The sequence below is a fragment of the Methyloceanibacter sp. genome (assembly GCF_050726195.1).
Lineage (GTDB): Bacteria > Pseudomonadota > Alphaproteobacteria > Rhizobiales > Methyloligellaceae > Methyloceanibacter.
The window spans coordinates 1-56,596 of the sequence record NZ_JBOHJC010000009.1; the positions used below are offsets into that span (position 1 = coordinate 1).

The window sequence follows — 56,596 nt, forward strand, 5'->3', positions numbered from 1 at the left end:
TGGACACATAAGCGAGTCCCGCGAACGGCTCGATTGCCATGCCGCCCATCGCCATCGGATAGGCCACCTCGCCGAAGATCTGGCCTGTGTCGGCGTCATACGAAGCGTTCTGCCGCTCGAAGAAGCCGGGGAAGATCACGGCGCGGGACGTGTCGATATCGTTCCACGCCCACGCGCCACCGCCGCGCAAGGCCACCGGCCCGGCCATGCCGCCGAGATAGCCGGCGAGTAGGAAGCTCTCCACGTCTGCCGAGCTATAGCGGTCATCGACGTCGACATTGGCGAATGACGCGCCGGTGGCGAGACCCGCGCGCCAGCTTCCACTCAGCTGCGCGTCCATGCCCGAGACGAACCCGCCGAGATCGCGGTCGGTCGATGCGGCGTTGCCGTCGCCGTCAAAATCGCCCCACGCGCCATAGGCCCTGGTCCAGAAGGCGAGCGGCTGCCTGTAAGGCGCGGACGCACTACCGAATGACTTGTCAGTGCCGAGCGTCATGGCGTTCGAGTCGAGCGAGGCGACCTGCGGCCCCGCGGCCGCGAGCGACGCGACTTGCGTGTTACCGCCGCTCGCATTCGCCTGCATCAGCCGCCCGAGGATCGCCTCGCGCACATAGCGGCTGTCATCGGCGAGCACGCCCGAGAGGGTCGCGTGGATTTCGCCCGACAGCGCGTCGAACGCCATCCGTGCACCCTCCGCGGTCTGATTGAGCACGGCCAGGAACAGCGCATTGGTGGTGGGGAACTGGTCGAGCGCCAAGCCCACATTGCATTGGTTGCTCGTCAGCGCCACCGAGCAGAAGCTGATCGGGCCCGGCCCAGGCCCAGGTCCAACCGTGCGTAACAAGGTCAACACCACATCGTTGCCGTCGCCACCCTTGTAATCGACGCTCGGCGTGAGAAAGGCGAGGTTCGCGGTCACCCTGGCGAACCTGCCTTGCACGGCATCTGTCCCGTCATTGTCGATGATGACGTAATCCGTGGTCGGCTGGTAATTGCCATTCGCGGCCAGCACGCGCAGCGTGGCGCCCGTGAGATTCACCGTGCCGTTGCCCATGACCGTGCCGCCGTTGACGGTGAAGGCTTGCGTCGTCGCCCCGGAAAAATTCCAGTCTCCGCTCTCGACCTCGAAATTCTCGAAGCTCTGGTATTGTCGCGTGCCGGCACCGGTATCGATACTGGTGAGATTGAACGCGCCGTTGCCCGCACCGCCGAAGGCGAGCGTGTCGTTGGCGCCAGGTCCGGCGAATACATTGCCGTTGACGGCCGCGGTGGGATGCAGCTCCAGCCTGTTGTCGAGCGGGTCGCCCTGATCGAAGAGGATGGCGCCGCCGGCGCCGCCGTCGATCTTGCCGCCGACGGTCACGTTGCCTGTGCCGCCGGCAATGACGATGCCGAAATCGACCAGCGGATCGTTGCCGTTCGATCTCACCCTGGCGTTCGGCCCGACGGTAATGTTGACGACTCCGTCACTGAAAAGGTGCGCGGCCACGATGGCGGTGCCATCGGTCGCCACGACGTCGCCGTTGACCTCGATGTTGACCGCCCCAGTGCCGAGATGCAGCAAGTCGATGCCGTAATAGCGGCCCCTGACCGTGCTGCCCTCGCCGGTGGCAATCCTCGTCGTCGTACCGGAATTCAAAGCTTGGATGCCGGCGCAGTTCGTGCCGATGACGTCGCCGCCGGCCTTGATGTTCAGCGCTCCCCCGCTGTTGTCGGCAACGATACCGCAATTGGCTCCCATCACGCGGCTGTTGGCGCCGGTCGTGATGTTGAGTCCGGCGCCCAAGGGCGAGTTGCTGGCATAGATTCCGGTCTCATTGTTGCCCCTGACATTGCCATTGGCGGTGATGTTCAGCGCGCCGTTGCCGGAATTGCTGGCATAGATGCCGCGATTGTTGCCGAGGACATAGCTGCCGGCGCCGGTCCTAATGCTGAGCGACGTGGCGCCCAACTGGTTCAAGGCACTGATGCCGTTCCTAGCGATGCCGGTGACATTGCCGTTGGCGGTGACGTTCAGCGCGCCGGAATAGTTGAGCGCGAAAACGCCGTAGTTACCGCCTTCGACGAGCCTGTTGGCGGCGGTGGTCACGTCGAGGCTCGGTCCAGCGGTGTTCCTTGCATAGATGGCGTTGTTGTCGCCGCTGACATTGCCGTTGGCGATAACAGTCAAGGCGCCGGCGCCGTTGTTTTCTGCGAAAATGCCATCGGCACCATTGCCGGTGACATTGCCGTTGGCCGTGACTGTCAGCGCCCCGCTGCCGAAGTTTTGGGCGTTGATGCCATAGGCGCCGCCGGTGACGGCCCCGGTCGTGATGCTGAGGCTGGTGCCGTTGTTGTTTAGCGCGCGGATGCCGTCGTCCATGTTGCCGGTGACAATGCCATTGGCCAAAATGGTCAGGGCCCCGTTGCCGTTATTGCGGGCGTAGATGCCATACGCGTCACCAAGGACGTAGCTGCCGGCCCCGGTGTTCACGGTGAGGTGGGTGCCCTCGTTCACCGCATAGATGCCGTCCTCGAAATTCCCGTGACATCGCCGTTGGCGGTGACGGTCAGCGCCCCGTTGCCGTTGCTGAGAGCGAAGATGCCATTGGTGTCGCCGGTGACGGCGCCCCCGGCTGTGACGCTGAGGCTGGTGCCGTTGTTGTTGAGCGCACGGATGCCATCGCTCATGGTGCCGGTGACAATGCCATTGGCTTCGACGGTCAGCGCCCCGTTGCCGTAGTTGCCGGCAAAGATGCCGCGAGTGAAGCCAAGGACGTCGCTGCCCGCGCCCGTCGTGATCGTGAGGCTTGCGCCAAGGTTCACCGCATAGATGCCGTCGCTGAAAATGCCGGTGACATAACCATTGGCCGTGATGCTGGTCGCCCCGCTGCCATAGTTGCGGGCGGCAATGCCGTAATTACCGCCGGTGATCGCGGTGCCGAGGCCGGTGGTGACGGTAGAGCGGTCCCGGCCGGTGTGACACTGCCGTTCTGAGCGAAGATGCCGGCGGTGGCCATGCCGTAGACGTCGCCGTTGGCGGTGACGCTGGTTGCCCCGTCGCCATAGTTGCGGGCGAGAATGCCGTAGGTACCGCCGGTGACACTGGTGCCGGGGCCGGTGGTGACGGTGAGATCGGTGCCGCCGGCGACCATGCTCGTGCCGTTCTGCGCATAGATGCCGGAGAAGGCGGCGCCGTTGCCGGTGACGTCGCCATTGGCGGTGACGCTGGTTGCCCCGCTGCCAAAGTTGCTGGCATAAATGCCGTGGGTACCGCCGGTGACACTTGTACCTGCGCCGGTGGTGACGGTGAGGTCAGTGCCGACCGGTGTGATGCCATCGCCGTTCCGGGCGAAGATGCCGGCGGAGGCCGTGCCCTCGACATTGCCATTGGCGGTGATGCTGGTCGCCCCGCTGCCAAAGTTGCGGGCGGCAATGCCATTGGTGCCGCCGGTGACCAGGGTGCCGACGCCGGTGGTGACGGTAAGATCGGTCCCAGCTTGTGTGCCGGTGGCGCCGTTCTGAGCGAGGATGCCGGCGAAGGCCGTGCCGTCGACATCGCCGTTGGCGGTGACCTCCAGCGCGTCGCTGCCATAGTTGATGGCATAAATGCCGTAGCCACCGCCGGTGACACTGGTGCCGAGGCCGGTGGTGACGGTGAGAGCGGTCCCAGCTTGTGTGCTGCCGTCGCCGTTCTGAGCGAAAATGCCCCTGGAGGCGGCGCCGGTGCCCATGACATCGCCGTTGGCGGTGACGGTCAGCACACCGCTGCCATAGTTAATGGCATAAATGCCGTCGGCAGCGCCGGTGACAGTGGTACCCGCGCCGGTGGTGACGGTGAGAGCGGTCCCGCCCGGTATGATGCTATTGCCGTTCCGAGCTAAGATGCCGATGCTGGCCGTGCCCTCGACATTGCCGTTGGCGGTGACCTCCAGCGCACCGCCGTAGTTGACGGCACGGATGCCGAGCACAGCCCCGGTGACGGTAGTGCCGGCGCCGGTGCTCACGATGAGTTCGGTGCCGTGGTTCGTTGCACTGATGGCGTGGTAGTCGCCGGTGACATTGCCGTTGGCGTTAACGGTCAGCGCCTGAGTGCCAAAGTTTTGCGCAACAATGCCGACATAGCCGTTGGTGAGCGTGCCCGGCCCGGTGGTGACGGTGAGAGCGGTCCCGACGGGTGTGATGCTGTCGCCGTTCTGAGCGAAGATGCCGATGGAATTGGTGCCCTCGACATCGCCATTAGTGGTGATGCTCAGCGCCCCGTTGCCATTATTGCGGGCATAAATACCGAAACTGCCGCCGGTCAGATTGCCGTCGGTGTCGACCGTCACGCTGCCCAGGTTCCCGCCCCCGATGTCGCCCCCGGAGCGGATATAGAGGGCGAAGTCCGCTGCGGTCAGGTTCGAAGCGTACTCGTCGAAATAGGACAGGGCGCCGTCGCCGGTGATGCTGAGGGCTATGCTGTCTCCCGTATTGACGCTGAAGCTGGGGGCGGTGACGACGGTGGCGTTGTTGGCGTTGATGGTCTGCTGATCGGTGCTAGCACCGGAGCATGTGAAATTGGGTGGCGCCGGATCGGCCAGGCAGACCACTTGCCCGTAGGCGCGGCCGCCATAGGTCAGCGCGCCCACGAGCATCGTGCTCGACAGCAGGACTTGCCGGCGCAACGACTTTGCGTCCAACCCCACCCCCCGGGGGCGCCTGTGTCGCACGCGGGCGCCAATCCAGCCTCGTCAGGCTCCGACTGTCGTACACGGAGGAGAGTCGGACAATCCCACACGAGCTATATGACTGAGGAATTGGAGGGATTCTCGCGCCCTGTTGCCGGTGGGATACACAGGGATCGCGGCTTTTGGACTGAGCGCTAAAGCCGTTGGGACTAAGCGCTACACTGCCTGTTTGTAAGGCAACCGCTTGTCGCGCGGCGCCTTCGACCCCATCGAAACAAGGTGAAAGAATTGGAAACGCAAGTGTGATTCGGTGTGATTCCGCGCATGCCGAATCGACGGTACACTTGCACTTCTTGTTGCGCGGGGCGGACGAACGGCCGATCCCTATCTACTTGCCTGCCAGGGGGACATTTCTCGTGAGCAATACGGCCGGGCCGATGCCGCCGAAGGTTCGGTTCTCGACCGACGACCTGCCGGAGAAAGACCGCTTCGGCGAGCTCAACGACCGCTTCGCCGATACCTTCCTGTGCCAGATGCGGCCTATCGAGCAGGAACTCCCAAGGCCGCATATCAAGGGCGTTGCCGTCGCGCTGCCCGGCGGCGTGGTGGCGACGGCGGGCCAGGGCGCCGGCATGGTTTTCGACCGCACACGCGCTTACGCCAACCGGCGCGACGATGTCATGCTGTCGATCATCCTCAGCGGCGGCCACTGGGTCCGCCAGCACGGCGCCGAGTTCGTCGTCCGACCGGGCGAGGCCTTCGTGTCGTTGGTCGACGAAACCGGAACCACCGGCGATATGCGCGACGAGCTCAAGCGCGGCATGGCGCTGGTGCTGCCGCGCGCGGTCTTCCATGCGGCAGGCATCGACCCTGATCGGCTGTTGCGCCGCCCGATCCCGCGCGACGAGATCGCCTTGCGGATGCTTGTCGCCTATATCCACGGCCTGACCAAGATGGGCGGCACTCCGGCGCCGGAGCTCGCGGCCGCCATGGCCTCGCATCTTTGCGACCTTGCCGCGCTCGCCATGGGAGCGACGGGCGACGCGGCGGCGGCCGGGCAGAATGGGCTTAGGGCGGCACGTCTGGAAGCCGTCAAATCGGACATCATCCAGGGCATCGGCGTGCGCGACATCTCGCTCGAGGAGACGGCGCGCCGGCACGGCATCTCCTCCAGCTATGTGCGCAAGCTGTTCGAAGGCGACGGGACGAGCTTCTCGGCGTTCTTGCTTGCCCAGCGCCTCGAATACGCGCGCCGCATGCTGTTGAGCCCGCTCCACGCCGGCATGGCCATCGGCGCCATCGCGTTGGAGGCCGGCTTCGGCGACCTCTCGCATTTCAACCGCGCCTTCCGCCGCCGCTTCGGCCTCACGCCGTCGGACCTCCGCGCCCGCCTGCGGCGGTAGCCAGTAGCCCGGGTGAAGCGCAGCGGAACCCGGGGCAACCTGCAATCGCTCCCGGATTTCGCTTCGCTCCATCCGGGCTACAAGCTGATCAGAACAAGATGGTGACCCGGCCCTTGACGGCGTTGTCGGTGACACTGTCGCCGAACTGGCCCGAATAGGACACGCCCGCCGTGGTGCGCGCGCCAAGTGCGAAGTCGAGGCCCGCGTCGACCAGCGCGGAGTCCTCGGCGAGCGGCACGCCGTCGATAGCGAAGCCGATGCCGGTGGTGGCGAAGGCGAGGCCTGCGCCCGGCGTCACATCGTCGAACGCGTGCTGCCAGGCGGCGGAGACATGCGGCACCACGAGTGTGCTGCCCCAATGCATGGTCGTCGCGGCGCGCAGGCCGACAGTCGAGTAGCCGACATCTTGGTCGGCGCTGCCGCGCAAGCTCGCCAACCCCCCCGCCATGCTCACGGAAATTCTCGCCATCGATGGAGACGTAAGCGAGGCCCGCGAACGGCTCGAGCGCCATGCCGCCCATCGCCATCGGATAGGCCACCTCGCCGAAGATTTGCCCGGTGTCGGCGTCATACGAAGCGTTCTGCCGCTCGAAGAAGCCCGGGAAGATCACCGCCCGCGACGTGTCGATGTCGTTCCACGCCCAGGCGCCGCCGCCGCGCAGAGCAAGCGGCCCGGCCATGCCGCCGGCATAGCCCGCAAGCAGGAAGCTCTCCACGTCTGCCGAGCTATAACGATTGCTCACATCGATATTGGAGAACGACGCGCCGGTGGCGAGGCCCACCCGCCATGAACCTGAGAGTTGCGCGTCCATGCCGGAGACAAACCCGCCGAGATCGCGGTCGGCTGTCGCGGCATTGCCGTCGCCGTCGAAATCGCCCCAGGCGCCATAGGCCCGCGTCCAGAAGGCCAGCGGCGCAGGCGAAGGCAGGTCGAGCGACTTGTCCGAGCCGAGCGTCATGGCATTCGCATCGAGGCTCGCCACCTGCGGGCCTGCCGCCGCGAGCGACGCGACTTGCATATCGCCGCCGGTGGCATTGGCTTGCATCAGCCGCCCCAAGATCGCCTCGCGCACATAGCGGCTGTCGTCGGCCAGCACGCCTGACAGAGTCGCGTGAATCTCGCCCGACAGCGCGTCGAACGCGGCGCGCGCGCCGTCTACGGTCTGAGTCAACACGGCGAGGAACAGCGCGTTGCCGGTGGGAAATTGATCGAGCGCCAGCGCAACATTGCACTGGTTCTTGGTCACCGCCACCGAGCAGTAGCTAAACGGACCGGGACCGGGTCCAGGCCCGGGTCCTGGCCCAGGCCCCGGCCCAATCGTGCGGCTGAGCGTGAGCACCACGTCGTTGCCGTCGCCTGCGTCGTAGACCACGTTCGGCTTGAGAAAGGCGAGATTGGTGGTGACCTTGGCGAATTTGCCGGTGACGGGATCGTTGCCGTCATTGTCGATGATGAGATAGTCGGTCTTCGGCTTGTAATTGCCGTTGGCGGCAAGCACGCGCAGCGTGGCGCCCGTCAGATTCACCGTGCCGTTGACGATCACCTTGTCGCTCTTGCCCTTGGCGTTCAGTTCGATCTCGTAGATGGCGCCGGGGCTCAGCGTGAAATTGCCGTTCACCGTCTGCGTGCCGATGGAGTTGCCCGGCGCATAGACGCCGCCCGCCAGCGCCGTGACGTCGCCGCCGATCACGCCGGTGCCACCGAGCGTAGCGCCGTTCTCGACCGCCACCGCCGAGGCGATCGAGCCGTTGACGGTGAGCGTGCCCTTCTGAACCGTGGTCGCCCCGAGATAGGTGCTGTCGCCGGACAGAATCTGTTCGCCGGCGCCGTCCTTGATGAATCCGCCGGTCCCGATAATGGCGCCGGAGAAGGTCGTGCTCGTGTCGTTGCCGCCGGTCGTCAGCGTGCCAGCGTCGAGGGTCACGAGGCCGGTGCCGGCCAGCGAGCCGATGGTCTGATCGAGACCGTCGAGATCGAGCGTGGCATCGACCGTGAAGGCCGAGCCTGGCGAGAAGGCGCCCGCGGCACCCGCCTGAAACACGCCGCCATTGACGGTCGTCGTGCCGGTATAGGTGCTGTTGCCGGTGACAGTGGTGACGCCGGCCGCGTCCTTGACCACGTTGCCGGTGCCTGAGATCGGCGCGGCAAATATATGCGGGTCGGTGTGGTTGAAATGCACGAGGCCGGCGCTCACCACGGCCGGCGCGTTCAAGGTGCCGGCGGTGCCACCGGTGCCGATATTGAGCCGGCTCGAGGCGTTGATGGTTACGTTGTTGGTCGCGTTGGCGACGCCGCCGCCGGTCAGGCTGAGCGTCGCCGTGCCGAGATTGCCGATGGTGAGGCCGCCGGTCGAGGTCCAGGTCGAATCCGCGCCGTCGACCGTGGCGGTGCCGGTGCTGTTGGCGGCGTTGGCGATCATGCCGTCGGTGTTGGTGACGAGGCCTCCGGCCAGCACGTTGAGCTCGCCGGTACCCTGATCGCCGACCCGCAGGAAGCCGGTGTTCTGCCACTCGGAGTCCGTGCCGGTCACGGTGGCGGTGCCGTCGCCGGCCGAGCCCACCGCGTTGGTGAACGAGCCGAGATAGCCGTCGGAGTTGGAGACGAAGCCGCCGTTCTGAACGCTGAGCGTGCCGGTCGCCTGCTCGCCGACATCGAGCGTCTGGGTGTAGGTGACCATCGAGCTGGCGCCGTCCACGGTGAGCGTGCCGTTGCCGAGAAGCTGCGGCGGGTCTTCGCCGATAAAAATCGCCGACTGACCGAAATGGCCTTGGCCGGCAACGGTCACCACCGCGCCGTCAAGGACTTCGATGGTGCCGGTGCCGCCATCGCCGCCGGCGTCGAAGCTGCTGAAGGCCCCGACATTGAGATCGACCGTCGTGCCCGCGCCGGTGATGACGAGTGTGCCCAGACCCGGCGTCCTGACGCCGCTGAGGTCCGAGAAGGACGAGCCGACGCCGATCCCGCTCGCCGTCACGTGCGCGCCGTCCTCGACGCGCATGTCGCCGGTGCCGCCGATGCCGATCAGGATAGAAGCCAGCGGGAACAGGTCGAGCGGATCCGGGGTGAGGACCCAGGAGCTGTCGGTGCCGCTCACCAGCACCGTGCCTTCGCCGCCGGGACTGAAGCCGAGACGCGCGGTGCGATTGCCGGTGACCGTGCCGCCGTCGAGAATGTCGAGCGTGGCCGCGCCGTCGTTGCCGATCACGACCAGGCCCTCACTGTTCCACGTCGAGCCCGCGCCGGTGACGGTGGCCGTCGCGCTCGAACCCGCGTTTCGTGCAAGGAACGCAAAGCCGATAAAGTTGGGATCTTCCAGCGTGTTGAGCACGCCGCCGCTCTCGACCAGCAAGGTGCCGTGATTGTCGACGCCAAGGCGAAATTGTCCGGCACCGGAGGTGCCTGCATTTTGCGTCACCGTCGCGCCGTTCGAGATGGTGAGCGAGGTGGTGGCCGCGCCGTCGACGATGAAGTCGCCGGTGACGTCGGCCGTGGCGTCGTCGGTGAAGATCGCCGTCGAAGCTCCGGCGCCTCCAAGCGTGACGGAGCGGGAGGACCAAGTGGTGTCAGTGCCCGAAATTGTGGCCTCAACGCCGCTACCCACGACTGTGGAGAAATCGACGTTCCCCGCCGAGAACGCCGCGCCATTGGTCACGTCGAGCTGGTTGCCGGCGCCCGATGCGCCGAGACTGAACAGATGGAGCGTGCCGGCGGGATTGAGCGTGAGCTGCGAGCCGGCGCCATCCACCGTGACCACGGCCGAATTGAATCCGGTAAAGCGCCCGGCTGAGTTCAAGCTGCCGAGAACGAGCGAGCCGCCGCCGAGGATGCTCAGCGTGCCGCTCCCGCTATTGGCGCCGGCCTGACCGATCGACAGCGCGCTGGTGAAGAAGCCGCCCGCGTCGATGGTCCAGCTCGAACCCGCGCCGGTGATGGTCACGTCGCCGGTCGCGCCGGTCTGCTGACCGATCACGCCGGAAGCGCTTGTCACCGTGGCGCCGGCCTCGATGTCGAGCGTGCCGTTGCCCCCGTTGTTGAGGCCGACCCGCACGGCGTTGGTCACCGTCGCCGTCGTCCCCGTGCCGTTGAAGGTGGCATCGCCCATCGCGCCCGAGCCGATGGTGAGCTGGCTTGCTGTGAGATCGGCGCCGGTCAGGAGGTTGAGGGTGCCCTGGCCGGAGAGCCCCACGGTGACGGTGGAGAGCGCGAGGAACCCATTGTCGTCGGCCTGCATCACACCGGTGCCGCCGGTCGCCGAGCCGATATTGGTGGTGCTCGCCACGGTCAGGCGAGAGTCGGTTCCCGAAACCGTGACCGTGCCGCTGGCGCCGACATCGACGCCGAGATCCATGCCGAACCCGGTCGAGGTGACCTGGCCGCCGGCAAGAACGTCGAGGGTTCCGGTACCGCTACTTCCGACGTGGAATGCAAAAAAGGGCGTGAGATTCCACTGCGAGTCCGTCCCCGTCACCGTGACCGAACCGGTCGATCCCGTCTGATTGCCGATCGCGGTGGTGAAGGTCGTGAGCACGCCGCCGTCCGATACGGTGACATCGCCGTTGCCGAAATTGCCTACGAAAAACAGGCCGAATTGGTTGGTTAGTGTCAGCGTGCCGGCGCCGTCGACGGTGAGGTCGCCGGTCTGGCCGAGGCCATTGCCGAGGGTCAGCTGATTGGCGATCGCCCCTACCGCGCCGACCACCGTCGCATTCACTGCGTCGGTGTTGATTTCGGCGCTGGTGTTAGTGTCCGGCGGCGCCACGTTCGGCGGCGCGCCGGCCGTCCAGTTGCCGGCGGTGAACCAATCGTCGGAGATGGCGCCGGTCCATACGGTCTGCGCCTCGGCGCATGGCGCCGCAGCACCAAGGCCGGCGGTGACCGCAACGAGACGCAGACCGGCCGTCGCCAGCCGCCCGGACAAAGTCCTCTTCCCGCGGAACACCACTTTCCCCCGTAAACCCCGCCTCAAGCTGCGCTATAGCGGCGGCGAGGGCACTACCCATTCAGGTAGGTGAGGGATTTTCTCCGGTGGAATTTCGCTGGCGCCCCGTGGGAGCGTCTGTCGTCTGGAACCCTGCTCAGAACAGCCAGGTGAAGCGGCCTTTGACGGCGTTGTCGGTGACGCCGTCGCCGAACTGGCCCGAGTAGGACACGCCGGCGATCGTGCGCGCGCCGAGGGCGAAGTCGAGGCCTGCGTCGATCAGCGCGCTGTCTTCGGCGAGCGGCACGCCCTCGATGGCGAAACCGATGCCGGTCGTGGCGAAGGCCAGCGCCGCACCCGGCGTGACGTCGTCGAATGCATGCTGCCAGGCGACGGAGACATGCGGCACGACCAAGGTCGCGCCCCAATGCATGGTCGTGGCGGCACGGAGGCCGAGAGTCGAATAGCCGACGTCTTGGTCTGTCGTGCCGCGCAACGACGCAAGCGCGCCGCCATGCTCGCGGAAGTTCTCGCCATCGATGGACACATAAGCGAGCCCCGCAACGGCTCCAGCCCAATGCCTCCCATCGCCATCGGATAGGCCACCTCGGCGAAGATCTGGCCGGTGTCGGCGTCGTAACTCGCGTTCTGCCGCTCGAAGAAACCTGGGAAGATCACCGCGCGCGACGTGTCGATGTCGTTCCACGCCCACGCGCCGCCGCCGCGAAGCGCAAAGGGCCCGGCCATACCGCCGAGATAGCCCGCGAGCAGAAAGCTCTCCACGTCGGCCGAGCTATAACGATCGCTCACATCGATATTGGAGAACGACGCGCCGGTGGCGAGGCCCACCCGCCATGAACCTGAGAGTTGCGCGTCCATGCCGGAGACAAACCCGCCGAGATCGCGGTCGGCTGTCGCGGCATTGCCGTCGCCGTCGAAATCGCCCCAGGCGCCATAGGCGCGGGTCCAGAACGCGAGCGGCGCGGGAGCCGGCATGGCGAGCGACTTGTCCGAGCCAAGCGTCATCGCACTTGCATCGAGGCTCGCCACTTGCGGGCCTGCGGCCGCCAGTGAGGCGACCTGCATATCGCCGCCGCCGCCCATGGCGTTCGCCTGCATCAGCCGCCCGAGGATCGCCTCGCGCACATAGCGGCTGTCATCGGCGAGGACGCCGGAGAGCGTGGCATGAATCTCGCCCGACAGCGCGTCGAAGGCCATTCGCGCGCCCTCCGCGGTCTGATTCAGCACCGCAAGGAACAGGGCATTATTCGTGGGGAATTGATCCAGCGCCAGCGCGACGTTGCATTGGTTCTTGGTCAGCGCCACGTCGCAGAAGCTCACCCGTCCGTCTGGGCCGATGGTGCGGACGAGGGTGAGCACCACGTCGTTGCCATCGCCGCCGTTATAGACGACGGTCGGCGTGAGGAAGGCGAGGTTCGCGGTCACCGAGGCGAAGGTGCCAGCGACCGCGTCGTTGCCGTCGTTGTCGATAATCGTGTAGTCCGTGCTCGGTGCGTAATTGCCGTTCTCGGCCAGCACGCGCAGGATCGATCCCGTCAGGTTGACCGTGCCGTTGACGATGACCTGGTCGCTTTGACCTTTGGCGTTGACTTCCACTTCGTAGATCGCGCCGGCGCCGAGCGAGAACGGGCCGTTGACGGTGATCGTGCCGAACGAGTTGCCGGGCGCCAAGGTGCCGCCGTTGAACGTCAACGGGCCGAACGTGCCATTGCCCATCACCACCCCGCCATTGACCGTGAACGGGACGGTGGTGGCCCCATTGAAGGTCCAATCGCCGCTCTCGACTTCGAATGTCTCGAAACTCTGGTACTGCTGGGTGCCCGTGCCGGTATCGATCCTATTGAGGTTGAAGGCGCCGTCGCCGCTGCCGCCGAAGGCGAGCGTGTCGTCGCCAGGCCCGGCAAGCACATTGCCATTGACGATGCCGGTTGGATGCAGCTCCAGCCGGTCGTCCAGCGCATCCCCCTGATCGAACCGTACCGCGCCGCCCCCGCCGCCGTTCAGCACGCCGGCCACGGTTAGATTGGTGGGGCCGTCCGTGGTCTCGATGGCGACGTCGGTTCCCCCGGCGCCGGTGGTCGTCACGGTGCTCGTGGCGCCGATAGTGATGGCGATCGGGCCGCCGGCATTATGCTCCGCATCGACGCCGTCATCCGTGCCGGTAACATTGCCGTTGACGATGATCGTGAGCGGCCCTGGGCCGTTATTGGCGGCATTGATGCCGTCACCGTCTCCGCCGGCGACATTGCTTCCGGCACCGGTGGTTATGGTGAGACTGGTGCCAAAGTTCCGCGCGAAGATGCCGTCATCATTGATGCCAGTGACGTTGCCATTGGCAACGATGCTTAGCGCGCCGTTGCCGTAGTTGCGGGCCTGGATGCCGTTGTAGGCACCGGTGACGGCGGTGCCCTGGCCGGTGACTATGGTAAGGGCGGTAGCGTTGGCCGCGTTGAGGGCGAAGATGCCGTCATAGTTCGTCCCAGTGACGTTGCCGTTGGCGGTGACGGAGGTCGCGCCGCTGCCGTAGTTGCGCGCGTCGATGCCTGTATAGGCGTTGACCCCATTTGCACTCGGCCCGGTGATGACTGTGAGATCGGTGCCGGCGGAAGTGACGTTCGTGCCGTTCTGGGCGAAGATGCCGACCGAGCCGATGCCGCCGGCGGTGACATTGCCATTGGCCGTGATCCGCAACGCCCCGGCGCCGTAGTTGAGAGTGTCGATGCCAAAATAGTTGCCGGTGATCGTCGTGTTTGCCGCCGTCATCACCGTTAGGTCGCCAAGGGCGGGTGCATAAGCCTGGGCGAAGATGCCGGTTTCGTTGGTGCCGGTGACGTCTCCGTTGGCGGTGACAGTCGTAGTGCCCGTGCCGTTGTTGCGCGCGAGAATGCCGAACGTGTACCCCTCAACCCCGTTGGTGCTCGGGCCGGTGGTTACGGCGAGATTGGTGCCCTCGTTCCGCGCATAGATGCCGATGGCGGTACTGGCGTCGACGTTGCCGTTGGCGGTTACGGTCGTCGCGCCGTCACCGTAGTTGCGGGCCAATATGCCGCCGGCGCTACCATAGACCGTGGTGCCCGCGCCCGTGGTCACGGTGAGGTCGGTGCCGACAGGATTGCCGGAGAGTCCGTTCTGCGCGTAGATGCCGTAACTGCCGGCGCCGGTGACGTCGCCATTGGCGGCGACGGTCAGCGTTCCCGCGCCGAAGTTGCGGGCATCGATGCCGCGGTCGCCGCCGGTCGTGGTGCCATAGGTGGCGATGCTGACGCTGGTGCCAAGGCTGACGCCCTCGCCAACCGCGTAGATGCCGCTGGCAGTCGTGCCGGTAACGTCACCGTTGGCCTCGATGGTCAACACGCCGCTGCCGGAATTGCGGGTATCGATGCCGGCATTGTTGCCCATGATTGTGGTGCCCGCGCCGGTGGTCACGGTGACAGTGCTGCCCGCGGTGTATGCGAAGATGCCGTAACCGCCGGCGCCGGTGACGTTGCCGTTGGCGGTGACGGTCGTTGCGCCGTCACCATAGTTGCGGGCTAATATGCCGCCGGAGTTGCCATAGACCGTAGTGCCCACGTCCGTGGTTACGGTGAGGCCGTTGCCGCTGGGAGTGAAGAAGAGTCCGTTCTGCGCGTAGATGCCGTAACCGCTGGTGCCAGTGACGTCGCCATTAGCGGTGACGGTCAGAGCCTGGCTGCCGTCATTCTGTGCGCGGATGCCGGTACCGCCGCTTGTGGTGCCGGCCGTGGTCACGGTGAGCGTGGTGCCATTGTTCAGCGCGAAGATGCCGGAGCTGCTGATACCGCTGACATCGCCATTGGCGGTGACGGTCAGGGCTTGGCTGCCGTTATTGACGGCGTAGATGCCGTAAAGGCCGCCTTCGACCGTGGTGCCGGGGCCGGTGGTCACGGTAAGGCTGGTGCCGGCGTTCAGCGCCGCGATGCCGACGCTGGTATTGCCGGTGACATTGCCATTGGCGGTGACAGTCAGCCCCAGACTGCCGGAGTTGCCGGCATAGATGCCGAGATCGCCGCCGTAGAGGGCGCCGTCAGTGAAGACACTAACGCCGCCCACACCGCCAGCATCGCCGGTTGACGTGATTTCAAGAGCGGTCACCTCAGCGGTGAGGGGCGATGCGTTGCCATCGGTGTAGGCGATGAAGCCGTCGCCGGTGATTTCGACGGCGTTGCCGCCCGAGCCCCCCACAGCCGTGGTGTCGACGCTGAAGCCGTAAGAAGAAGTGAAGACGGCGGCATTATCGAGATTGATCGTCTGGGTGTCGATGCTTGCGCCGGAGCAGATGAATTGGGTGCCAACGCCGGGCAGACACACCACTTGCCCGTAGGCGCTGCGCCCATAGCCGGCGAGCGCCGCTGCGAGCATGGTAGTCGACAGCAATAATTGCCGGCGTCCCGCGCGTACGCTCATCGCCCCCTCCGCGCCGCCTGCCGCGGCCCGCCGGCGCCAATTCCCTGTCTGGCGCCAAGTTTCGTGCATGCGGGTGGGCCGTACAACCCTGGGGGCGTTACCGCCGTGGGCAGCTGGGCTTTTGACCTGCGCCTGTGGCCGATGCGCCACAACTTGTCAGCAAGTAATCAGCAAGTAGCCCGGGTGAAGCGCGGCGGAACCCGGGGCAACCTGCAATCGCTCCCAGATTGCGCGGAGTTCACCCTCGGGCGCACCGAAGGTGCGACCCGCGGGCTCCATCCGGGCTACGCATTTGCTGCGGATTTGCTACCGTCCACGTACTTTCGAGCAGGGGGACCAATGCTGCCGGAGACCATGACCGTCATCGAAGCGCGCGGGAGCGGCGGGCCCGAGGTGCTCGTGCCGGCGACGCGCCCCGTGCCCAAGCCCGCACCGGACGAAGTGCTGATCGTCGTCGAAGCCGCCGGCATCAACCGCCCCGACGTGCTCCAGCGCCAAGGCCTCTACCCGCCGCCGAAGGGCGCCTCCGACCTGCTCGGCCTCGAAGTCGCCGGCTCCGTCGTCGCCGCCGGCGACAACGTCACCCGCTTCAAGGAGGGCGACTTCGTCTGCGCGCTCGTCAATGGCGGCGGCTATGCCGAGTTCGCCGTGGCGCCGGAGTCGACCACCTTGCTCGCGCCGGACGGCCTCGATGCCGTGCAAGCCGCGGCGCTGCCGGAGACCGTGTTCACCGTGTGGCACAACGTGGTCGAGCGCGGCGGTTTGCAGCAAGGCGATTGGCTGCTCGTGCATGGCGGCGCGAGCGGCATCGGCACCACGGCGATCCAGCTCGCCACCGCGCTCGGCGCGAAAGTCATCGTCACCGTGGGAAGCGCGGAGAAGGCGAAGGCCTGCGAGGCGCTCGGCGCCGTCCGCGCCATCAACTACGCCCACGAGGATTTCGTCGAGGCGGTGCGCGAGGTGACCGGCGGCCACGGCGCCGACGTCATCCTCGACATGGTCGGCGGCGACTATATCGAGCGCAATCTGAAAGCCGCGGCGCTCGAAGGTCGCATCGTGCAGATCGCCTTTCTCAAAGGCTCCAAGGTCGAGCTCGACCTGATGCGGCTGATGATGCGGCGCCTCACCCTGACCGGCTCCACCTTGCGCGCGCAGACGCCGGAGGCCAAGGCGTGCATGGCTGAGGCCATCGAGGCGCGGGTTTGGCCGCTGATCGCCGCAGGCAAGGTGAAGCCGGTGATCGACTCCACCTTCAAGCTCACCGACGCGGCCGACGCCCACCGCCGCCTCGACGACCCCGCGCACATCGGCAAGATCGTGCTCACGACCGCTTAGCTTCGTAGCCCGGGTGAAGCGCAGCGGAACCCGGGGCAGCCTAATCGATCATTCCCGGATTTCGCTTCGCTCCATCCGGGCTACAAGCGGCCCGAGGGAGAAATACCCTGGGAAGCAATTGCCTAAGGCGGCATCAGCGCCTATATAGGGGCCTATTCCCCTTCATTGGTTCGGATTGGCTCTTTCGCCGGAGGGGGCGAGGGAGCGGCCGCCACCCCTTTAAGATGAGACAGACATGACCCGACCCCCATTGATGCCCAAGGCGACCGCCGTCTGGCTCGTCGACAACACCTCGCTCACCTTCGAGCAGATCGCCGAGTTCTGCGGCCTCCACGTGCTCGAGGTGAAGGGCATCGCCGACGGCGACGTGGCCCACGGCATCAAGGGCATGGACCCGATCTCCTCGGGCCAGCTCTCCCGCGAGGAGATCGCCGCCGCCGAGAGGAGCCCGAAGCACCGCCTGAGGCTGTCGGAGCCCAAGGTCGAGGTGCCCGAGGTGAAGACGAAGCGCGGGCCGCGCTATACGCCGGTGTCGCGCCGCCAGGACCGCCCGAACGCTATCCTATGGCTCTTGCGCAACCACCCCGAGCTGAAAGACAGCCAGGTCATGCGCCTCGTCGGTACCACCAAGCCGACCATCATCGCCATCCGCGAGCGCACCCACTGGAACTCGCCGAACCTCGTGGCGCAGGACCCGGTGACCCTCGGGTTGTGCTCGCAGATCGATCTCGACGCCGAAGTGAAGAAGGCGGCGGCGCGGCTCGAGCGCGAGAAGAAGCGCTCCGGCGGCGGTGCCGCCAAGGGCGGCACCTTGCTGCCCACCGAGGAGACCATCGCCGCGCCGGCGCCCGAGCCTGAGGCGCCCGCCGAGCGCGAAGCGCCGATGGCCGTTTCGCTGGCGCAAGAGGCGCGCGAGGCCATGGCCGCGCCCGATGTGGAGGAGGAGGCGCCGGACGTCGAGTCCGTGTTCGCCAAGCTCAAGGAGCTGAAGCGCGACGCGCCGCCCGCAGAAGCCGAAGACGCGGACGAAGGCGCGGAGGCGGACTCCCACGGCGAGGACGAGACCTCCCACGAGGAAGACGAGACCTCCCACGAGGAAGACGAGACCTCCCACGAGGAGGAACGCTCGGAGTAGCTATCCCTCCCACCAGGGCGCGGAGTGCGTGACTCTGGATACCGGCTTTCGCCGGTATGACGGACTGTAGCTTTGACGTCGATCAAGGCAGGACGCCCGAGTCCGGGCCATTGTCTCCCCTGAGGGGAGACCCGCCATGAACGACTTCCACATGCTCTATCTTGCGCTCGTGCTCATCGCCTTCGGCAGCTTCGCCGCCGCGCTCGCCTACTACTCGCAGCGGCGCTGACGTTTCCGGCTTCCGACTTCTGGCTTCTGCTTGCCGGGAGGCTCCCGCCTTGGCTAGGGTGCCATGAGGAAACGCGCCGACCAAGCGTCCAAGGCGGTTCATGGCCAACCCCTACGAGACGGGCCTCGACCGGACTGCGGCCAACTATCAGCCGCTGACGCCGCTCGTCTTTCTCGAGCGCGCGGCGGGCGTTCACCCCGACCACACCGCCATCATCCATGGCGACGAGAAGACCTCTTACCGCACCTTCTACGCGCGGACCCGGAAGCTCGCCTCGGCGCTCGCCGCGCGGGGCATCGGCCAAGGCGACACCGTTTCGGCGATGCTCGCCAACACGCCCGCCATGCTCGAAGTACATTACGGCGCGCCCATGGTGGGAGCCGTGCTGCACGCCATCAACACGCGCCTCGATGCGAGCGCCATCGCCTTCATGCTCGACCACGCCGGGACCAAGGTGCTGATCGGCGACACCGAGTTCGCGTCCGTGCTCAAGGCGGCGCTCGCTCAGACTGAAGTGAAGCCGCTCCTCATCGACTACCGCGACCTGCAATGCGGCGTCGAGGGGGAGCGGCTCGGCAATCTCGACTACGAGGCGTTCATCGCCGACGGCGATCCGGACTTTGCCTGGGACATGCCATCCGACGAGTGGAACGCGCTCTCCCTCAACTATACGAGCGGCACCACCGGCAATCCGAAAGGCGTCGTCTATCACCACCGCGGCGCCGCGCTCATGTGCTACGCCAACATGGCCGCCACCGGCATGGGCCAGCACCCGGTGTATCTGTGGACCCTGCCGATGTTCCACTGCAACGGCTGGTGCTTTCCCTGGTCGATCTCGCTTCTCTCCGGCACGCATGTGTGCCTGCGCGCGGTCCGCGCCAAGCCGATGTACGACGCCATCGCCGACCACGGCGTGACGCATCTCTCCGGCGCGCCGTTCGTCATGTCGGCGCTGCTCAACGCGACGCCCGAGGAGAAGCGCGGCTTCGGCCAGCGCGTCGCCTTCAGCCATGCCGCCGCGCCGCCGCCGGCCGCAGTGCTCGCCAAGATGGACGAAGCGGGCTTCGAGCTGACCCATCTCTATGGCCTGACCGAGACCTACGGCCCGGCGACCTTGAACGAGTGGCACCCCGCCTGGGACGAGTTGCCGCCGGAGGCGCGGCTCGACAAGCGCATCCGCCAGGGCGTGCGTTATCACGCCCTCGAAGGCTTGACCGTGATGGACCCCGCCACCATGACGGAGACGCCGCGTGACGGCGAGACCATCGGCGAGGTCATGTTCCGCGGCAACATCGTCATGAAGGGCTATCTGAAGAACGAGAAGGCCACCGCGGAGGCGTTCGCCGGCGGCTGGTTCCATTCCGGCGATCTCGGCGTGATGCATCCCGACGGCTATATCCAGCTCAAGGACCGCTCCAAGGACATCATCATCTCCGGCGGCGAGAACATCTCCTCGATCGAGGTCGAGGACGTGATCTACAAGCACCCGGCGGTGGCGGGCGCCGCGGTGGTGGCGAAGCCCGACGCCAAATGGGGCGAGACGCCATGCGCCTTCGTCGAGCTCAGGCCCGACGCGCAGGCGACGGCCGAGGACATCATCGGCTGGTGCAAGGAGAAGCTCGCCCGCTACAAATGCCCGCGCCACGTCGTGTTCGTCGAGCTGCCCAAGACCTCGACCGGCAAGATTCAGAAATTCAAGCTGCGCGAGATGGCGAAGGCGGTGTGACGAACGTGCGCAACGCGTCAAATCCCCCTTCGTCATGCCCGGACTTGTTCCGGGCATCCAATAGAGCGAAGCAGCGGGTGGCGGACTCACTGGGCCTTCGCCCGCCGAAGCAATGGCCGAGGGCTTCCTTTCGACAGGCTTCGGCCCGCGTAGGCGGGACAAGCCCGGCAATGACGGGAGGGAAGGTCGGGGCGACAATTCCGGCCTTTGGCCGAATCGGCTTAGGCTGAGGCCCCGCACTGATGGGAGGGCCCGGGCCATTCCGCTCGAGGAACAATTCAACGTCGTCGCCAGCTATGTCGCGCTCGCCATCGAGGTTGGCGCGGTCATCGTCGTGAGCCTCGGCGCCTTTCAGGCGATCTCGGGCGTGCTCGGCGCGATCCTGACCGGCACCGCGGGCGAACTGCGCGGCCGTGAGATCTGGCTGAAATTCGCCACCTGGATCCTGCTCGCGCTGGAATTCGCCCTTGCCGCCGATATCGTGCGCACGGCCGTCGCGCCGACCTGGGAGGACATCTGGAAGCTCGCCGTGATCGCGGCCATCCGCACCATGCTCAATTACTCCTTGGCCAAGGACATCGCCGCCTTCGAGGCCCAGGATTCCGCCCAAAATTCCGCCCAAAATCCGCCTTCAGCGCAGGCTACGACCTAATCCGTTGGACCCCTCGCCCGTTCTGTGTTTGAGTGGGATCAAAGTCTTATGGCGCAGCGCAAAAAAAGCGCCTGCGCCGGCTGGCATCAGGGGGTCAGGACGCAAGCAAGCCGGAGCGTCCACGACAAGAGGCGAAGCGCGGTTTACGGCCACTCTTGCCGCGCAGGGATCGCCTCTTCACGGGATTGAGGGATGCTCAACAAAGCACGGGCGACGCAACGGCGGTTTCAGCTCTATCTGATCAAGCCGTCGCACTACGACGACGAGGGCTATGTGGTGCAGTGGATCAAGTCCACCATGCCATCGAACTCGCTCGCCGCCGTCTTCAGCCTCGCCAATGGCGCCGCCGAGCGGCAGCTGCTCGGGCCCGACCTTCCCATCGACGTCCACGCCATGGACGAGACCAACACCCGCGTGCGGCCGAAGGAGATCATTCGCCTCATCAAGGACAACGGCGGCCTCGGACTGGTCGGCATCGTTGGCGCACAGTCGAACGAATTTCCGCGCGCAGTCGACATCGCCCGGCCGCTGCGCGAAGCGGGCCTACAGGTGGTGATCGGCGGCTTCCATGTGTCCGGCTGCCTGTCGATGCTCAAGGAGTTTCCGCCTGACATCAAGGCGGCGCAGGAGCTCGGCATCTGCATTTACGCCGGCGAGGCCGAAGACGGCCTCGACGAGGTGATCCTCGACGCCGCTAAGGGCGCGCTCAAACCGCTCTACAATCACATGCCGCAACTGCCGGACATCGGCGACGTGGCGTCGCCGCCCTTCCTGCCGCGCGACTTCATCGAGCGCACGATCGGCAATGTGACGAGCTTCGACGCCGGCCGCGGCTGCCCGTTCCAATGCTCCTTCTGCACCATCATCAACGTCCAGGGGCGCAAGTCGCGTTACCGCTCCGCCGATTCGGTCGAGCAGATCATCCGCATGAATTGGGAGCAGGGCATCAAGCGCTTCTTCATCACCGACGACAATTTCGCCCGCAACAAGGACTGGGAAGCGATCTTCGACCGCATCATCAAGCTGCGCGAAGAGGACGGCATGGACGTCCGCTTCTGCATCCAGGTCGATACGCTCTGCCATAAGATCGATAACTTCATCGACAAGTCCAAGCGCGCCGGCGTCACCCGCGTGTTCATCGGGCTCGAGAACATCAACCCCGCGAACCTGATCGCCGCCAAGAAGCGGCAGAACAAGATCACCGAGTACCGCAAGATGCTGCTCGAATGGAAGCGGGTCGGCATCATGACCTTTGCCGGGTACATTCTCGGCTTTGCCAACGACACGCCCGAGTCGATCCGCCACGATCTGGAGATCATCCAGAAAGAGCTGCCGCTCGACATGCTGGAGTTTTTCATTCTCACGCCGCTGCCGGGCTCTGAGGACCACAAGATCCTCTACGAAAAGGGCGTGTGGATGGATCCTGACATGAACAAGTACGACGTCGAGCACGTCGTCGCCGCCCACCCGAAGATGACCAAAGAAGAGTGGACGCGCGCCTATGAGACCGCCTGGGGCATCTATTACACGGACGAGCATCTGGAGACGATCCTTCGCCGCGCCTATGCGACCGGCATCAACATCCGCTCGCTGATGCCGGTGCTGTTCTGGTTCTCGAGCTCCGAGCCGGTCGAGGGCGTGCATCCCCTGCAGTGGGGCATCTTCCGCATCAAGCACCGTACCGACCGGCGCCCAGGTCTGCCGGTCGAATGGATGGTGCCGTTCTACGCCCGTTACGCCGCCGATGTCGCCGGCAAGGTGGTGCGGGTCTTGAAGCGCTGGCGGCACCTCAAGCGCATCGTGAAGGCCGTCGAAGCCGATCCGAACGCCAAGTTCTACAAGGACAACTCACTCACCGCCGTCGTCGACGAAGATGCCGAGCATATGGAGCTCTACACGCAGAACGAGGCGGCCCGTGTCGCGGTCGAGCGCGAGCTGCGCGTCGCCGGCGTGAAGCCGAAGGGCGCCGGCCAGCCGGCCGTCATGGCCAAGGCCAACGGCAATGGCGCGAACGGCCGTGCCGCAAATGGGCGCGGCAACGGACACGCAGCCGAGCACGCGGAGCCCGAACCGCTCCACCCGGAGAGCCCCTCGCCGCTGGTGTGAACTTTATCGGACTAACCTTCTAGTCCAACTCCTCAAAACGCGCCGAGCGCCCGCCGTAGAATCCCGGCCATCCTGCCGCCGCGGCGCTTATTCCAACCGCGCGGGCGATCCTCGGCCTGGGCCGCACGTTGTTGGGGTGTATCCGCCACGGTCTCTTGATCTTGGTCCGTTGTCTCGCCTGGCACGATAGTGCTCTCGTCGATCCAACCTACAGCACCACTTCCGGCGTCAGCCACCTGTACCCAACCTGGCCGACGTGCGATGATCCGCGCTTGTCGCCCCGCAGGAAATGCAAATAACAGGGGTGCCCCTTCGGAGGGGCTGGCGCGCACAATCGCCGCCGGTACCGAGACCGTGACCCGTTCGCCATCGATGAGTTGACGCTCACCCATGCCAGTTGCCGCCGCGCCATCTGAAGGCACCGAGGCCGTGCTTGGAGGAGCGATGGGCTTGAGCAGCTTCTGGTAAATCCAGCCTGTCTCAGAGCCATCCGTCACCTTCATCCATTTGCCTTCGCGGGAAAGCACGCGCACCTCGGCCCGAGGTTTAAACGTTGCAAGGCGAGGCGCGCGTGAGGAAGGACCCGACCGGACGTTGGCGCCTTTTCGAGAGACTCGGGCCCACTCGCCCGCGCTCTGCTGCGCAGGAACCGCCGTGCCCCGCGTCGCGCCCACTCCTTCCGCCAACGACGACCGATCGAGGAATGCAACGCCCGGCGGCAACGGAGGTGCGGCGGCATCGTCCTCGTCCGGCAACGCCGCACGGTAGCGATCAACCGTCCCTTGAGTCGTGAGACGAGTCTTCGACGTCACGCGATCCGGCGCTTTGCCAGGTCTTTGCGCTGTTGACGCGCCGGACCCCTTTGGTTCGGCCTCCACAACGCCCATCTCGCTTTTGCCCGACGGCCAGCCGATGATGGCGTATGCGCCGACGAGGGTAATGACGCCATAGATTGCAGCGCCCGCAAGCCATAGAGACAGCAACAGCCTATTCATGCCGATTCTCCAACTTCGGCCCCGCCGTCTCTCCAAGGAGAACGAAAGGCGCGCCGACCAGTTCCAGCACCGCAGAGCGCAAAAAGGAGCGTGGGCCATGCCGCCGTCCGACGGCTTCAAGGAGTTCATCAGGGATCAGCTCGCGGGCTTCGGCCCGGTCACCATCCGCAACATGTTCGGCGGCGCCGGCATCTACGCCGACGGCGTCATGTTCGCGATTCTTGCGAACGACGTGCTCTACCTGAAGACCGACGCGGCGACCGCCCGCGCCTTTGCGGCGGAGGGCATGCGTCCCTTCACCTACCAGTCTGCCGGCAAGGCGCCGGTCGCCATGTCCTATTGGGAAGCGCCGCCGCGTCTGTTGGAAGACCCGGACGAACTTGCCGAGTGGGCGCGCACGGCCTATCGCGTCGCTTGCGCGAGCAGGACCAAGTCGTCAGGGAAGCGGCGTAAGCCTAGTACCCGCTAAACGCACGCTGCATCAGCGCGGGGAAGCCGTCGCCCTTTGGCTGCACCGCGACGCGCCACACACGCCCGGGCTTCGCCTCGATGGCGCTCGCTGCGGGCTCGGCTTCCGCGACAGGACCGAGCGTGTACGGGCGGCGCTGGTCGCGTAATCCCTGAGGCTCTTCTGCCACCGCTGCCATCGCTGCGACCGCTTGTGGCTCCACGGCCTCGGCCTCGGTCTCGAACTCAGGTTGCAGCGAGATGGCGGGCGCCATGGCCACATATGTCGGCGGCGGCGGCGCGTAGCGCCGCGCATATCCGGTATAGGGTGCAAGCGAGCTTTGCTTGATCCAGCCGAGCTGTCCGCTCCTCAAGTCCTGGACGCGGACGAATTCCCCTTCGCGCGCAAGCACGCGGAACGGCTGGCCGACGGGATAGCCTGCGAGCACATAGCTTGAAGAGGCTGGCCGGGCGCGGGAGATGGCGGTGTAGCCGACGACCTCGGCCCATTCGCCTGGCTGCAACACCCGCGGCTCTGGCCGCGGCAGGGGCGGAAGCCCGGCGATGACGGTGTCGGCCGGGAGTTCGCTGGATTTCTGCGGCTCGGCAGGCGTCTCGGCGGGGTCGGGGGTGACCGCAGCGCCTCTTGCCGGCGCTTCGACGGGCGCAGGCTGCTTGGCGATGACGGTCTCGTTGAGAGGCTTGAGCGCCAGCACGACGCCGTCGGCGTCTTGGGCGTGCATCACGCCGAGCGTTCCGGCGGTATAAAGAACCGCGCCTAGAAGCCAAACAGACGGAATCCACCTGCCCATGCGTTTCTATCCGCATCGGAGGCCCCTTCCGTCTGCCGTTAACCTACACCCGTTGCGGGCGGTTCCTCAAGGATGGATGTTGTCGTGGGGAAGAAATCTGGGGAGCAGGTAAACGAAATGACGGAATTCGCTTCAAGCAAGGATACCAGGCACACCATTCGCCGCGTCGCGACCGGCCAGGCCGCGAACGGCCTGTCGGTGATCGTCAGCGACACCGAGGTCGTCCCCGTCGAAAGCGCGCTGATGCCGGGCGGCAGGTTTTACAGCTTCTGGGGCGCCGACAGCCTGCCGACCCTGCCCGATAAAGGCGCGAAGCCGCCCTACGCGACCTGGTTTCCAGTCGACGGCGGCTATCGTTTCGAGCTCTTCACGCTCCCGCCGGACAGGGCGCCAAAGTCCCCTGTCGCCGACAAGGAAGCGGCCTTGGCCGAGACGGAGAAGCTGCTCCCAGGTCTCATGGACGTGATGGACCCCAAGCATCCCGGCTGGCACGCGACCGACACCATCGACCTCATCTACGTGGCGAGCGGCGCATGCATCTTGAAGCTCGACGGCGGCGAGGAGACGCCGCTCAAGGCCGGCGACACGCTGGTGCAAACCGGCTCGCGCCACGCCTGGAGCAATCCTGGCGAGGTGCCGTGCGAGTTGCTCGTCGTGTCGATCGGCGTGAAGCGAAGGGGTTAGCTGCGGATCAGAAGCCGCCAAGCGCGCGGTTGATCATATCGGCAAAGCCGCCGGTATTGCGCTTGATCCAGCCGCCCCGGCGCGGCTCGTCCTCGTAATACGCTTCGCTCTGCCCATAAGGCTGGCGGTTCCCGGCGGTGGGCGCGAGGTTGTGCGCCTGCATCCAGCCGGTCGCCGCGCTCTGCGGGTCGGTCACCTCGACCCAGCCTTCATAACGCGATACCACTTTCAGATTCCGGCCATAGGGGAACGCGAACAGCATCGGCGCGTCGTCGGCGGCCGCCGCCCGCATCGCCGCGCCGGAGAGGATGACCTGGACCCACTCCTCCGTGGCCTCGTTGGCCCACTCGGTCGGCTGCTCGCCGTCAAATTGGCCGGCTTGCGGGGGACCATTGGGGTCGCCCCCATACGGATCGGCTTGCGTGCCATATGGATCGGCTTGGGGACTGCCATGCGCCCACGGTCCGCTACGCTCATCGTCCCATTGCTCGGCGCCGTCCGTGCCCCATTGATCGGCTCCCGCCTCGCCCGGCTCCGGAGGCACGCCGTCGTAAGGCGCGGGCTCTCCGCCCGGAAACGCGGCGACGTCCTGATCAGCACCTTGGGTGTCCGCACCTTCATCCGAAAGCGCCGCTGTACCCTGAGGCGTGTCGCTGCCCTCTTCGGGCGGCAGGTCGGGCATGGCGGGCGGCGTCACGGACCCGGTCGCAGGCAGTGACTCAGGTTTCGCATCGGTCGTCACCGTGTCGAAAGCTCCGATGTCCGGCTTCGGCCCATCGCCCGGTTCCTTCGCCGCGGGTTTGGGCTGGGTAATGGCCTGTTGATAGGCGAGCGGGCGCGGCGCAGGCTCATTGGTCGGCTTTGCGGGTGGCGCAGGCGCGAGAACCATCCACACACCGCCCAAGGCGATGGCGCAGATGACCCCAAGAGAAAGGATCAGCTTCTTGATCGCAGTTCTCCCTCTTACTCGCCGCCATTACGGGCAAAAAAGGCGGCAACAGCGTGTCCTTACTCCCGCTTTATGGTCCCGTTAAGCTTAATTTCGCGTGAACCGCGCGAGTTCCCGCCGCCGCCTGGAAAAGTGAAGACCGGCCAGCGACTAAAGGCTGCCGCACTGCTCCGGCGCCGCCAACCGAGCCCGCTTCGGCGGCTAGGCGACTCTTCGCCGCATCGTCTAGGATACGCGCAGCCGCACCTTCGAATCGCCTCCATAGCGGGTCCTCGATGCTGTCTTACACCGAACACGACAACGCGCAGGCGGTCGAGATCGCCTTGAGCGGCCGGGTCTCGACCGCGGAATTCGACAAGGTCGCGGCGAAGCTCGAGGCCTTCATCGAGCGGCACGGCCAGGTGCGCGTGCTGGAGGTGGTCAAGGATTTCGAGGGCATGGACGCCGCGGCGCTGTGGCACGACGTCAAGTTCAGCCTGCGCCACCTCAAGGACTTCAGCCGAATCGCCGTCGTGGCGAGCCCGGAGATCCACAATCTCTGGTCGAGTCTCGTCTCGCCCTTCATGGATTGCGAGGTCGAGCATTTCGCGCCGGACGAAGTGGAAGAAGCCCGCGACTGGCTGATGTGGCCGGAAGGCGCGGCCGACGTTTGACGCGCGCCCTACTCGCCGGGAATGCCCGGCTCGGCGGGCTCCGGCGTAACCTGGATCGACTCCAGATAGGCGATAATGGCGTCGACCTCCGGCGTTTCGAACACGAAGATCGGCATGTCCGGATGACCCGAGACGATGCCCTCGGCGAGCGATTCGGCGAGATTCTCGATCGGGTACTTGGCGGAGAGGGTGCGGAACGGTGGCGCCTCCTTGAGGGGGCTTGCGCCGGTGAGCCCGATGGCGTGGCAGCGCGCGCAATTCTCGCGGACGAGCATCTCGCCTTTGTCGGTGAGATCCTTCTCACCGGCTGCGGCGGAAAACGGCGCTGCCGCTCCCAGCAACGCGGCCGCGATCAATAACGCCCCGCTCCATGCCCAACGATGCCCAGCGCCGCACCTCATCGGATCGCCTCCCTCTGCGACTCAAATCCAAAGCCGAGGATAAAGGCTTCCAGCGCCCACCGGTCTGACCTAGGTCAAGACAAGGCGCGACGCGGGGAGCATCCAAAGCAACGGCCGCGGGGAGGCTTGGGGCCTCAACCTCGCGGCCAATAAACTCTCCTTACGCGCCCAAAGCGCTTGAACCGGGCGCTCCTCAAAGTCTATTTCCCGGCCGCTTTGGAGCGGCCTAGTGGTGGCTCGACTCGTGCTTGAGCCGCTCCATCTCATCCTTCAGACGCAGTTTTTGACGCTTCCATTCCGCGATTTTGAGGGGATCGGTCGTGAGCCTGCTTTGCTCTTCTTCGATTTTGCGATCCAACGCGCGGTGCCTCTCAGACAACTCCACGAGGTGTGCGTCTAGCGCCATATCGGACCTCCTATGTCGATTGTCTCCGTCCTTATTCTGTCAAACCGGCGGCGACTTGTCTAATGGTCGCCTGTGGCCTGCGGTAGTGTCGCCGGCGTTCTACGCGCATCGGCGATCTTGAGTTCCCGGCCCGGGAGTCCCCAGTTTCCAAGGGCCAAGCCCTTGCGCCGCCTGTCTTTCGCCGCGATACTTTACCGTCCCGGAAGGCAAAGGAGCAGGGGACGCCCGATGGAGAGCGAGGAGATTCGCGAGCTTCGGGCGATGTTGCTCAGGCTCAAGCAGGAGCATCGCGACCTCGACAGCGCCATCAATGCGCTGGAGGAGTCTGGCCGCGCCGATGCGCTGCAACTCAAGCGCCTCAAGAAAAAGAAGCTTTTCTTGAAGGACGAGATTTCCCGGATCGAGGACCAGCTCCTCCCCGACATCATCGCCTAGATTTTCGCCGCTCGTAGGCGAGCACGGCAATGCCGAGGAGCCCGCCCAGGATTTCCACAACCAAGTAGATGTCGAGCAGTCGGCTCGCCGGCCCGTCCGCCACGAGGCTGATCCCTCGGCCGAGCGCCAGCGAAAAGCAGAAGATGACCGCCAACGCCACCGCTGGCCGCTGCCACGCAGCAGTAAAGGCGGCATAGACCCAATAAGCCGACAGGCCGAGATAGAGGCACATCAAGGCACGGAAGATCTGCTTCTGATCGGCGGTCGTGACGGCGATATCGAAGAGCCTTGGGACGGTCGCGGCAGGCGCAATCCCGTAGGCGAGTGCGATCGGCACGAGCAGAACCGCGGCGAACAGAAGATAGAGCCGCATCAGCTTGCTGTTCCGCGGGTGGTCTGGCGAGGACTGGGGCATCCGGCGATCGCTCGCTTGGGTGACGACAACTCAAGCCAACCGATTCCCCGCCGGCGCGCAAGGCGGCATCGACGGAGAGGCGCCTTGCCAAGCAAGGGCGCGTCCCTATAATCGCGCGCTTTCCGCCGGGGGCCCCTCGCCCCGATCCTCCCATGAGCGCAAGCATGAGCGATGCGAAACCAGCCGTCGGCATCATCATGGGAAGCCGCTCGGACTGGCCGACCTTGAAAGCCGCCGCCGACGTGCTCGATACCTTGCGGGTGCCGTACGAGACGAAGGTGGTCTCGGCCCACCGCACGCCGAAGCGCCTTTACGATTATGCTTCGACCGCGCGCGACCGCGGCCTCAAGGTCATCATTGCCGGCGCCGGCGGCGCGGCGCACCTTCCCGGCATGACCGCTTCCATGACCGAACTGCCGGTGCTCGGCGTGCCCGTGGAGAGCCGCACCTTGAAGGGCCTCGATAGTCTCCTCTCCATCGCCCAGATGCCCGCCGGCGTGCCGGTCGGCACGCTCGCCATCGGCGAGGCGGGCGCCACCAACGCCGGGCTGCTCGCCGCCGGCATCCTTGCGCTTGGCGATGCGAGTCTTGCCACGCGGCTCGCGGCCTGGCGCGCGGCGCAGACCGCCTCCGTTGCCGAGGCGCTCGAGGATAATGCCTGAGGTGAAGCTGCCGCCCGGCAGCACGATCGGCATTCTCGGCGGCGGCCAGCTCGGCCGCATGCTCGCCGTGGCGGCAAGCCGGCTCGGGCTGAAAGTCCACATCTATAGCGACGAGGCGAACGTCCCAGCCTTCGACGTCGCGGCGGAGAGTACCGTCGGCGGCTATGACGATGAGGCGGCGCTCGCCGGCTTCGCCCGCAAGGTCGGGGTCGTCACCTGCGAGTTCGAGAACGTCCCGGCCAAGGCCCTCGAGATCGCCGGCCGCGAAGCGCCGGTGTTCCCGCCGCCGAGATCGTTCGCCATCGCCCAGGACCGCCTCGCCGAGAAGGACTTCGTGAGCGGGCTCGGCATTCCTGTCGCCCCTTACGCCGCGGTCGACAGTCTCGACGGCCTGCGCGAGGCGCTATCCCGCGTGAAGACACCTGCCCTGCTCAAGACGCGGCGCTTCGGCTATGATGGCAAGGGCCAGGTGCTCATCCACAACGGCGGCGAGGCCGAGGCGGCTTGGCATGCCCTCGGCGGCATGCCGGCGCTGCTCGAAGGCGTGGTGCGGTTCGACCGCGAAGTGTCGGTGATCGCCGTGCGCGGCCAGGACGGCGAGGCGCGCTTCTACGACGTGGTGGAAAACGTGCACCAGGGCGGCATCCTCGCCCTGAGCCGTGCCCCCGCCCGCATCTCGCAGAGCATCGCTTTCGAGGCGCGGCGCATCGCCGGCGCTGTTGTCGAGGCGCTCGACCACGTCGGCGTGCTCTGCGTCGAGATGTTCGAGCGCGAGGGCGAGACGCCGAACCTGATCGTCAACGAGTTCGCCCCGCGGGTGCATAATTCCGGCCACTGGACCATCGACGCCTGTCTGGTCAGCCAGTTCGAGAACCATGTGCGGGCGATCTCCGGCTGGCCGCTCGGCGCCACGGGCCGCCACAGCGACGCAGTCATGACCAACCTGCTTGGGGCGGATGTGGAGGAGTGGCGAACCCTCGCCGCCGAGCCCGGCACCGCGGTCCACCTCTACGGCAAGACCGACACCAGGACGGGCCGCAAGATGGGCCACGTCACCCGGCTCTTCCCCAAAGGCTGAAGCCGTCTGGACAATTGGCGGTGGTTTTGCTACAGGAGGCCCGGATGCGGGATCTTGGCGGTTCCGGTCAAGGTCATGTTTGGCCCCGCTCCAATTCCCAAACCAACGGCCAAGACGGAGATGTAAGACGCGTGCAAGTCGTCGTTCGCGATAACAATGTCGATCAGGCCCTCCGGGCGCTGAAGAAGAAAATGCAGCGCGAAGGCATCTTCCGCGAGATGAAGCTCCGTAACTATTACGAGAAGCCGTCGGAGAAGCGCGCCCGCGAGAAGGCCGAAGCCATCCGCCGCGCCCGCAAGCTCGCGCGCAAGAAGGCGCAGCGCGAGTCCGGCGTCGCCGCGGCGCCCAAGCCGCGCGGCCGCCGCTAGTCCTACAGCTACATGTTATTTGTCATCGCCCGGCTTGACCGGGCGATCCAGTAATCACCGCCGTCCCGATAACGAAGGTTAGGGGTTACTGGATGCCCGCGTTCGCGGGCATGACACAGAAATGGTGGCTCTACCGGTTGGCGTCGGCGGCCGCCGCGATCTCGACCTGAAGCCCCGCGCGGGCGACCGGCGCGACGACGACCGGCACCGGCTCGAGGCTGACGAGGAAGTCGCGGACCTTGCCCCACGCCCCCTGCTCGAACACATCGCTGTGGCCGGCCCTCGGCACCACGCAAAGTGCCTTCGGCTCGTTCGCCGCATGGAACACGCGGCGCGCGTGATCGAGGGGAATCACATTGTCCCGGCCGCCGTGGATAATGAACAGCGGCACCTCGACCTGACCGATGCGGTCGATGGTGCGGTATTGATCGACCATGATCAGGTTGAGCGGCAGGAGCGGCCACATTAGGCGGCCGACATCCACCACCGAGGTGAACGGCGCTTCGAGCACGAGTGCCTTGACCTCGCGCTGCAAGGCAAGCCGGGTGGCGACAGCCGTGCCGAGCGACTCGCCGTAGAGCACGATGTCATGCGGCGCGACGCCGAGGCCGCGCAGATAGTCATAAGCGCTGACCGCGTCCGCGGCGACACGCTTCTCGGTTGGGCGTCCGCCAGAACCGCCATAGCGCCGGTAGTTGAGCAGGAACACGCCGTAGCCGTCCGCGGCCATCATCTTGATCTTCCCGGCGCGATACGCGGCGTTGCCGCTATTGCCGCCGAAATAGAGCAAGGTCGGCTTGCCGTCGCGCGCTGGCGAATACCAGGCGATGAGCAATGTGCCGTCGGCCGCCTTGAACACGATTTCGTCGACGCCGGTCAGTCCGGCGTCCTTGGGCGCGACCCGCGTGGGATCCGGCACATACACGAAATAGCGGTGCAGCAATCGCGCGACGATGCAGAACAGCGCGAAAATCCCCACGAGTGCGAAGAGGAGGTTCAACATGGACCAGGTAACGCCTCTCAGTTATTGTCTTTATGAGTCTTCTTCTATCGTACGAGACCGGTATGAACGGCAGTTGAACGGCTCGTTCATGCCGCAACATCTAATAAGGCCGCGGCCTCACGGTTGCGCCCGTATAAGAAATCCGATTTCGAGCATTGGCCGTAACCGTTCGCGACAAATGATCCTTTGCGCATTGCAGCCGACGACATGGCGAGGACGGCGCTAGAGCCCCGCGCCTACGAACCTCAGTCTGTACATCGATTTCCGGCGATAACCCCTGCCCCAGGAGCCTTAACTCCCGGCTAAATGGGGGCGGGATCGCCAGAGCACAAGGACCCGCGTCGCTCCGGCCAACGCCGAGCTGGGTGGCCTGTAACGGCGGACTTTAGCCGGAGTTTGGCGATTCCCGGACCGACTTTGACGATTCTTCGTTATCTTTGAGATTGTTAACTTTGTTCGCAAGTCGTCGCGGGCGACGCCAGGCAACCAGAACCCGGGCTCGCGTGTTGAAGGGCGACCATGGCGGTAGAGCTCAACCACACCATCCTGGCGGCAACGGACAGGGACGCCTCCGCCGCCTTCCTGGCCGAGATGCTCGGCCTCCCCGCGCCGGCGCGATGGGGACCGTTCGCCGTGGTCGCCACCGCCAACGGCGTGAACCTCGACTACATGAAGGCCGGCGGCGAGATTAAACGCCAGCACTACGCCTTTCTCGTCAGCGAAGCGGAGTTCGAAGAAATCTTCGGCCGCATCCGCGCGCGAAAGCTTTCTTATTGGGCGGACCCCGGCCAGACGCAAGCGGGGGAGATCAACCGTCACGACGGCGGGCGCGGACTCTATTTCGAGGACCTCAACGGGCATCTCTTGGAGGTCATCACCAAGCCCTACGGCAGCGGCGGCTGGAACCCTTGAGGGTCTGGCTCACAGTGCTTTGGCGATTTTCATGAGAGTTTCTTCAAGTGGCGCCAGATGCCGCTCGATTACGGTCCAAATGATCCTGTCATCCACCTTGTCGTAGCCGTGACGCAGGATGTTTCCGATGCCGCGGATGTCCACCCAAGGAATTTCCGGGTAAGCAGCTTGGACGCTTGCGGGTAGCCGACGCGCAGCTTCTGCGATGATCTCGACGCACCGCTCGACGGCAAGTCTCGTCTTTGCGTCGGCTTGAAAGTCCTCGTAGGTGATGCCTTTTGTGAAACTACGCGCGTCCCGGATCGCCTGCCGCATTTGTGCAAGCGTCGTTTCAAGGGGCCATTTCCTCACAGGACCCGGACCGCTTCGCCTTCGACAGCCCGCCTGAAATGAGGGCTGAGGCCCTGACGCGTCGTGATGTGGACGTCGAGACCGAGGGCTTCTTCCAATAGCCGCTTGATCGCGGCCAGCTCGACGATTGAGAAGTCCGACGCTGCGTCGTAATCGACGAAAATATCTACATCGCTGTCAGACCGGGCGCCGCCACGGCCGCGCGACCCATAAAGATAGAGACCAGTCGCGCCACGAGCCAGAATCGGGGCCCGCAGATCCCGAATCTTTCTGACTAAATCGTCTGGTACGTCTTGCATTGTCTGCCCCCGTTCGGTCGGGCGTCAGGCAGCCTAGGACAAGACAATATATCGCGTGACTTGCGAAATGTTCAACGACCGGCTGGGCCTAAAGCGCCTTGGCGATCTCTTCGGTCATCTTCTTGGCGTCGCCGAGCACCATCATGGTGTTGTCGCGGTAGAACACCGAATTGTCGATGCCGGCATAGCCCGACGCCAGCGACCGCTTGTTGAACAAGACCGTGCCCGCCTTCCACACTTCCAGCACCGGCATGCCGTAGATCGGCGAGGACGGGTCGTCCTCGGCCGCCGGGTTGACCACATCGTTGGCGCCGATCACGTAGACGACGTCGGTCTGCGGGAATTCCGAATTGATGTCCTCGAGCTCGAACACTTCGTCGTAGGGCACGTTGGCCTCGGCGAGCAGCACGTTCATATGGCCGGGCATGCGGCCGGCGACCGGGTGAATGGCGAACTTGACTTCGACGCCCGCTTCCTTCAGCCCATCGGTCATTTCGCGCAACGCGTGCTGCGCCTGGGCCACGGCCATGCCGTAGCCCGGCACGATGATGACCCTCCCTGCGTTCTTCATGAGGAAGGCGGCGTCCTCCGCCGAGCCGAGCTTGACCGGCTTCTGCTCGGCGCCGCCGGCAGGGCCCGCCACCTCGCCGCCGAAGCCGCCCAAGATGACGCTGATGAAGCTGCGGTTCATGCCCTTGCACATGATGTAGGACAGGATCGCGCCCGACGAGCCGACCAGCGCGCCGGTGACGATCAGCGCCGTATTGCCGAGGGTGAAGCCGATGCCGGCGGCCGCCCACCCCGAATAGGAGTTGAGCATCGAAATCACGACCGGCATATCGGCGCCGCCGATGGGGACGATGATCAGCACGCCGAGCAAGAGCGACAGCGCGGCGATCGCCCAGAAATAGACGCCCGTCTGCTCCTGGCAGAACAGCACGACACAGACGACGAGCGCGACGGCAAGGGCGATGTTGATGACGTGGCGCGCCGGCAGCAGGATCGGCTTGCCAGACATGCGGCCCGACAATTTCAAGAAGGCGATGACCGAGCCGGTGAAGGTGACGGCGCCGATGGCCGCGCCGAGCGACATCTCGATGAGGCTCGCGACGCGGATCGCGCCGGGCGCGCCGATGCCGAACGCCTCGGGCGCGTAGAACGCGGCGGCCGCCACCAAGACGGCGGCCATGCCGACCAGCGAGTGGAACGCGGCGACGAGTTCGGGCATCGCCGTCATGGCGATGCGCCTGGCGATGACGGCGCCGATCGTACCGCCGACGGCGATGCCGCCAACGATCATGGCCCAGGTGAGCGGCGTTTCCGGCCGCGCCACGGCGAGCGTGGTGACGACGGCGATGGCCATGCCGGCCATGCCCATATAATTGCCGCGCCGCGAGGTCTCCGGCGACGACAGCCCGCGCAGCGCCAGGATGAACAGGACGCCCGAGGCGAGATAGAGCAGCGCGACGAGACCTGGGCTCATTTCTTTTTCTTCTGGTACATGCTGAGCATGCGCTGGGTGACGAGGAAACCGCCGAAGATGTTGACGCTCGCCATGGTGAGCGCCGCAAGCCCGAGCAGTTTGGCGAGCCAATGGCCGGACCACGCTTCCTCACCCACCGCCTCGACCGCGACGGCGAGCAGGGCGCCGACCACGATCACCGACGAGATGGCGTTGGTCACCGACATCAGCGGCGTGTGCAGCGCCGGCGTCACGCTCCACACCACGTAATAGCCGACGAACACCGCGAGCACGAAAATCGAGAATTGCGACAGAAAGTCATGGCCGCCCTCGCCGGCCTCTTTCACCCACGCGGTTCCCGTAAGCGCCAAATCAGCGAGCATGGCCAGCGCCGCAAGCATAAGGCCCAGGCGAGCGATTCTTACCATCATGTCTTGCCTCCCTTTGGCTGACGCTTGACGGCAGCCGGCTTGGCCGGCGCCTTGTCATCGCCGTTGCGGGCTGTTGCCGCCTGCGGCGCCGTATTCGGCGGCTTGCCGGCGAGCCGCTCGGCGACCATCTGATTGACGACGGCCCCGTCGCGGGCGATCGCCGTGCCCTTGGCCACCTCGTCCTCCCAGTTGATGGCGAGGGCCTTGGTCTCCTTGTCGATGAACGGCTCGATGAAGGCCTGGAGGTTGCGGGCGTAGAGGCTCGAGGCGTTGACCGGCACCTGGCCCGGCAGATTGAGCGGGCCGAAGATGCGCACGCCGTTATGCGCGGCGATCGCGCCGGGCTTGGTGAGCTCGGTATTGCCGCCGCGCTCCGCGGCGAGATCGACGATGACCGAGCCCGGCCGCATGCTTTCGATCATCGCCTTGGAGATCAGCTTCGGTGCCGGCCGTCCCGGGATCAGCGCCGTGGTGATGACGATGTCCTGGTTCTTGACGTGCTCGGCGACGAGCGCCGCCTGCTTCTTCTTATAGTCGTCGGACATCTCCTTGGCGTAGCCGCCGGCCGTCTCCGCCTGCTTGAACTCCTCGTCCTCCACGGCGATGAACTTGGCGCCGAGCGAGGCCACCTGCTCCTTGACCGCGGGGCGCACGTCGGTCGCGGTGACGATGGCGCCGAGCCGGCGCGCCGTGGCGATCGCTTGGAGGCCGGCCACGCCAACGCCCATGACGAACGCGCGCGCCGCAGGCACCGTGCCCGCCGCCGTCATCATCATCGGCAGCGCCCGCTCGAAGGCGGCAGCGGCGTCGACCACCGCCTTGTAGCCGGCGAGGTTCGACTGCGACGACAGCACGTCCATGCTTTGCGCCCGGGTGATGCGCGGCATCAGCTCCATGGCGAACAGGGAAACGCCGGTCTTGGCCAGCGCATCGAGCCCTTCGGCGTCGGCGAACGGATCGAGCATGCCGATCAGCGCCGCGCCGTTCTTCATCGACTTCACGAGGGCGAGCGGCGGGCGGCGCACGGTGAATACCACATCGGCGCCCGAGACGGCGTCGGCGTCGGTCTTGGCAATCTCGGCCCCGGCGTCTTTATATTCCTGGTCGGAGAAATGCGACCTGAGCCCCGCGCCCGCTCGCACGGTGACCTTGGCGCCGGCCTTGATGAGCTTCTTCACCGTTTCGGGGGTCAGCCCGATCCGCGGCTCGTCCTGGCCTTCGGCGGGCACGCCAATCGCAATCATCGAGGCTCCGTCAGCTGACGCATCGGCCGGGCGCGGACGATCCGCTTCGCGTAAGGTTATCTGAACGTCGGGGATCAGCTAAGGGGAAGTTCTGCCGCAGGCGGAAAGCCCGGCCTACGTCAAGAAGTAGCCCATGGCGCCCATGATCGCAGCCACGAGGATGACGGTCCACAGCGTCATCTTACAGAACTGGCCGTAAGTGCGCATGTGCTCGGCATAGTCCATCTCCGGATGGCCTTCTTTGGGATCGATATGCATGGAACTGCCCCCTATCGGTCGAGTTCTTGTTCTCGCCCCGGGCCATACCACAAAGCCCGGCAGGGGGGCAATAATCACCGTCCACACGCAAGCGACGCCGAGACGCCCAAAAATCCGAGGCCCGGCAACCCGGGTCTCGGATTTTGCTGCCTGACCGGCGATCAGAGCAGGAAATCGCCGGCGTTAAGGGCCCCGACCTTCACCAGAATCTCGAAGTCGGCCTTGCCGTCGCCGTTCACATCGCCTTGGACGATTCATAGGATCGCTGGCGCGATAGGACGACCGCGCTCACCCCGCCAGCAGCACGATCATGTGCCCGTCGGGGTCGCGGATCGCGGCGGCGCGCCCGCCCTGCCGCAGCGACACGATGCCGGGCGAAACGAATGTCGTGCCCGCCTTTTCGAGTTGCGTCACGAGCGCATCGAGATCGTCGACTTTATGAATCTGGCGCACCGAAGCGACGTCGTTGGCGCGAACCTCCGGGGAGGCGCGTCCTTGCGGCGTGCGGTAGTGCAACAGCTCCACATGCGGCGTCGCCACGTCGGCCGGCTGCAACGCCACGACATCGACCTCGCAGCCCGCGAGCCCGTCGAGCCGGTCCTGCTCGGGGCCCTTGTTCAACGACCGGCCGCCGATCTTGAGGCCTAGAAGTCCGGTGTAGAATGCGACACTGCGCTCGACGTCCACCACCGCGATGGCGGTGTGGTCATAGCCCCGAATTCCCGGATCGGCGCCTTGGTGCCAGACGGGCGCGCCAACATCCGCGGGGAATGCGATCAGCTCGAGCGGGTGTCCTTCCGGATCGCGAAACTTGAAGGCGGTGACCTTGCCGGTATTCGGCGGCAGGAGCACCGGCTCGCCCTCGGTAATTACGCCCGGCGGCCAGCGCATCAGCCGCCGCCACGCTGCACCGATATCTCCGGCAACGAGGGCGACGTGTTGGAACCACTGATCGTTCGACGCGCGCTCAGAAGGATAGGGGCGCCCCGGCGGGTCGAACTTCACGAGCTTGAGCGTCTGCCGTCCCAGGGCGACATCGACGGCGCGGGCCGTCGTACCCGAATCGAGTCCGAGCAGCGCATTCCACGCAGGATCGCCGAGCGCCAGTTCAGGCCCCACATCGAGCCCAAGTGCATCGTGATAGAAGGCGGTGGCGGCGGCCAGGTCGGCCACCGTGATGCTGATCCTGATGAGCTGGGTTACGGCCATCTCTTGGCGGGTCGCCTCATTTGAACGCGCCGGGCCTCGCGCCCGACCAGGCATCGTCGAGCTGGACGACCATCAACGCGCAGGCCTCGTCGCCGACCGTGCCCGAGCGATGGCCGACCCTACCTTGCGCGTCCGTCTTCGCGCCCTGATCGCCGCCGAACGACACCTCGCCCGGGCCCATCTCGACGCGCATACCGTCCATGGTCTCGACAAACCAGCGGCCTGACACCACCACGATCCATTGCGGCTTCGGGTTCTCGTGCCAATCGCCGATCCAGCCGGCGGGCAGCACGCAGAACAGGACACTCGTCTCTCCCGTGAGCAGATGGTCGTTCCATTGCGGCGCCGCTTTGCCGCCCATGCTCCGCATGACGAAGTCCGAAAGCTCACAGCGCGCCTGGTGGGTCACGCCCTCGTCATCGGTCCATACATGCCAATAAGCGAGCTTCGGAGGATCGGCTGTCACGGTCGCGCCTCAATACTGGCCGAGCGCCGCGACCTTCTCGATGTCGCCGCCCACCGCCTGGATGAAGCCGCTCGCATACATGATGAAGATCAAGCCGCCGACCAGGCCGAAATTCTTGAAAAAGTCCCAGATGTGCGGATAGCCCTCGCTTCCAGCCTGCCAGAACCGCGGATAGGTCCAGAACGCGTGATAGACGATGCCGGTCACGACGCAATAGCCGGCAAGGATGAACGCGGCGATGCCGTCATAAAAGCCGAACACGATCATCGGCGGGGTGAGCAGCTCGACCGCCATCGCCGGGTAGAGCAGCGCCGCGCCGCCGGGCAGCCAGCTCGACGACGCCTGCTTCACGGCGGTATCCCAGTTGATGATCTTGTCGAGAAAGCTGAACGGGAAAATCCACACGATGAAAATCCGCGCCAGCACGGGCAAGGCGTCGTTGATCAGCCATTCCATCTCCGCCTCCTCTCGAGAGATTCGCGATGAGGCAAATCCTCGGCGATACGGGCGCGGATCACAACCCTAGTAATACTGGCGGGGATAATGAAGAGGCAGTGACATGGTCCTTGCGGCCGCGTGCGCCTGTCCTGGAAGGATTAGAGGATAAAATCCCCGGCGCTGAGGGCGCCAACCTTGACCATGATCTCGAAATCGGCCTTGCCGTCGCCGTTGACGTCGCCCTGGACGATGACTTTCGAGCCGAGATCCTGGTAGCGGAGCTCGCCCTTCGTCTCGCTGAAGTCGTCTTTGCCGATGAACTCGAACTTGTTGTTGCCGGAGACGCCAGTCTTGGCGTCGATGCCGCGCAGGTCGATGTCGTCCTGGCCGCGCTTGAAGTCCATGATCTTGTCGCGCTGCCCGCCCGTCTTCGACTCCTTGATGCTATTGAAGTCGAAGTCGTCGTTGCCCATGCCGCCATACAGCACGTCGCGATGAGTTCCGCCGGTCAGCACGTCGTTGCCGTCACCGCCCTTCAACGTGTCCTTGCCGGACCCGCCGCGCAGGTCGTCGGCGAACTCCGAGCCGATGATCGAATCCTTGCCACCGCCGCCATCGACAAAGGGAAGCCCGGTCTTGGAGTCGAGACCGGAGAAATTGAACACGTTGCCGGCGGACGTGCCGAACAGGCCCTTGCCGTTGCCCGCCCATTGCTCGATGGAGAAAGCGCCGGCATTGAACCCCGTCAGCGTGGCGGCGGCGCCCCCCGTTACCTGCAAGGTATCGGTTTGGTTGCCCCCGACGAACGTATCGCCGAGCCCTTGGCTGCCGGCGATGAAGAAAACGTCGTTGCCCGATTGGCCGTCCAGATAGTCCGCACCGGCACCGCCATAAATGAGATCGCCGGATGCCCCGCCCTTGATCAAATCGTTGCCCGGACCGCCGTACAGATGATCGATCCCGTTACCGCCGCGAAGGACGTCGTTACCCGAATCGCCGAACAGAAAGACCTCCGTGCCGCCCCCGCTGGAGAGCGTGTCGTCGCCGAGACCTCCGGAAATAATGTTGTCGAGCAGATTGCCCTCGATGATGTCGTTGCCCTGCTCGCCGAGTGCGTTGAGGCTGACACCGATATCGATAGTGTCCGCGCCCTTGCCGCCAGCGATCGTTGTGCCCACCGTGTTTCCGGTGAAGATGTTATCGCCGTCATTCAGCAGTGTGTTGATCGCGGGACCCGTCGTCACGAAAAGGCTGTAGTCGCCGGTATTGTCGTTGCCGAACTCCCGCAATTCGGCGAAGTACGTGCCGCTCGTCGCGGGCGTGAATGCGATGAACGCGTTGGCGGTGCCAGCGCCGCTATTGTCGTCAGCGAGAAACAGCGCTCCGTTTGCGTCGCGCAGGCCGAGCACCGCATCGCCTTCGGTGACGGAGCCGGTATCCAGAAAGCTGAAATAGAAGCGATACGTGACGCCGGCCGTGAGCGAGAGCTTCACCCAGTCGGTGTCACCAGGCTTTTCGAGCTGGCCCGAAAACGAACCGACTTCCGGCGTTCCTTCCAGAACCGCCGTGGTCGAGGTGTTTCCTGCAACGTCAACCATATTGCTGCACTCCTTGCGGCGTCAGGTACCTGCCGCGCATTTTCACGGGGCTAGAGGACAAAGTCGCCAGCGCCGAGCGCGCCGGCCTTGACCATGATCTCGAAGTCGGCCTTGCCGTCGCCGTTCACGTCGCCCTGGACGATGACCTTCGAGCCGAGATCCTTGAAGCGCAGCTCGCCCTTCGTGTCGCTAAAATCGTCCCGGCCGATGAACTCGAACTTGTTGTTGCCGGATACACCGTTCTTGGCGTCGATGGTCTTGAGGTCGATGTGGTCCTTTCCGCGCTCGAAGTCCGTGATCTGGTCGCGCCGCGATGCGCCGGTCTTCGATTCTGAAATCTTGTTGAAGTCGAAGAAATCCCGGCCGTCGCCGCCGGTCAGGATATCGCGCTGGTTGCCGCCGGTGAGGATGTCCTTGGCCTTGCCGCCCTCCAGCGTGTCCTTGCCGTTGCCGCCGTTCAGCTTGTCCTTGCCTTCGAAACCGAACAGCTCATCATCACCGCCTTTGCCGTTGACGGTGCCGCCTTCGCGCCGGCTGGTCAGCAGGTCGTCACCGCTCGTGCCGTTGATCGTGGCGCCACGCGGATCGAAGATCGCGGTGAACACGTCTTCGTCGCCGGTAAAATCAAAGCCGTCCATGGCAAAGGCGATGCGGCCATCCTTCAGGAGTGTGGCCTGAGCGGCATCTAATCCGCCCGCCCGTACGGTGAACTCGGAGCCTATGGGGTCTCCCCCGGAATCGAATCGCTGCGCCAGTACTGCACTTTGGGCATCGTGCTCCCACATGACGACAAACCCGCCATCGGCCAGGGCCACGACACTGGCACTGCTCTGATTGCCCGTCTCGGTCGTGTTGACCTGGAAATTGACCCGAACCTGCGCGCCGGCGTTGGTGTAGACGCTCGCGCCAATGCCGGTGCCCGCGCCGTCGATCATCTCGTCGGTCCATACCACGACGAAGCCGCCGTTCTTGAGCGCGGCGACGTCGGGAAATCTCTCATCGTTGATTGAGTTCGCGCCGACAACGTCGGTAATGGCAATCGCCTGCGTGCCATACACGGCGTACATGATGTCGTGGTTGTTGTTGTCGCCGCTGACCTGGTCATCAAGAACCACGATGAAGTTGCCGTTCGAGAGCGTGGCCACCTGGTGGTTCTGTGACACATCCGTTTCGTTCAGAACGTCGAACTGACCGCCGACAACACCGGTTCCGCCGACAACCCTCGCGACAACGTCGTAATCGACGCCACCGCCGGTGACCACGTTGTAGGCGATGGTGTAGACGCCATCTGCCAGGGCCGTGATCTCTGGATGAATGGTATGCGCCGTGCTGACATCGATTGTGTCGGTGCGGACCAGGCCGAGATTGGAGTTAAATACCCGCACGTAGAGATTGGCATCGCCGCTTGCGCCGTCGTCGTCGGCGAAGGCCACCGCGATGTTGCCATTGGATAGAAGCGTGACGGACGGCTCGGTACCATCCACATTGGACTGGCTGATCCTGACCTCCCCGCCAGCCTTGTTGCCGAGGAAATCGTATTTCTGGGCGACGACGGCGCTTCCGGGACTGTGAACGCCGCTGTGATCTTCCCACACGACGAGATAGCCGCCGTCGGGCAGAGCAAGGAGCTGGCTGTTGAGCTGTTGCTCGGCGTTGTCAGACGTGTTGACCAGGCTTGAAGCCTTCCAAACCGTAGGGGTCGTAGCCATGCGCGTAATCTCCCTTGCGCCGCCGGCCATCGCGGCAGGCGGAAACCTTGAGGTCGCTGCCTGGTGCAGCGCCTGGCTATGTTGAGGATGGAAAGTCCGCGCCGTTGCGGACCTGGACGGCGCGGCCGCTAGTCAGGCCCGCGCCGGAGATTGGTTAAGCGGCCGCGCCGTTGCGGACGCCGCGGGCAGGTGCGAGCCTGAATGACCGGCCTCGCTCCAACCCATTGACGGTCCGCCGGCAAATGGCCCCCCGCGACGAGGCTTACAAGCATCGGGGGAAAATAAATTTCACACAGGGAAACTAGGGCGATGCAGATTTTCGCTCATGCGCATTGGGCGCAGGTTTTTTGGCCGGAAAGTGCTAAATTGCCTCACGACCTGAGCAGGAACTGAGCCGGAACCGATGTCAGCACGCGCATGACGGAAAAGATCGTCTTCGCATCGGACCAGTTGCCGGCGGAACTCAACGACCAGCAACGCTTTTCGCTTTGGCACGATCTCTACGCCGCGCGCTACGGCGAGTGCGATATGTCAGCTCACCCCAGCTCGCCCTTTTCGGCACGCACCGAGTTTGTCTTGTTCGGCGAGATCGGCGTCACGCGATTTATCGTGCCCCTCGATCGCCAAGCCCGCACGGCGCGGCAGGTTGCCGCCGACGCGCGCGACGATGTTTTTATCGGCTTCAATCTCGGCACGGCTATCGGCCAGCTGTGCCAGCGAGACCGCGAGCTCGTCATGGGAGCAGGGGAGACGATGGTCTTCACCAACGCCGAACCGTTCGCTACCCAGCATGATGGCGTGGTAAAGGCGATGGGCGTGAGCTTGCCGCGCCGCGCGCTGCACGAAATGGTCGATGGCTTGGAGGACCGCTTTCCCTCGGGACTCGATACCAACAATGCCGCCACACGGCTTCTGGAACGTTACCTTGAATTTCTGCTCGCACCGCAGGCGTTCGACAACGACCCCGCGGTGGTTGCCCACATCTCCCGGACGATGCTCGATCTCGTTGCGCTGTCGCTCGGCGCGGCTAACGATGCCGCCGAGCTCGCGACCATGCGCGGACTGCGCGCCGCGCGTGCCCGCGAGATCGTGGCGGAGATCAAGGCGGGCTTCGCCGATCCCGCCTTCTCCCCTGGAGAAGTCGCCCGCAAGTTTGGGGTTTCTACGCGCTATCTGCAGGATCTGTTGCAGGAGACCGGTGCGAGCTTCTCTGAGCGCGTGCTTGAGCTGAGACTTCAGAAAGCGCGCACCATGCTCACCGATCGCCGCAATGATCGGCTGAAAGTAGGCGAGATTGCGCTCGCCTGCGGCTTCAGCGGCATTGCCTATTTCAACCAGACCTTTCGGCGCCGCTTCGGCGCCTCGCCCAAAGCGTATCGTGGCGGCCGGGCAGTCTGAGGCGCACCTAGACCCCCGCGTAGCGACGAGCCCGGCTAGAGCACGAAATCGCCGGCGCCGAGCGCGCCGGCCTTGACGAAGATCTCGAAGTCGGCCTTGCCATCGCCGTTGACGTCGCCCTGGACGATGACCTTCTTGCCGAGATCCTCGTAGCGGAGCTCGCCCTTCTTCTCGTGGAAGTCCTGCTTGCCGATCCATTTGAACTTCTGATTGCCGGGGCCCTTCTTGGCGTCGATGCCGACGAGATCGATGTGATCCTGGCCGCGCTTGAAGTCCATGATCTTGTCGCGCTGCCCGCCCTTCTTCGACTCTTTGATGCTGTTGAAATCGAAGAAGTCGCGGCCCGCGCCGCCATAGAGCACGTCGCGATGGGCGCCGCCGGTGATGACGTCGTCGCCGGTGCCGCCCCAGAGCTTGTCCTTGCCCGCACCGCCGAGCAGCGTGTCGTCGCCGGCGAGGCCGTAAAGCTTATCGCCACCGCCCTTGCCGAAAATGGTGTCGGCCCCGGTGGTCGCACACGGTTGGCCGGCCACCGTCTGAGTGGCGTTGATGAGGTTGCCGGCGCCGGTGCCGTTGATGATGGCTCCGTCCGCCATGAGCGTCACGTCATTGCCGTCGCCGCCCTCGTAGCTGATGATGAACTTGCGGCCGCCGGTGACGAGAGTCGCACCCTCTGCGAGGCCCGCGAAAGTGCCGATCACCGCATCGTTGCCTTCGTTGTCGATGATGGTGATGGTTTCGCCGGCATCAGGGTGGTAGTTGCCGATGCGCGCGCCCATGAGCGTGGCATTGCCAAGCACCACCGCGCCGATCACGTCCAGCTGGTCGGAAAGACCCTGTCCAAGTTCGACGCTGAAGACCCCGCCGGATTGGAACGTCACCGCGTCGGCACTGAGCGTACCGACGCCCGCGCCGGGTTTGAGGATTCCACCCCCGGCGACGACGACATCTCGAACGCTGCCGTCGCCCTGTAACGTGGCGCCGCTGTTGACGGTCGTGAGCGGGCTCGCGATCGAACCGTCGACCTGCAGCACGCCGCCGTTCACGCTGGTCACATCGCTATAAGTGTTGACACCGGACAAGGTGAGCGTGCCGGTTCCGACTTTGACCAACGAGCCGGCCGAGCCGGGCGCGTTGACGATCGCCCCGCTCAGGGTCGTCGACAGATTGTTGCTGCCGACCGTAAGCTCGTTATTTCCCAGGCTGTACTCGCCCGCCCCTTCGATCGAACCGGCGCTGATCTTTCTGAGACCGTTCGGACCGGTCGTGCCGGCGAACGAAACGAGCCCCCCGGCTTCGGTGATGAACCGCGCCTCGCCGCCCGTGCTGCTGTGGAGGAAGTTGGTGGTGCCGGTGGGCCCCGTCGTTATGGTGGCGGCGCCCGCAGTGCTGTCGAGGCGGAAAGTCACGTCTGCAGTGTTGGATATGGTTGCGTTGGCGGCCGAGCTTGTTCCCCAGAATTCAACCGCGCCGCTGGCGTTATTGACGATCGCGGCGTTGCCGGCCGAGCTATCGTTACTGAACGAGACAAGACCTGTGTTGATGATCCTGGCGTCACCCGCCGAACTCGAATTGCTAAAGGCAAGACTGCCCTGATTCATGATCGCCGCGCCGCCGCCCGCGATCTCGATGCCGGCGCCGGTGAACAACAAGTCAGCGCTACTCCCGACGGCGAAGGAGTAGTTGGATGCGCCGACTCCAAACGTCCAGCCGCCGACTTGGGTAACGGGTGCCGAAAGGGTCAGTGCCGTTACATTGGAGAAGTTGAAGAAGGCGGTTTCATCGGGAACCGCCGCCGGGGTCCAGTTGGCGTTCGTGTTGTAATCGCCGGAACCCGGAGTCTCGAGCCATGTTGCGCTGGTCATTGTGGATCTCCCTAAACGCTGAACAAGATAAGGAAGTCACGCTGAAACTAGAGGACGAAGTCGCCTGACGAGAGCGCGCCAACCTTGACGAAGATCTCGAAGTCGGCCTTGCCGTCGCCGTTGACGTCGCCTTGGACGATGACCTTCGAGCCCTTGTCCTCGTAACGGAGCTCGCCCTTCTTTTCGTGGAAGTCGCTCTTGCCGATGAACTTGAATTTCTGATTGCCGGACACGCCCGCCTTGGCATCGATGTCCTTGAGGTCGATGTGATCCTGGCCGCGCTTGAAATCCATGATCTTGTCGCGCTGGCTGCCCTTCTTTGTCTCCGAGATCTTGTTGAAGTCGAAGTAATCGCGGTCCGCGCCGCCATAGAGCACGTCGCGGCCGGCGCCGCCGGTCAGCACGTCGTCGCCATCGCCGCCCATAAGCCGGTCTTTTCCGGACCCGCCAAAGATCACGTCGTCGCCGGCAAGGCCGTGGATCGTGTCGTTACCGCCGTTGCCGAAGATGGTGTCGTCGGCCGTGGTCGACCACGGCTGTCCTGCCACGCTCTGCGAGGCGTTGATGACGTTGCCGCCACTGGTGCCGTTGATGATCGCTCCATCCCCCGTCAAGGTCACGTCGTTGCCGTCGCCGCCCTGATAGCTGATGATGAACTTGCGGCCGTTGGCGACCAGAGTGGCGCCCTCGGCGAGGCCGGCGAACGTGCCGAGCACCGTGTCGCTACCGTCATTGTCGATGACGGTGATCGTGTCGCCGACGGCGGGATGGAAATCGCCGATACGAGACCCCATCAGCGTGGCGTTGCCGAGAGCGACCGTGCCGTTCACGTCGAGTTGGTCTGACAGCGCCGTTCCAAGCTCGACACTGAAGATTCCGCCCGACTGGAAGGTCACCGAGTCGGTGCTGAGCGTCCCGATCCCGGCGCCGGGCTTCAGAATTCCACCGCTGGCGACAACGACCTCTTGCACGGTTCCATCGCCCTGCAGCGTGCCGCCGTCGTTCACGGTCGCGACCGGGCTCGCAATCGAACCGTCGACTTGAAGCACGCCGGCATTCACTGTGGTGTCGCCGCCATAAGTGTTGGCTCCGGTGAGGGTGAACGTACCAGTACCGACCTTGACCAACGACCCAGCGGTCCCCGGTAAGTTGATGATCGTCCCACTCAGGATCGTCGAGAAATTGTTGCTGCCGATGGTGAGCTCGTTGTCTCCCAGGCGATATTGGCCTTCGCCTTCAATCGACCCGGCGCTGAACTTTCCGTCGCCATTCGGACCAGTGGTGGAATGGAACGAGACGAGCCCGCCAGCGTCGGTAATGAACCGGGCGTCGCCGCCCGTGCTGTTTTCGACGAAGTTGGTAGTACCGGCGGGTCTAGTGGTTATGGTGGCGTCGCCGGCGGTGCTGTTGCCCTGGAAACTAAGGGTGCCGATCTTGACAGTGATATCGGCGTTGCCCGCCGTGCTGTCGCCAAGAAAGCGGACAACACCTTCACTGTTAATGACCGCAGCGCCGGCTGAGCTCGTCCCGTTGAACTCCAAAGTGGCCGCATCACCGTTGAAGATTGTGGCACTTCCGGCCGAGCTCGCCTCGTTGAACGAGATGCCATTGGCATTCGTGATGTCGGCGTCGTCGGCCGTGCTGCTGCCGGAAAACTGCAAACCCCCGTTGTTGATGAACTTCGCGCTGTCGGCGGAGCTCGCGTTGTTGAAGCGCAGAGTGCCGACAGTGGTGATTGTCGCGCTGCCGCCGTTGATCTCGATACCGGCACCGTTGAAACTGAAGGTATTGCCACCCGCGACCGTGAAACTGTAGTCGGACGCATTCTGATTGAAGCTCCACCCGCCGGCCCCCGCGCTCGCCGAGATGGTCAGCGTGGTCACATTGGAGAAGTCGAAGAAAGCGGTCTCGTTAGGAATTGCCCCGATGCTCCAGTTGGAGGGTGTGAAGTAATCGCCGGAACCGGGTGTCTCGAGCCATGTTGCGCTTGCCATCTCTGAATCTCCGTCGCTTGGGAGTGGCGCTTAGAGGATGAAGTCGCCGGCCGAGAGCGCGCCGGCCTTGACGTAGATCTCGAAGTCAGCCTTGCCGTCGCCGTTGACGTCGCCTTGGACGATGACCTTGGAGCCGTTGTCCTCGTAGCGGAGTTCGCCCTTGGTCCCGCCGAAGTCGTCCTTGCCGATGAACTTGAACTTGTTGTTGCCGCCGACGCCCGTCTTGGCGTCGATGTTCTTGAGATCGATGTGATCCTGGCCGCGCTTGAAGTCCATGATCTTGTCGCGCTGCGAGCCGACCTTGGACTCCGAGATCTTGTTGAAATCGAAGAAGTCGCGATCGGCGCCGCCAGTGAGAACGTCGCGGCCGGCGCCGCCTGTCAGCACGTCGTCGCCGTCGCCGCCCTTCAGAGTATCGTTGCCGGACCCGCCGCGCAGATCGTCCACAAAGTCGGAGCCAGTGATCTTGTCGTTTCCGCCCATGCCGTCGATGAAGGGAAGCAGTTTCACCTCGTCTATGGCGGCGAAGTTGAACGTGTTGGCCCCGCTGGTGCCGAAGAGACCGAGGCCGTTGCCGTCCCAGGCCTCGACCTCGGAGATCTGCGCGTCGAAATTGCGGAGGGTGACAGGAGCTCCACCGTCCAACTGCATGCAATCGATGCCGGCACCGCCGCGAAACGTATCGTCGATGGACTCGTTGCCCTTCAGTCGGAAAAAGTCGCCATCGTTGCCGCCATACATCTCGTCGACGCCAGGTCCACCAATGAAATGGTCGAAGCCGTCGCCGCCGAACAATTTGTCATTGCCGGTGCCGCCGTACAGGACATCGCTCTCAGTATTGCCAAAGAGCGTATCGTCGCCCGACCCGCCCCAGAGGTAGTCGGCACTGCTTCCGCCGACGATGGTGTCGGTGCCGGCGTCGCCGAACAGATAGTCCTTACCCCCGCCACCTTGGATGATGTCGTCGCCGAGACCGCCCGAGATGCGGTTGTCGAGATCGTTGCCGGTAATGGTGTCGTTGCCCTGCTCGCCGAGCGCATCATTGGCCTCACCGAGAGTGATGGTGTCGTCGCCCCTGCCGCCGAGAATTCTCTGGTCTGGAGTGCCGGTGTACGTGTTGTCGGTGCCGTCCAGGATGTGATTGGTCAGTCCGTCGCTCTCCATGAAGAGGATCGAGTAATCGCCGACCCGGTCGTCGCCGAATTCGCTCGCCTCGACGAAGTAGGTGCCTGTGGTCGGGGCGATAAACGACACATAGGAGTTCTGGTCTCCATCCGCGCGGTCGTTGTTGGAGGCAACGATCACGCCATTGGAATTGTAGATGCGCAGCATCGAGTCGCCACCGCTTGCGGGCACCACACTGTTCTGGAAGTGCATATGGAACTCGTAGATCACGCCTGCTTCGAGCTCGATTTTGATCCAGTCGCGGTCGCCGGAGACTTCAAGCTGGTCCGAGAACGTCGCGAACGCGGGGACTGAAGACGTCCCCAACGCGCCTTCGAACATCGCTGTCGTTGTGCTATTTGCAGGAATGTCAACCATGATTGATCTCCATCGTCAGTGTGTGTGGGGTTAGAGGACGAAGTCGCCGGCCGAGAGCGCGCCGGCCTTGACCATGATCTCGAAGTCGGCCTTGCCGTCGCCGTTGACGTCGCCTTGGACGATCACGGTCGAGCCCTTGTCCTCGTAGCGCAGCTCGCCCTTGGTCTCGCCGAAGTCGTCCTTGCCGATGAACTTGAACTTGTTGTTGCCGCCGACGCCCTTCTTGGCATCGATGTCCTTGAGGTCGATGTGGTCCTGGCCGCGCTTGAAGTCGGTGATGACGTCGCGCTTCGCGCCGACCTTCGACTCGGAGATCTTGTTGAAGTCGAAGAAGTCGCGCCCCGCGCCGCCTGTGAGCGTGTCTTTGCCCGCGCCGCCACGGAGCACGTCGGCGAAGTCTGAGCCGGTGATCTTGTCGTTGCCGCCCTTACCGTCGATGAAGGGAAGTTCGAGCTTCTTAACGAGGGCGGCGAAGTTAAAGGTATTGGCCGCGCTGGTGCCGAAGAGGCCGTAGCCGTCTCCATCGAACGTCTCGATGGACGAGGCGGCAGCATTAAAGGTAGAGAGAGTGAGGGGACTATTCCCCCAATTCAATACTGTGTCATCGTCGGCTCCGCCATTGATGACATCGCCAATCCCATTGCTTCCCTGAAGGTAGAACAGGTCATTTCCGGCGCCGCCATAGAGCTCGTCCGCGCCGGGGCCGCCCAAAATCCCGTCACTCCCGCTTCCGCCGTAGATCGTATCGTTGCCGGCATCGCCGAACAGATAGTCTGTGCCGCTGAGCCCGTGCAGATGGTCATCGCCAAGGCCGCCGAACAGATAATCCTGTTGGATGCCGTCGCGGCCAATGAGGGTGTCGTCGCCCTGCTCGCCGAGCAAGGTGCCCGCGCCGTCGGCGACAGTGATGCTGTCGTTGCTCTTGCCGCCGGCGATCACTTCCCCGGCTTGGCCGCTATAGGTGTCGGGGAGGTTGGAAAGGTCGACGAACGTCTCGCCGTCATTCTTAAACTTGTAAGCGACGCTGTATTGCCCGGCCTTGTTGTCGCCCGATGCCGCCACCTCGATGTAATAGGTGCCGGCTGACGAAGGCTGGAACTCGATGAAGGAGTTGAGGCTCGACTGACTCCTGTCGTCGTTCCCGACCACAAAGTTTCCGTTCGCGTCGTAGATGCGCAGGAACGAGTCGCCGGTCGTCGGGTCGGCCCCGGCCTCCTGGAAGTGCAGCCAGAATTGATACGTCTTGGTCTGGTCAAGATAGACCTTGATCCAGTCCTTATCGCCGGGCGTCTCAAGCGAGCCGGAGAACGAACCCCAGCCCCCCGGTGCTCCATCGAACCAAGCCGTGGTCGTGGTGTTGGCAGGAATGTCGACCATGGTGATCCTCCTTCAGTCGCGTCTCTGTGCCGGTTTCGGGCAAAGCGGGACCGTTGCGTGCCGAGGCATGTCTCGGCCCGATGCGTCTCCGTTCACTTCGAATTCCGGCTGGGCATTGCTGCCCGCTCGCGTCGCTATTTGGGTGCTAAACGAAGGGAGGGGAAGACCGACTCATGTCGCTCACAGCAAAGGTACCGTCGCTCTCAGCAAAGCCGGAAATGTCAGGAAAAACCGTCGCTTATGGCCTGTCGCCAGACCTCTAGCACAGATGGCGCGGCGTTCGCCCCGTCGTGGCGGTGGCGCGTACACCGCTCGGCGTATCGCCGAACCGGGCGCGGAACAGGCGGTTGAAATGGGTAACGTTGGTGAACCCGGCCTGTGCCGCGATCTCGGCAATCGTCGCCTCGCTGAACAGCGGACGCGACAGCAGCTCGTAGGCATGCAGCAGGCGGCGCTCCAGGAGATGCTCGTAGAACGTCTTGGTGGTCTCCGCCAATAGGCGATGAACTTGGCGCCCCGAGATATCGAGCTCGTGCCCGATCGTCTCGGCCGAGAACGCCGAATCTGCGAACCGCAGCTCAATCGCCCGGAGCACGGCGCCGAGGCGCGCCACTTTCAGCCCGCGGCTTTCGATCAGCGCCCGTCCCGCATGTGACGGGTCGAGCAGAAGGGCGATGAGGTCGACAATCTGTTGTCCGATGGCCGCGCGACGCTCTGGTGGCGTCGGTTCCGTCCGGCTGCTGACCAGAGGCACGATGTTCTGGATCAACGGCAGGAGGGGGCTTCCAGGTGCCAAAGACCTCACGTGGAGATCGAAGCCGCGCGGCATCAGCTCAAGCAACGCCTTGCGGTCGACCCTAAGAATGGCGGTTGGGCAACGGTTCCCGGCCTTGACCACATAGGGACGGTCATGGGCGAGAAAAAACGCGCCGCCTTTGGTGAACGGCAACGTCTCGCCGTCGGGTAGGCTGACGTTCATATCATCGCCGCAAAGCGTGAGACTGAAATCGTCAGCCCCGTTGCGGGCATGAATGGGCGTGCGATGGTAACGCGAACTCTGGACGTCCAGGCGAATGATGGTGAGCGCGCCTGCGCCCCACATCTCGATTTCACCGTCGAACGTGCCGGGCGACTCAATCGTCACGTCGGCCTCGCCGACCCGCGCCCCGCCCCAGAGATTGCGCCAAGCCTCGAACTTGTCCGTGCGTTCGAGCCCGCGAGTAGAGAAGCGGAAATAGGGGGGCGGCGCAGAAGCGGCCGCCTCTGGTGCCGAGATGGACTCCCGGCCCGTTGATATACCTGATGCTGTCGGAAAATCGCCGGATGCCTGCAAACCCATGGCAAAAGGCCGATTGGCTTCCCCTACAAGCTGCGATAGCAGGCCAAATGGGTTCGCGTTCCACGACCTGCAAGCCCCTCAGGAAACATTTTTGAGCGTCATGAAAGGCGGCTTGGGGGAGCTTCGGGCTCTTGGTTTATACTGATTTGCCAAGACCTTGACGCAAATCGCGCAGCGTGTACCGCGTTGCCGTCGCCGCGCGCACACCTGTGGGCGTATCGCCGAATCGCGCGCGGAACAGGCGGTTGAAATGCGTGACGTTGGCGAAGCCCGCCTGTTCCGCGATCTTGACGATCTTTGCCTCGCCGAACAGGGGGTTCGAGAGCAGTTCGTACGCGCGCAATAGCCGCCGCTCCAGCAGATGCTCGTATAAGGTCTTGGTGGTCCCCTCCAAAAGGCGATGCACCTGGCGCCCGGAAATGCCGAGCTCGTGCCCGATCGCCTCGGCCGAGAACGCCGGATCGGCGAACCGCCGATCGATCGCCTGCAAGACCGCTCCCATGCGCGCCGCCTTCAGCCCGCGGCTCTCGATCAGCGCACGCCCGTCGCGCGAGGGATGGAGTAAAAGCGCGACGAGATCGATGATCTGCTGCCCGATGGCCGCGCGCCTTGCCGGCGTGGTCGGCTCCGTCCTGCTGGTGATCAACGGCACCATGTTGGCAATTAGCGGCACCATGCCGTTCCCCGCGAAGCTTTGCATGGCGGCTTCAAAATCGCGCGGCAACAGCTCGAGCAGCGTGGCACGGTCGATGCGCAGGAGACGGCTCCTTGACGATCATACTGGCGACCGAAAGAGGACCGGCGCGCCACAACTCGATCTCGCCTTCGAAACTCTCAGGCGAGTCGGTCGTCACATCGACCTCGACGATCCGCCGCATCCACAAATCGCGCCACGTCTCGAACTTGCCGCCGGCAGGAATATCGCGCGTCGAAAAGCGGAAATGGTCGGGTGGCGCGGATGGCTCGGTCTGAGCGGGCGCCTGTTCACCGTGCCCATCAGCCGGCCTCAATGGATCGCTGGCGTCCGTTCGCTCCATGGCTATTTGTGGCTGAGATCTCGCGACAAAGCACCACTGTTGTGCTCATAGGCGGCGGTCTCAGAAGCGCGCACGGAAGCAGGCGTCTCACCGAAGCGGGTGCGGAACAGGCGGTTGAAATGGCTGACATTGGTGAAGCCGGTCCGCTGGGCGATCTCGGCGACCTTGAATCTGCCGAAGCGCGGACTGGTCAGCATCCGGTAGGCGCATTGCAGGCGGCATTCGAGCACATGCTCGTAAAATGTCTTGGGCGTCTCCTCGAGTAGGCGGTGCACCTGCCGCGCCGAGACGCCAATCTCGTGCGCCACTTGTTCGGCGGACAACCCGGGGCTGGCAAAATGCTTGCTGATGGCCGTGAGCACGGCGTCCGTGCGCGCGGCCTTCAGGCCCCGGCCACCAATTAGCTCCAGCGCATCGCCGCTGGTGCCGACGGCAAGCGCGATGAGGTCGCAAATATGCGTGCCAAACACTTCGAGGAGAGCGGGGTCCGCCGTGGCCTCTAGGGGCTCAAACGAATCGAGATAGCTCTTGACGAGGCGCATGGCCGGCAGATCGGCCGACAGAGACTGGGGTTTGAGCTCCCGCGGCACCAGGCGCTCCAGCACCCCAGGCGCGAACTTGAGCGCAAGCCCCTGGCTTTTGCCAAGAACGTGGCAGAATGCCGGGTCGCCGACCGGCGCCAGAAATCCAACTCCGGGGTCCATGGCCCGTGACGTCTCGCCCTGTTCGATTCTGTAATTGCCGCCAACGCCCATATAGAATGACGGCGCGCCATCCGATCGCTCGACGTCCACTCGCGTGCGCACATAGGTCACTGGCGTGCACGCCATACGACTGATATGCACGCCACCTGCAGCGACGCCCTCGACTCGCGCTCCAAACGGTCGATCAGACCGATTGACGATGTCGGAATTGAAGTAGGGGAGCACGAACGCTTCGCGGAAGGCGGTAAAACGGTCGTGCTCGGGGAAGGCCTCGGTGGAGAAAACGAACCGGCCAGGCGGCGGCTCGGGCGCCGCCTGGCCATCGGCGGCCCCTCCATCGACACCAGGTTCGGGCTTATCCCCTGGCTTCGCCATCACGGCACCTTGCTGTTCCGCACTGAATTACGGAAGCAACAATCTGCGGCTGTCTACCCTAATGTTTCCTGTATAGGCTGTGAATGCGATTTGCTTGCCGCGCCAGAGACTTAGTCGCGTCCGTCCGGCAGCGGCACGCCGGCGGCAGCGAACGCCTCGCGCTGGCGACCGGCGACGTCGGCGAGGTCCGATCCGGCGATGGTGTCCTCGAACAGGCGGTGATAGTTGAGCTCGGCGTTGAGATGCAGGAACACCCCGCCGAGTCCGATCGCCGCCCGGTCCATGAACACGAACTCCCGCGGCACCGTCACCGGCCCTTTGTCGCGCAAGCCCTGATGCACCCTGAACGCCTCTTTGCGGCCATAGGCACCAGGCCGCTCGTGCTCGGCGATGGTGCGCACGCGATCTTCAAGCATCGGCCCATAGATGAAGTTCGCCCAGATATTGAGGATGTCGATCAGTTCGTTCGACAGGCCGCCGAAGCCCCACGTCTCGTAAGCGTGTACGATGAGCGCGCGGTCGTTCCGCAACAGCCCGTTATAGAGATCGATGACGCCTTGAACGAATTTCGGCGCGAAGGTGCGCATGCAGCCATAGTCGAGCAGGTTGATGCCGGCCGCCCTGCCCTCCGCATCCTCGAACACGGTGTAGTTGCCGAGATGCGGGTCGCCGTGAATCACCCCATAATGGCTGAACGGGTACCACCAGGCGCGGAACATGGCGCGGGCGATGTGGTTGCGCTCCTCGAGGGCGCGCCCCGTGTAGTCAAGGAGCCGCCCGCCGTCGAGCCAAGTCATGGTGAGGAGGCGCCGCGTCGATAGCTCCGGCACCACCTCCGGCACGCGGATCAGGGGATCGTCCTTGAAGAGGATGCCGTAGAGCCGCGTGTGCTTGGCCTCCAGCTCATAGTCGAGCTCTTCGCGCAGCCGCGCCGAAATCTCCTTCAGCATCTCCGAAGTCTCGATGGCGGGGCGCATGCGGCGATGGATGGAGAACAAGATGCTGAGCTGGGCGAGGTCTGCCTCGACCGCCGACTGCATGTCCGGGTATTGCAGCTTCACCGCCAACTGCCGTCCGTCATGGGCGCGCGCCTTGTGTACTTGGCCGAGCGAGGCGGAGGCCGCGGCCTCGTACGTGAAGCTTGCGAACTTCGCCTCCCACTCGGGCCCAAGCTCCGCCGCCATGCGCCGCCGCACGAAGGACTGGCCCATGGATGGCGCATGACTCTGCAATTGGCCGAGCTCGGCGGCATATTCGGCGGGCAGCGCCTCGGGAATGGTGGCAAGAAGCTGCGCCACCTTCATGATCGGCCCTTTGAGGCCGCCTAGCGCGGCGGCGAGCGCCGCGGCGTCCTTGTCGCGCTCCGGATCGAGCCCGAAAAAGTGCCGTCCGGCGATTCGCGCGGCGACCCCGCCGACATTGGCGCCGACCCGCCCATAGCGCAGGGCGCGCGCCGTGAACCTGTTTCTTTCGCGGTCGGAAGGCGCGTCGGTCATGACAAGACGAAAAACGTTTCACCCACGGGTAAGGCTTCCTCCATATAGGGACGCTTCCAGGCCCGCGCCCAACCCCTCTTGCATATGACCTCAAAGACGCACGAATTCATGTCGAAATTTCTGAGAGCGATTGTGGCGGTCGGTCTTGCTTTTGGCGCAGGGCTCGTCGGCCTTGGCCTCCTCGCCAATTGGTACCCGGCGCTCGACATTCTTAATAATGGGCTCCCCTTCCTGGCCGCAGGCGCGCTTGCGCTGCTCGCCCTAGCCTTCGCCACACGCGGGCGCGCGCTGATCTGCACCTCGGCCATTCTTCTCGCGGTCAGCTTGGCATTGCTGCTCACTGGTCTGCCGGGGCGCGCCCCCGACGCGTCCGAGGGATCGGTGCGGTTCTTGCGAGTCGCAACCTTCAATCTGTGGGGGAAGAACGGCCAAGCAGACACCGTTCTGAAATTTGTGGATGAGACCGGCGCCGACGTCTTGGTGCTCCAGGAGGTGCGCGGGCAGCACGCCGCATTTCTCGATGCGCTCGGCGCCACCTACCCGCATCGCGCCGGCGGCGGCACGATCGTCATCCTATCCAAGCATCCGATCCTCGCCGACGGCCGCATCGATCGCGAAGGCTACCCGCCTTGGATTTCACTCCTGGTCCGCTGGGTCCGGCTCGACGTGGACGGCAGAGAAATCGACCTCGCCGGCGTGCATCTGGCCCGGCCGTTCTACCCCGAGCTACAAAACGCCGACATCGTCAATTTGGCGGCGTTCGCTCTGAGCCGGCCCGGCCACCTGATCCTTGCCGGCGACTTCAACATGACACCGTGGACGTGGCAGCTGAAGAAATTCACGCGGGCCACCAAGCTCGGCCGCTTCAATACGTTTTGCCCGACCTGGCCGATGCGCTGGCGGGACCTGCCGCTCGTGCCGCTTTTCCCCATCGACAATGTGTTCGCCTCGCGCCACTTTGCGTCCCTTGGCGTCACAGTAGGGCCGCGGCTCGGGTCGGATCACCGCCCTGTGATCGCCGACATTGCCCTGATCGACTAGTATCCGTAGTAATGCACTCGTGCGGAGTTGGGTTATGACCTTGCAAACCGTTTTTGCCTTTTGTCTCGCGCTTCTGCTGGCATCGCCGGCGCTCGCCGCGACGGACCAGCCGTCCATCGAAGTTTGGAAGTCGCCGACTTGCAGCT

General features: G+C 64.7%; 48 protein-coding genes and 2 pseudogenes (1 of these 50 cut by a window edge). 17 read left to right on the forward strand and 33 right to left on the reverse strand.

The window, feature by feature from the left end; genetic code table 11:
- From ACRECX_RS07835 to ACRECX_RS07845, 3 genes are all read right to left on the reverse strand, one after another.
- Positions 1 to 2,497, reverse strand: a 2,497-nt coding sequence (locus tag ACRECX_RS07835; protein WP_431558272.1) for an autotransporter outer membrane beta-barrel domain-containing protein, incomplete at its 3' end; no start/stop codon positions are given.
- Positions 2,494 to 2,805 carry a hypothetical protein gene (locus tag ACRECX_RS07840; RefSeq protein ID WP_431558273.1) on the reverse strand — a complete coding sequence of 104 codons (312 nt, stop codon included), beginning with the start codon at positions 2,803 to 2,805 and terminating at the stop codon, positions 2,494 to 2,496. The genes ACRECX_RS07835 and ACRECX_RS07840, both read right to left, overlap by 4 nt.
- Complete coding sequence (locus tag ACRECX_RS07845; RefSeq protein ID WP_431558274.1) at positions 2,802 to 4,661, reverse strand: beta strand repeat-containing protein; 1,860 nt, start codon at positions 4,659 to 4,661, stop codon at positions 2,802 to 2,804. Before ACRECX_RS07845 ends, ACRECX_RS07840 begins: the two co-directional genes overlap by 4 nt.
- A gap of 404 nt (positions 4,662 to 5,065) precedes the next feature.
- Between ACRECX_RS07845 and ACRECX_RS07850 the strand changes: the two genes are divergently transcribed.
- Complete coding sequence (locus ACRECX_RS07850; RefSeq protein ID WP_431558275.1) at positions 5,066 to 6,052, forward strand: helix-turn-helix transcriptional regulator; 987 nt, start codon at positions 5,066 to 5,068, stop codon at positions 6,050 to 6,052.
- 88 nt (positions 6,053 to 6,140) lie between these two features.
- Here ACRECX_RS07850 and ACRECX_RS07855 read toward each other — a convergent pair whose 3' ends face one another.
- The 3 genes and pseudogenes from ACRECX_RS07855 to ACRECX_RS07865 form a co-directional block, all read right to left on the reverse strand.
- Positions 6,141 to 6,521 (reverse strand): autotransporter outer membrane beta-barrel domain-containing protein, encoded by a 381-nt coding sequence (locus ACRECX_RS07855; RefSeq protein WP_431558391.1) that lies wholly within the window; start codon positions 6,519 to 6,521, stop codon positions 6,141 to 6,143.
- A pseudogene (locus tag ACRECX_RS07860) lies at positions 6,496 to 10,995 on the reverse strand (autotransporter domain-containing protein); the annotation flags it as partial. The gene ACRECX_RS07855 and the pseudogene ACRECX_RS07860, both read right to left, overlap by 26 nt.
- A gap of 133 nt (positions 10,996 to 11,128) precedes the next feature.
- Positions 11,129 to 15,483 (reverse strand): annotated as a pseudogene (locus ACRECX_RS07865) (autotransporter outer membrane beta-barrel domain-containing protein).
- A 270-nt stretch (positions 15,484 to 15,753) separates the two neighbouring features.
- On the opposite strand from ACRECX_RS07865, the gene ACRECX_RS07870 reads away from it, so the two are divergent.
- The 5 genes from ACRECX_RS07870 to ACRECX_RS07890 all read left to right on the forward strand — a co-directional run bounded on the left by ACRECX_RS07870 (position 15,754) and on the right by ACRECX_RS07890 (position 22,597).
- On the forward strand, positions 15,754 to 16,749 hold the full coding sequence (locus tag ACRECX_RS07870) for an NAD(P)H-quinone oxidoreductase (RefSeq protein ID WP_431558276.1): 996 nt from the start codon (positions 15,754 to 15,756) through the stop codon (positions 16,747 to 16,749).
- Positions 16,750 to 16,984: 235 nt separating this feature from the next.
- Positions 16,985 to 17,884, forward strand: a complete 900-nt coding sequence (locus tag ACRECX_RS07875) for a DUF1013 domain-containing protein (RefSeq protein ID WP_431558277.1) — start codon at positions 16,985 to 16,987, stop codon at positions 17,882 to 17,884.
- Positions 17,885 to 18,213: 329 nt separating this feature from the next.
- A complete protein-coding gene (locus ACRECX_RS07880) occupies positions 18,214 to 19,839 on the forward strand; it encodes an acyl-CoA synthetase (RefSeq protein WP_431558278.1) in 1,626 nt (541 codons plus the stop codon).
- 112 nt (positions 19,840 to 19,951) lie between these two features.
- Positions 19,952 to 20,491, forward strand: coding sequence for a DUF1622 domain-containing protein (locus ACRECX_RS07885; RefSeq protein WP_431558279.1), 540 nt, complete (start codon positions 19,952 to 19,954; stop codon positions 20,489 to 20,491).
- Positions 20,492 to 20,683: 192 nt separating this feature from the next.
- Positions 20,684 to 22,597, forward strand: a complete 1,914-nt coding sequence (locus ACRECX_RS07890; RefSeq protein ID WP_431558280.1) for a B12-binding domain-containing radical SAM protein — start codon at positions 20,684 to 20,686, stop codon at positions 22,595 to 22,597.
- Between the two features lie 32 nt (positions 22,598 to 22,629).
- On the opposite strand, the gene ACRECX_RS07895 is transcribed toward ACRECX_RS07890, so the two are convergent.
- Entirely contained in the window at positions 22,630 to 23,592 is a 963-nt protein-coding gene (locus ACRECX_RS07895; protein ID WP_431558281.1) for an SH3 domain-containing protein, read from the reverse strand.
- Between the two features lie 97 nt (positions 23,593 to 23,689).
- Between ACRECX_RS07895 and ACRECX_RS07900 the strand changes: the two genes are divergently transcribed.
- Positions 23,690 to 24,061: a TfoX/Sxy family protein gene (locus ACRECX_RS07900; protein WP_431558282.1), complete on the forward strand. Its 372-nt coding sequence runs from the start codon at positions 23,690 to 23,692 to the stop codon at positions 24,059 to 24,061.
- On the opposite strand, the gene ACRECX_RS07905 is transcribed toward ACRECX_RS07900, so the two are convergent.
- Positions 24,048 to 24,851 (reverse strand): hypothetical protein, encoded by an 804-nt coding sequence (locus tag ACRECX_RS07905; protein WP_431558283.1) that lies wholly within the window; start codon positions 24,849 to 24,851, stop codon positions 24,048 to 24,050. The two genes, ACRECX_RS07900 and ACRECX_RS07905, sit on opposite strands and share 14 nt — an antisense overlap.
- Before the next feature lie 117 nt (positions 24,852 to 24,968).
- Here ACRECX_RS07905 and ACRECX_RS07910 point away from each other — a divergent pair, with 117 nt between their 5' ends.
- Positions 24,969 to 25,535 (forward strand): cupin domain-containing protein, encoded by a 567-nt coding sequence (locus ACRECX_RS07910; RefSeq protein ID WP_431558284.1) that lies wholly within the window; start codon positions 24,969 to 24,971, stop codon positions 25,533 to 25,535.
- Positions 25,536 to 25,542: 7 nt separating this feature from the next.
- Here ACRECX_RS07910 and ACRECX_RS07915 read toward each other — a convergent pair whose 3' ends face one another.
- Positions 25,543 to 26,424 carry a hypothetical protein gene (locus tag ACRECX_RS07915; RefSeq protein ID WP_431558285.1) on the reverse strand — a complete coding sequence of 294 codons (882 nt, stop codon included), beginning with the start codon at positions 26,422 to 26,424 and terminating at the stop codon, positions 25,543 to 25,545.
- A 335-nt stretch (positions 26,425 to 26,759) separates the two neighbouring features.
- Between ACRECX_RS07915 and ACRECX_RS07920 the strand changes: the two genes are divergently transcribed.
- The gene (locus tag ACRECX_RS07920) at positions 26,760 to 27,137 is read left to right on the forward strand and encodes an STAS/SEC14 domain-containing protein (protein ID WP_431558286.1); all 378 of its coding nucleotides are present in this window, start codon (positions 26,760 to 26,762) and stop codon (positions 27,135 to 27,137) included.
- Between the two features lie 8 nt (positions 27,138 to 27,145).
- Here the strand turns inward: ACRECX_RS07920 and ACRECX_RS07925 are convergent, their stop codons facing one another.
- Positions 27,146 to 27,493 (reverse strand): c-type cytochrome, encoded by a 348-nt coding sequence (locus tag ACRECX_RS07925; RefSeq protein ID WP_431558287.1) that lies wholly within the window; start codon positions 27,491 to 27,493, stop codon positions 27,146 to 27,148.
- A gap of 271 nt (positions 27,494 to 27,764) precedes the next feature.
- Positions 27,765 to 27,944 (reverse strand): YdcH family protein, encoded by a 180-nt coding sequence (locus ACRECX_RS07930; RefSeq protein ID WP_431558288.1) that lies wholly within the window; start codon positions 27,942 to 27,944, stop codon positions 27,765 to 27,767.
- 228 nt (positions 27,945 to 28,172) lie between these two features.
- Between ACRECX_RS07930 and ACRECX_RS07935 the strand changes: the two genes are divergently transcribed.
- A complete protein-coding gene (locus tag ACRECX_RS07935; RefSeq protein WP_431558289.1) occupies positions 28,173 to 28,379 on the forward strand; it encodes a YdcH family protein in 207 nt (68 codons plus the stop codon).
- Here the strand turns inward: ACRECX_RS07935 and ACRECX_RS07940 are convergent.
- A complete protein-coding gene (locus ACRECX_RS07940) occupies positions 28,369 to 28,794 on the reverse strand; it encodes a DUF4345 domain-containing protein (protein WP_431558290.1) in 426 nt (141 codons plus the stop codon). The two genes, ACRECX_RS07935 and ACRECX_RS07940, sit on opposite strands and share 11 nt — an antisense overlap.
- 164 nt (positions 28,795 to 28,958) lie before the next feature.
- Here ACRECX_RS07940 and purE point away from each other — a divergent pair, with 164 nt between their 5' ends.
- The 3 genes from purE to rpsU all read left to right on the forward strand — a co-directional run bounded on the left by purE (position 28,959) and on the right by rpsU (position 30,902).
- Positions 28,959 to 29,456, forward strand: coding sequence for a 5-(carboxyamino)imidazole ribonucleotide mutase (purE, locus tag ACRECX_RS07945; protein ID WP_431558291.1), 498 nt, complete (start codon positions 28,959 to 28,961; stop codon positions 29,454 to 29,456).
- Positions 29,449 to 30,534 (forward strand): 5-(carboxyamino)imidazole ribonucleotide synthase, encoded by a 1,086-nt coding sequence (locus ACRECX_RS07950; RefSeq protein ID WP_431558292.1) that lies wholly within the window; start codon positions 29,449 to 29,451, stop codon positions 30,532 to 30,534. Before purE ends, ACRECX_RS07950 begins: the two co-directional genes overlap by 8 nt.
- A gap of 131 nt (positions 30,535 to 30,665) precedes the next feature.
- Positions 30,666 to 30,902: a 30S ribosomal protein S21 gene (rpsU, locus tag ACRECX_RS07955; RefSeq protein WP_431558293.1), complete on the forward strand. Its 237-nt coding sequence runs from the start codon at positions 30,666 to 30,668 to the stop codon at positions 30,900 to 30,902.
- Between the two features lie 130 nt (positions 30,903 to 31,032).
- Here rpsU and ACRECX_RS07960 read toward each other — a convergent pair whose 3' ends face one another.
- A complete protein-coding gene (locus tag ACRECX_RS07960; protein ID WP_431558294.1) occupies positions 31,033 to 31,905 on the reverse strand; it encodes an alpha/beta hydrolase in 873 nt (290 codons plus the stop codon).
- Positions 31,906 to 32,424: 519 nt separating this feature from the next.
- Between ACRECX_RS07960 and ACRECX_RS07965 the strand changes: the two genes are divergently transcribed.
- Positions 32,425 to 32,817, forward strand: a complete 393-nt coding sequence (locus ACRECX_RS07965; protein WP_431558295.1) for a VOC family protein — start codon at positions 32,425 to 32,427, stop codon at positions 32,815 to 32,817.
- A 9-nt stretch (positions 32,818 to 32,826) separates the two neighbouring features.
- Here ACRECX_RS07965 and ACRECX_RS07970 read toward each other — a convergent pair whose 3' ends face one another.
- From ACRECX_RS07970 to ACRECX_RS08020, 11 genes are all read right to left on the reverse strand, one after another.
- Positions 32,827 to 33,132 (reverse strand): HepT-like ribonuclease domain-containing protein, encoded by a 306-nt coding sequence (locus ACRECX_RS07970; RefSeq protein ID WP_431558296.1) that lies wholly within the window; start codon positions 33,130 to 33,132, stop codon positions 32,827 to 32,829.
- Positions 33,133 to 33,164: 32 nt separating this feature from the next.
- The gene (locus ACRECX_RS07975) at positions 33,165 to 33,467 is read right to left on the reverse strand and encodes a nucleotidyltransferase family protein (RefSeq protein WP_431558297.1); all 303 of its coding nucleotides are present in this window, start codon (positions 33,465 to 33,467) and stop codon (positions 33,165 to 33,167) included.
- Positions 33,468 to 33,555: 88 nt separating this feature from the next.
- Positions 33,556 to 34,950, reverse strand: coding sequence for an NAD(P)(+) transhydrogenase (Re/Si-specific) subunit beta (locus tag ACRECX_RS07980; RefSeq protein ID WP_431558298.1), 1,395 nt, complete (start codon positions 34,948 to 34,950; stop codon positions 33,556 to 33,558).
- Positions 34,947 to 35,360 (reverse strand): proton-translocating transhydrogenase family protein, encoded by a 414-nt coding sequence (locus ACRECX_RS07985; protein WP_431558299.1) that lies wholly within the window; start codon positions 35,358 to 35,360, stop codon positions 34,947 to 34,949. The genes ACRECX_RS07980 and ACRECX_RS07985 overlap by 4 nt, the downstream gene beginning before the upstream one ends.
- Complete coding sequence (locus ACRECX_RS07990) at positions 35,357 to 36,604, reverse strand: Re/Si-specific NAD(P)(+) transhydrogenase subunit alpha (protein WP_431558300.1); 1,248 nt, start codon at positions 36,602 to 36,604, stop codon at positions 35,357 to 35,359. Before ACRECX_RS07990 ends, ACRECX_RS07985 begins: the two co-directional genes overlap by 4 nt.
- Before the next feature lie 114 nt (positions 36,605 to 36,718).
- Entirely contained in the window at positions 36,719 to 36,862 is a 144-nt protein-coding gene (locus tag ACRECX_RS07995; RefSeq protein WP_431558301.1) for an aa3-type cytochrome c oxidase subunit IV, read from the reverse strand.
- A gap of 288 nt (positions 36,863 to 37,150) precedes the next feature.
- The gene (locus ACRECX_RS08000; RefSeq protein WP_431558302.1) at positions 37,151 to 38,071 is read right to left on the reverse strand and encodes a VOC family protein; all 921 of its coding nucleotides are present in this window, start codon (positions 38,069 to 38,071) and stop codon (positions 37,151 to 37,153) included.
- A 16-nt stretch (positions 38,072 to 38,087) separates the two neighbouring features.
- Complete coding sequence (locus tag ACRECX_RS08005) at positions 38,088 to 38,537, reverse strand: cupin domain-containing protein (RefSeq protein ID WP_431558303.1); 450 nt, start codon at positions 38,535 to 38,537, stop codon at positions 38,088 to 38,090.
- 9 nt (positions 38,538 to 38,546) lie between these two features.
- On the reverse strand, positions 38,547 to 38,993 hold the full coding sequence (locus ACRECX_RS08010; protein WP_431558304.1) for a DoxX family protein: 447 nt from the start codon (positions 38,991 to 38,993) through the stop codon (positions 38,547 to 38,549).
- 140 nt (positions 38,994 to 39,133) lie between these two features.
- Positions 39,134 to 40,573 carry a calcium-binding protein gene (locus ACRECX_RS08015; protein WP_431558305.1) on the reverse strand — a complete coding sequence of 480 codons (1,440 nt, stop codon included), beginning with the start codon at positions 40,571 to 40,573 and terminating at the stop codon, positions 39,134 to 39,136.
- A 50-nt stretch (positions 40,574 to 40,623) separates the two neighbouring features.
- Entirely contained in the window at positions 40,624 to 42,282 is a 1,659-nt protein-coding gene (locus ACRECX_RS08020) for a calcium-binding protein (RefSeq protein ID WP_431558306.1), read from the reverse strand.
- 417 nt (positions 42,283 to 42,699) lie between these two features.
- Here ACRECX_RS08020 and ACRECX_RS08025 point away from each other — a divergent pair, with 417 nt between their 5' ends.
- A complete protein-coding gene (locus ACRECX_RS08025; RefSeq protein WP_431558307.1) occupies positions 42,700 to 43,680 on the forward strand; it encodes an AraC family transcriptional regulator in 981 nt (326 codons plus the stop codon).
- A gap of 35 nt (positions 43,681 to 43,715) precedes the next feature.
- Here ACRECX_RS08025 and ACRECX_RS08030 read toward each other — a convergent pair whose 3' ends face one another.
- The 9 genes from ACRECX_RS08030 to ACRECX_RS08070 all read right to left on the reverse strand — a co-directional run bounded on the left by ACRECX_RS08030 (position 43,716) and on the right by ACRECX_RS08070 (position 55,409).
- The gene (locus ACRECX_RS08030; protein ID WP_431558308.1) at positions 43,716 to 45,545 is read right to left on the reverse strand and encodes a M10 family metallopeptidase C-terminal domain-containing protein; all 1,830 of its coding nucleotides are present in this window, start codon (positions 45,543 to 45,545) and stop codon (positions 43,716 to 43,718) included.
- A 47-nt stretch (positions 45,546 to 45,592) separates the two neighbouring features.
- Positions 45,593 to 47,539 carry an autotransporter-associated beta strand repeat-containing protein gene (locus ACRECX_RS08035; RefSeq protein WP_431558309.1) on the reverse strand — a complete coding sequence of 649 codons (1,947 nt, stop codon included), beginning with the start codon at positions 47,537 to 47,539 and terminating at the stop codon, positions 45,593 to 45,595.
- Between the two features lie 30 nt (positions 47,540 to 47,569).
- Positions 47,570 to 49,081: a calcium-binding protein gene (locus ACRECX_RS08040; protein ID WP_431558310.1), complete on the reverse strand. Its 1,512-nt coding sequence runs from the start codon at positions 49,079 to 49,081 to the stop codon at positions 47,570 to 47,572.
- Between the two features lie 30 nt (positions 49,082 to 49,111).
- A complete protein-coding gene (locus ACRECX_RS08045; RefSeq protein WP_431558311.1) occupies positions 49,112 to 50,458 on the reverse strand; it encodes a calcium-binding protein in 1,347 nt (448 codons plus the stop codon).
- Between the two features lie 259 nt (positions 50,459 to 50,717).
- Positions 50,718 to 51,797 (reverse strand): AraC family transcriptional regulator, encoded by a 1,080-nt coding sequence (locus tag ACRECX_RS08050; protein WP_431558312.1) that lies wholly within the window; start codon positions 51,795 to 51,797, stop codon positions 50,718 to 50,720.
- A gap of 136 nt (positions 51,798 to 51,933) precedes the next feature.
- The gene (locus tag ACRECX_RS08055) at positions 51,934 to 52,497 is read right to left on the reverse strand and encodes a helix-turn-helix transcriptional regulator (protein WP_431558313.1); all 564 of its coding nucleotides are present in this window, start codon (positions 52,495 to 52,497) and stop codon (positions 51,934 to 51,936) included.
- 7 nt (positions 52,498 to 52,504) lie between these two features.
- Positions 52,505 to 52,834, reverse strand: coding sequence for a hypothetical protein (locus tag ACRECX_RS08060; RefSeq protein WP_431558314.1), 330 nt, complete (start codon positions 52,832 to 52,834; stop codon positions 52,505 to 52,507).
- Between the two features lie 2 nt (positions 52,835 to 52,836).
- Positions 52,837 to 53,913, reverse strand: a complete 1,077-nt coding sequence (locus ACRECX_RS08065; protein ID WP_431558315.1) for an AraC family transcriptional regulator — start codon at positions 53,911 to 53,913, stop codon at positions 52,837 to 52,839.
- A 110-nt stretch (positions 53,914 to 54,023) separates the two neighbouring features.
- Positions 54,024 to 55,409 carry an ABC1 kinase family protein gene (locus ACRECX_RS08070; protein WP_431558316.1) on the reverse strand — a complete coding sequence of 462 codons (1,386 nt, stop codon included), beginning with the start codon at positions 55,407 to 55,409 and terminating at the stop codon, positions 54,024 to 54,026.
- Positions 55,410 to 55,517: 108 nt separating this feature from the next.
- Here ACRECX_RS08070 and ACRECX_RS08075 point away from each other — a divergent pair, with 108 nt between their 5' ends.
- Positions 55,518 to 56,450 (forward strand): endonuclease/exonuclease/phosphatase family protein, encoded by a 933-nt coding sequence (locus ACRECX_RS08075; protein WP_431558317.1) that lies wholly within the window; start codon positions 55,518 to 55,520, stop codon positions 56,448 to 56,450.
- A 34-nt stretch (positions 56,451 to 56,484) separates the two neighbouring features.
- On the forward strand, positions 56,485 to 56,596 hold the start of the coding sequence (locus ACRECX_RS08080; protein WP_431558318.1) for a DUF411 domain-containing protein. Its footprint extends 341 nt past the window's final position; only the first 112 of its 453 coding nucleotides appear in the window; the start codon lies at positions 56,485 to 56,487; its stop codon lies beyond the right edge, outside the window.

What these genes read in the sequence shown, in the direction of transcription:
- ACRECX_RS08070 (WP_431558316.1), bottom strand. Translation starts at nt 55,409, where the DNA reads ATGACCGACGCGCCTTCCGACCGCGAAAGAAACAGGTTCACGGCGCGC.
- ACRECX_RS07915 (WP_431558285.1), bottom strand. Translation starts at nt 26,424, where the DNA reads ATGGTTCTCGCGCCTGCGCCACCCGCAAAGCCGACCAATGAGCCTGCG.
- ACRECX_RS08040 (WP_431558310.1), bottom strand. Translation starts at nt 49,081, where the DNA reads ATGGTTGACATTCCTGCAAATAGCACAACGACAGCGATGTTCGAAGGC.
- ACRECX_RS07855 (WP_431558391.1), bottom strand. Translation starts at nt 6,521, where the DNA reads ATGGCGAGAATTTCCGTGAGCATGGCGGGGGGGTTGGCGAGCTTGCGC.
- ACRECX_RS08025 (WP_431558307.1), top strand. Translation starts at nt 42,700, where the DNA reads ATGACGGAAAAGATCGTCTTCGCATCGGACCAGTTGCCGGCGGAACTC.
- ACRECX_RS08060 (WP_431558314.1), bottom strand. Translation starts at nt 52,834, where the DNA reads ATGGAGCGAACGGACGCCAGCGATCCATTGAGGCCGGCTGATGGGCAC.
- ACRECX_RS08065 (WP_431558315.1), bottom strand. Translation starts at nt 53,913, where the DNA reads ATGGCGAAGCCAGGGGATAAGCCCGAACCTGGTGTCGATGGAGGGGCC.
- ACRECX_RS08020 (WP_431558306.1), bottom strand. Translation starts at nt 42,282, where the DNA reads ATGGCTACGACCCCTACGGTTTGGAAGGCTTCAAGCCTGGTCAACACG.
- ACRECX_RS07970 (WP_431558296.1), bottom strand. Translation starts at nt 33,132, where the DNA reads ATGCGGCAGGCGATCCGGGACGCGCGTAGTTTCACAAAAGGCATCACC.
- ACRECX_RS08035 (WP_431558309.1), bottom strand. Translation starts at nt 47,539, where the DNA reads ATGGCAAGCGCAACATGGCTCGAGACACCCGGTTCCGGCGATTACTTC.
- ACRECX_RS07980 (WP_431558298.1), bottom strand. Translation starts at nt 34,950, where the DNA reads ATGAGCCCAGGTCTCGTCGCGCTGCTCTATCTCGCCTCGGGCGTCCTG.
- ACRECX_RS07975 (WP_431558297.1), bottom strand. Translation starts at nt 33,467, where the DNA reads ATGCAAGACGTACCAGACGATTTAGTCAGAAAGATTCGGGATCTGCGG.
- ACRECX_RS07890 (WP_431558280.1), top strand. Translation starts at nt 20,684, where the DNA reads ATGCTCAACAAAGCACGGGCGACGCAACGGCGGTTTCAGCTCTATCTG.
- ACRECX_RS07905 (WP_431558283.1), bottom strand. Translation starts at nt 24,851, where the DNA reads ATGGGCAGGTGGATTCCGTCTGTTTGGCTTCTAGGCGCGGTTCTTTAT.
- ACRECX_RS07985 (WP_431558299.1), bottom strand. Translation starts at nt 35,360, where the DNA reads ATGATGGTAAGAATCGCTCGCCTGGGCCTTATGCTTGCGGCGCTGGCC.
- ACRECX_RS07900 (WP_431558282.1), top strand. Translation starts at nt 23,690, where the DNA reads ATGCCGCCGTCCGACGGCTTCAAGGAGTTCATCAGGGATCAGCTCGCG.
- ACRECX_RS07960 (WP_431558294.1), bottom strand. Translation starts at nt 31,905, where the DNA reads ATGTTGAACCTCCTCTTCGCACTCGTGGGGATTTTCGCGCTGTTCTGC.
- ACRECX_RS08030 (WP_431558308.1), bottom strand. Translation starts at nt 45,545, where the DNA reads ATGACCAGCGCAACATGGCTCGAGACTCCGGGTTCCGGCGATTACAAC.
- ACRECX_RS07930 (WP_431558288.1), bottom strand. Translation starts at nt 27,944, where the DNA reads ATGGCGCTAGACGCACACCTCGTGGAGTTGTCTGAGAGGCACCGCGCG.
- ACRECX_RS07935 (WP_431558289.1), top strand. Translation starts at nt 28,173, where the DNA reads ATGGAGAGCGAGGAGATTCGCGAGCTTCGGGCGATGTTGCTCAGGCTC.
- ACRECX_RS07885 (WP_431558279.1), top strand. Translation starts at nt 19,952, where the DNA reads ATGGCCGAGGGCTTCCTTTCGACAGGCTTCGGCCCGCGTAGGCGGGAC.
- ACRECX_RS07875 (WP_431558277.1), top strand. Translation starts at nt 16,985, where the DNA reads ATGACCCGACCCCCATTGATGCCCAAGGCGACCGCCGTCTGGCTCGTC.
- ACRECX_RS08045 (WP_431558311.1), bottom strand. Translation starts at nt 50,458, where the DNA reads ATGGTCGACATTCCTGCCAACACCACGACCACGGCTTGGTTCGATGGA.
- ACRECX_RS08015 (WP_431558305.1), bottom strand. Translation starts at nt 40,573, where the DNA reads ATGGTTGACGTTGCAGGAAACACCTCGACCACGGCGGTTCTGGAAGGA.
- ACRECX_RS07910 (WP_431558284.1), top strand. Translation starts at nt 24,969, where the DNA reads ATGACGGAATTCGCTTCAAGCAAGGATACCAGGCACACCATTCGCCGC.
- purE (WP_431558291.1), top strand. Translation starts at nt 28,959, where the DNA reads ATGAGCGATGCGAAACCAGCCGTCGGCATCATCATGGGAAGCCGCTCG.
- ACRECX_RS07880 (WP_431558278.1), top strand. Translation starts at nt 18,214, where the DNA reads ATGGCCAACCCCTACGAGACGGGCCTCGACCGGACTGCGGCCAACTAT.
- ACRECX_RS07990 (WP_431558300.1), bottom strand. Translation starts at nt 36,604, where the DNA reads ATGATTGCGATTGGCGTGCCCGCCGAAGGCCAGGACGAGCCGCGGATC.
- ACRECX_RS08050 (WP_431558312.1), bottom strand. Translation starts at nt 51,797, where the DNA reads ATGGGTTTGCAGGCATCCGGCGATTTTCCGACAGCATCAGGTATATCA.
- ACRECX_RS08000 (WP_431558302.1), bottom strand. Translation starts at nt 38,071, where the DNA reads ATGGCCGTAACCCAGCTCATCAGGATCAGCATCACGGTGGCCGACCTG.
- ACRECX_RS08075 (WP_431558317.1), top strand. Translation starts at nt 55,518, where the DNA reads ATGTCGAAATTTCTGAGAGCGATTGTGGCGGTCGGTCTTGCTTTTGGC.
- ACRECX_RS07995 (WP_431558301.1), bottom strand. Translation starts at nt 36,862, where the DNA reads ATGCATATCGATCCCAAAGAAGGCCATCCGGAGATGGACTATGCCGAG.
- ACRECX_RS08010 (WP_431558304.1), bottom strand. Translation starts at nt 38,993, where the DNA reads ATGGAATGGCTGATCAACGACGCCTTGCCCGTGCTGGCGCGGATTTTC.
- ACRECX_RS08055 (WP_431558313.1), bottom strand. Translation starts at nt 52,497, where the DNA reads ATGCAAAGCTTCGCGGGGAACGGCATGGTGCCGCTAATTGCCAACATG.
- ACRECX_RS07920 (WP_431558286.1), top strand. Translation starts at nt 26,760, where the DNA reads ATGCTGTCTTACACCGAACACGACAACGCGCAGGCGGTCGAGATCGCC.
- ACRECX_RS07870 (WP_431558276.1), top strand. Translation starts at nt 15,754, where the DNA reads ATGCTGCCGGAGACCATGACCGTCATCGAAGCGCGCGGGAGCGGCGGG.
- ACRECX_RS07895 (WP_431558281.1), bottom strand. Translation starts at nt 23,592, where the DNA reads ATGAATAGGCTGTTGCTGTCTCTATGGCTTGCGGGCGCTGCAATCTAT.
- ACRECX_RS07940 (WP_431558290.1), bottom strand. Translation starts at nt 28,794, where the DNA reads ATGCCCCAGTCCTCGCCAGACCACCCGCGGAACAGCAAGCTGATGCGG.
- ACRECX_RS07950 (WP_431558292.1), top strand. Translation starts at nt 29,449, where the DNA reads ATGCCTGAGGTGAAGCTGCCGCCCGGCAGCACGATCGGCATTCTCGGC.
- ACRECX_RS07965 (WP_431558295.1), top strand. Translation starts at nt 32,425, where the DNA reads ATGGCGGTAGAGCTCAACCACACCATCCTGGCGGCAACGGACAGGGAC.